The organism is Streptomyces sp. NPDC053367, assembly GCF_044545925.1.
Lineage (GTDB): Bacteria > Actinomycetota > Actinomycetes > Streptomycetales > Streptomycetaceae > Streptomyces.
The window spans coordinates 1-55,825 of record NZ_JBITYN010000017.1 but is presented as its reverse complement, the minus strand read 5'-3'; the positions used below and the strand labels follow the sequence as shown (position 1 = coordinate 55,825).

Genomic DNA, 55,825 nt, shown 5'->3' with positions numbered 1-55,825 from the left:
TCCAGCAACAACTTGCCGAAGCCGTCGCGGGGGGCCCGCCCGAAGCCGCGCCGGACTCCGCGCCTGGGCCGAGCACGCAGACCACACTCGAAGCGCCGGCGGCTCCTGGGTGGGCGAGCCCTTCTGCGTTGCCCGCGGACCCCGACGACGCGACACACCTGGCGCAGGTGGTCAACGTGGCTCTGCAGCAGGCCGACGCGCACGCCAGCACCTTGCAGCAACTGCCCGAGTGGCAGCGGATCCAGACGGTCCGCGGCGCCTTCACCCATCTATGGCGCGTGATCCGGGAACGGGCCGGAGAGCACTGGGGGCGGCTCCTGCAGGACGACCGTGTCGGAAACTTCTTCCGCGGGGTGGGGGTGCGGGTTTGTGAGGGCATTGCCAGCTGGGCACAGCGGGGCGCCGACCGGCTGCGGCGCTCAGGCCAGGAAGCCCTCACCACCCTCCCCAGCGCCGAGGCCCTCCTTCGTCTCGGTGATGCCGCCCTCGCCTACAGCGGCCGCCCTCACTCCGCCGGTACCGCAGTCCCGTCTGTCCCCGTTTCCGGCCGTGAAGTGGACGTCCCGACTCTGCGCCGGATGGGACAAGCCCTGGCACGCCCGCTCCCGGCCCAGCAGGGGGTGCGGACGCCGCCAGCGCCTGCGGGCCCGCGGGTTTCCGCGGCGGCCGCCCGGGCCCGCTCGAACACAGTCGCGCGCAGGCCCGCAGGACCCGCGAGCAGTGCGGAACAGGCAGACCACCTGCGCCGGAGCAGCGGCGAGCAGCAGCCCGGGCGCAGGCCCAACCAGCGGTAGCCACCCCCACCGTTGGGCCGTCAGGAGACCGGCGGCGTCACGGCCCCGGGCGCCGCACGTACGACTGAGGCGCCCGGGGTCAGCTCGTCACTCTGAAGGCAGCACGCCCCCCATGTGGCCCTTGAAGAAGTCGCGGTGCTCGGGGTGCTTGTACAGCGGGGGAAATCCGGCGGCCAGGCAGGCGTACCAGACGGCTTCCACCATGTACTCGGCCGCCTCGTGCCACTCCTCGTCACGGTCGAACGGTACGCGGGCGGCCGTGGCCATGGCCCGAGCAGCGCGACGCGCGGCTGCGGCCGCGGGTGTGTCCGGGCCGTGCAGCGGTGCGGCTGTCCGGTAGGTGAACGGGGCGCGTCCCCGGGAGCGGACGATGTCCGAGCAGTACAGGGGGTCGTCGTCGAGAACGTCCAGTGCAACGCGGGCGAGGTCCCGGCCGTCGGTGAGCGTGCCAGCTCGGAGGAGGGCGAGGTACGCGCAGTGGTAAGCCTCGGCTTCGATGTCGAAGGAGTGGGTCTCGAACCCCGCCCGGTTCAGAGCTCTCTCAGCAGCGACCCCGCACGCGCGGTACACGCGCTCGCCCTGCTTGTAGTCCTCGGTGTCGAAGAACAGGCCCTGAACGTGCCCTCCGGCCTCGTACCAGGATCCGGCCTCGGCGGCGACGGCCGCGACGCTCTGCAGGTTGTCGGCCGGGCCTGTCAGGCCAGCCGTGCGCAGCTCGCTGGCGAGCGCACTCCAGGTGCTGTCAGGGCGCTCGCACAGCTTCAGGCAGTCGGTGTAGGACAGGCCAGAGACGGCCTGGATCTGGCGGGCGAGCTTGGCGGCACGGGCCTGGCGCTTCGGCATCGTGATCTCGGATTCCGGCGGGCTGTGCCCACGCTCCTGCCCGCCCCGGGTGCTCGATGCGTTCGTCGACTCTACGGGGACGCGGGCCCTGTGGGACCTTCACCCGCACATCGCTTGCTGCGTGGGAGCAAGCGGCGGGAGGCAGTACGCGCCTTGCCGTGCGGCAGCGTAGCAACAACTAGCCGGTTGTGGACGCCGCTCGATGGTGTGGCCTCGCCGACGTCGCCGTGACGCGGACCGGGCACCGCGGTTGAGCCGATCATGAAACGACGACTCCTCCAGGTGCTCCTGGCATCCGCGGTGACAGCCACCACGTTGGCCCTTGGTGGTCATGCCGACGCGCATCCCGCCGCCGCCCGGTGCGTGACGCTCCAGGTCACCGGCAAGACCGCGGCCGTGCGTAAGCCTCGTGGCAACGCGGTCTCGGCCAGCCCCAGCAGCCCCGTGCAGTACCGCGTGCGGCGCGGTGACCGGCTGCGCTCATGCCTCATGACGCATAACCGCACGACGTACCGCGGGCAGACCCTGTACACCATGTGCGGCCGCGGCGGCGTCGACTGGTACTACGTCAGGGGCGGGCAGATTCCGCAGACCTGCGTGAAGGTCGTCTAGGGCGGTCCGCTTCCTTCACTCGCAGTGGTGGACCGGGCCGCGTCGGACCCCATGCCCTCCGTCCCGGTGGACGACAGTGGGCTGGTGCCCCCGTCTCCTGTCCTTTGATCAAGACGCCGATCGAGCGATGACCAGCCCACCTTGGAATATACGGCGGCTTATCAACCCTCGCTGGCAGTCAAACTTCGGTGGCAATGAATCAACCTTCGCTGACACGGGACAGCCGAGGCACGGTGCGGCCGTGCCGCTGCTGCCCGGCCGGCAGCAGCGGCGCAGGGTCAGCGGGCGAGGAGTTCTCTGGGCAGGTGGTCGGTGGCGATGAAGGCGCCGAGCTCGGAGCCCCAGGGAACGGCGCGGGCGAATCCTTCGGCGAGGTGGGTGGCGGAGCGGACTGGCTGCGGCAGATGGCGTTCTCGCCTGAACCCCAGCAGACGGGCCATGGCGCGCCAGACGCGGGCGTCCGGTGGCTGCCCGACGGCGGCGTGGTGGGCCGCGAGGAGATGCGCGGCGAGGGCGTCGCCGGCGCCGGCGGCGAAGCGCCACCAGTACAGGGCGCTTTCGCGGCGGTCGAGGGTGTAGAGCAGGCAGGCGAACGTGCGGGCGCCGGTTTGGTCGTAGTCGGCGGCGAACGCGGCGAGGGAGTCGATGTCGTTGGAGCGCAGGACCGTCTCGCACAGTCTGCGGACGTGGTCGATGACGGCGGTCGGGGTGGTGGTCGGGTCCGTGGTGAGAATGGGTGTGGGGCGACGGCGCACCCCGCGGCGCGTGCGCGGCCGGGTGCTGGCCGGGTGGCTTGGCGCGGGTGCACCGGTGGGAGGCGCGAGCTGGGCGGGCGGGCTGGGTGGTGCGGCCGCGTCGGCGGCGGCCGCCGCCCCGCCGCGGGTCACGCATGGTGGGCACGTCTGCGTAGCTGAACTCGCCGTAGGTGACCTCGCGTCCGGCGGTGCGGGCTCGGCGGCGGTAGAAGTCGGTGATCGCGTCGCTCAGGATCCGGTGGGCCAGCGCGATGGGGTTGGCGTGGGCGAGGATGCGCGGCCACTTCCGGTACATCACAAGTGCGGCGTCCATGAGGGCCTCGTCCGCGTCGCGCGGGTCACGCAGCCGGGCGGCGGCGATCCGCAGGAACTCGCGGTGGTAGCGGGTGAAGAACACCTCGAAGTCGGACGGCAGGTCGGCCGGCTCGATCACGTCGGACTGCTCGTCAGGGTTCACTGTTGCTCCAGTTCAATGGGGGCAGTGACGGGTCCCGGGTCGATCGGGAGTCCCCTGGACGAGATGGCCGGCTGCGCAAGGTGTGCGGCAGCAGCGTTGGGTGCGGGTACGCGTGCACGCAGGTGGTGCTCGTCGCGAGCCAGCGAGGCAGTGCGGACGGTGCGCCGTACAACGGCGTCGAAGCCGACCACGGTCATCCGGTAGGCGCCGACCACTGCCAGCGCGTACCAGGCCCATTGAAGCCCCACAGACCCTCCTTCAGTTCAACTAGGCCCCCGCGCCGCACAGTTGCCGCCCGGGGGGAAGACCGAGGCCCTCATCCCTCCCACCGAAAGCCAGGACCCCGGGAGTTAACTCTGGGACACGCGTTCTGCACGGAGCGCCAGCATCCAGATGTGACGGAGCGTGTGACCTGCACCCACGCATCGTGCTGTGATCGGAGTCACGTTTGTCGGTCATATGCTCGCCATCCCGCGCCACCCCTAGCCACCCCGCGCACTACCTCCCCCGCCAGCCAACTGGCCGGAACACCACATGCCCCCCGGGCAGCCGCGTGCCCGCGTACGCCCCTGCGGCGGCCACTGACGTTGTCTCGGGTCCGCATTGACCGTCAGGCATGTAGGTCATGTGGATCTGGGAGACCGTGCCTGACAGGTATCAGCGAGGTGTTCAGGCATGTTCGGCACGTTGGCGATGATGCGACCCCCGGGCTTCCCTGTTGCTGCTGTCTCCGGCAGCTGGGCCCCGTGCTGGCGCTGCAACAGATGCGAGACCTGTGCCGTCAGGCCGACGGCGTTGCCGAACCCGGCATCGTCGGCCTGCCACGCCCACTTCGGGTAACTGGAAGGCCACTGCTCGGCCTGCCCGTCCGGCCTGGCCAGCGGCCCGAAGGCCCGGGGACAGCCAGCCTGCGCACCCGGATCACCGAGGGCTGGGACGTCGAGGGGGCCGCTACCACCCCGGGCGGCCGCGGCTGCCCGCGCACTGACTGCCCAGGGTCACTTCGATATGGCGGGCAGCTGTCCCACAGCGACGGGCACGACGGCGATGCCGCTCGCCCCAGCGGTCGCCAGTTCCAGCCGTCGTCGCTCGGCGCTCGGCTCGTCGTAGGCGACCGCCGAGGCCCGCTTGGTGCCGTTACTGTCGGTCCAGGTCAGTGCGTAATTCTGCATGGTGATGGTCATGGGGTCATCATCGTCGGGACCACTGACACTGCGGCCCGGTTACGGGTCGCGGCGCCTGCCTGTGTGGGCACCGATGAGCAGGAGCAGCAGCGTCAGCAGGGCGAGTCCGGCGAAGATCAGGGCGGCCTGGATCTCGATCACGGCGAGGACGACGAACACCGCGACGGAGAGCAGAGCGCCCAGCGCGGCGTGACGCGCGGGCCGTTGCTTGCGTCCGGGGTCTCTCCATGGTTTCGCTTCGTGGTAGGCCATCGCGCACCTCCTGGAACAGGGGCCCCTGCTCACCAGAGTGCGCTTCGCGGACCGCATGGTCGCGTCGAAGGGCGGCGATGCGCTCAACGGGGTCGTGTCCAGGCCGACGTCCTGCCAGTGGAACGCACCGCAACCGTGAATCGGCGTGGATGGTCTTCATCCTCATGACAGCTATGCGGCGGCCGCGTTCCGCCTCGGACGACCGGGAGTTACGACTGTGGAAGGTCGGCCGAGCCCTGACGGCCACCTTCGCTGCCGCAGTCCTGGCAGCGGGCAGCGTCTTCTACACCCTGGTCGTCCTGCTGGACGTCCGGGAGATCGACAGCACCGCGAAACTCGACCCCAGCACGCTGTTCGACCTCGTGAAGCTCTCCTTCGGAGTGGTCGCCGGGGCCGGTGCGCTCGTCGCACTGGTCGTCGCCTACCGCCGCCAGCGCGTGGACGAGGCCGGCGCCCACCGCGACGCCACCCGCCTGCACACCGAACGCTTCACCACCGCCGTCTCCCAGCTCGGTGACGACTCCCCCGCCGTCCGCCTCGGCGGCGTCCACGCTCTGGCCGGCCTCGCCGACGACGCCCCCGACGACAGCCTGCGCCAGACGTGCATCGACGTCCTGTGCGCCTACCTCCAGCTCCCCTTCACCCCCGACCCCGGTGACGACTCCGCCCACCAGGAGGAACACCACCGATACCTCGCCCTCCGAAAAGTCCGCCACACCATCCTGCGCCTCATCGGCGACCACTACCGACGTCCCAAGGGCACCTACCGCTCCTGGCAGGGCTGCGACCTCGACCTCACCGGCGTCACCATCGACGGCGACATGGACTTCAGCAACGCGACGTTCTCCGACGGCACGGTGTCCTTCGACGATGCGACGTTCTCCGACGGCGCGGTGTCCTTCGACGGCGCAACGTTCTCCGACGGCACGGTGTCCTTCGTCAGCGCCACGTTCTCCGGCAGCGAGGTGATTTTTGGCAGCGCAACGTTCTCCGGCAGCTGGGTGCACTTCGACGGCGCAACGTTCTCCGACGGCACGGTGGCTTTTAACGGCGCGACGTTCTCCGGCGGCAAGGTGGACTTCAGCGACGCGACGTTCTCCGGCGGCACTGTGCACTTCAGCTACGCGACGTTCTCCGGCGGCTGGGTGCTCTTCAGCGACGCGACGTTCTGCGGCGGCACTGCGCACTTCAGAGACGCGACGTTCTCCGAAGGCACGGTGTACTTCGGCCACACAGCGTTCTCTGGCAGCACGGTGTCCTTCAACCGTTCGACGTTCTCCGACGGCACGGTGTCCTTCGACGATGCGACTTTCTCCGGCGGCACGGTGTCCTTCGACCCGGCGAGTGGCCCAGCTCCCGGAGGGCTCCTCGTTGCCGTAAGCACTCCCGCTCGTGCGACCGTCACCCTGCCCCTGATCTGGCTGCCCTCTAACCCCTAGGAGACGCAATCGGCTGGCCCGTCTTAGCACCCGGCATCTGATCCGATCGGTGGGAGTTAATCGGGCACTCGCCTTCCTTACTCGCCCCCTCAGGTGCAAGAACCAGGCGAATCCCAGCTCAGCCCGGCCAGACCTCCGGGCCGATGCCCCGCCAGTCGATCAGCGAAGACCGGACGACGTCCATCTCGCCCCAGTCCTGCAGCCCGGCCTCCTGAAGGAAGGCGACCACGTCCAGAAGGCTGTAGGCGATGCCGATGTAATGGCCGTCGATGCGGACGCGGCGGCCGCCGTCCCCGCCGGGCGGGGACAGGACGACAGGGTGGTCGGTGGCCATGGCGCCAGCCTCGCGCCGGGGCGGACGCTGCGCACGGTGTGGTGCACCGGCAGCGTGGCGGTCATAGCCTGGAGCTGCTCGGGGCTACCGCGGAGGTCCTTCATGCCCCGGAGCATCTGGAGCGGCGCCATCTCGTTCGGCCTGGTCAGCGTGCCCATCAACGTGCAGTCCGCGACGGAAGACCACTCCGTGCGGTTCCATCAGTACCACCGTGAGGACGGCGGCCGAGTGCGGGTGCGCAAGTTCTGCGAGATCGAGGACCGCGAGGTCGCCAGCACGGAGATCGGCAAGGGCTTCGAACTGACCAAGACGCAGGTCATCCCGATCTCTGACGAGGAACTGCACAACCTTCCGCTGCCGACCGCCCGCGCGATCGAGATCGTCGCGTTCGTGCCGCTGGACAGCGTCGATCCCATCCAGATCGGCGAGGGCTACTACCTCGCGCCGGCACAGCCGGTCGCAGCCAAGCCCTACAAACTCCTCGCCCAGGCCCTGGGCCGCTCCGCGAAGGTCGCCGTCGCGAAATACGCCTGGTCGGGACGCGAACGGCTCGGCCTGCTCCGGGTACGCGACGACGTGATCGTTTTGCACGCGATGCGCTGGCCCGACGAAATCCGTGATCCCTCCGAGCTGTATCCACCGCCGGTGGAGGTCACCGACGAGGAGATCGACGGCGCGCTCGCACTGATGGACACCATGGCCATCGACGACCTCGCCGAGGGCGGGTTCCGCGACACATACACCGACGCACTCGAGGAAATCATCGACGCCAAACGCGAGCACCGCGCACCGCCCGCGGCACCGGAGCCGGAGCAGCCGGGCGCCGTGCTGGACTTGATGTCCGCGCTGCAGGAGTCCGTGCAGAAGGCGAAGGCCTCCCGCGGCGAGACCGGATCCCCGGCAGACGTGCACGAGCTGCCGCCGAAGAAGACAGCGAAGAAGGCACCGGCGAGGAAGACGACCGAGAAGAAGCAGCCTGCCAAGAAGGCCTCCGGGCGGCGGCCGCGCAGCGCGTGAGGTGCGGCGGGCGCCACGCGCCCCGGATCGCCCGCCGCGCGGCGATCGTCGCTGTCACCCGTCGAGATAGCCGAGGGCCGTGTCCGGCCGGCAGTGGGTGCAGGCGGGCGTGCCGTCCGTAAGAGCCTGCAGCGCTTCCTCGCGGCTGATCCCCCGCGAGCGCCCACCCGTATCCCAGCAGTCGCCGACGTGGACGTGCACGGGTGGGGCGGCCCGGTTGAGGCCCATCTCCAGCAGCCAGGCGGGCGGCTCGGGCCGGGCCTGGATGCCGCGCTGCCGCTCGGCCTCGCGCTGCTCGGCCGCGGCGATCGCCCTGCGTACGTCCGCCAGCGCGAGGGCGAGCCAAGTCTCCAGGACGAGGAGTCTGGGCAGGTCGGGCGGCAGATTGGTCACATCTCCAGCTTGCACCAAAATTCGAACAAGGTTTCTACTGGCGGCATGGCCAGGCACAAGGTCGAGCACCTCACCCCACTCCAGGAGCGCATCCTGCGCGTCATCCGCCAGTCCATCACCGACCAGGGCGAGGCGCCGCTGGTGACGGAGATCGGCGAAGCTGTCGGGCTGAGCAGCCGCGCCAGCGTCCACTACCACCTCGTCGAGCTGGAGACGAAGGGCGCGATCCGACGCGAGCGCGGACGCAAGCGCGGGATCCGGCTGACATGAGCCCCGGCCGCTACTACCTCACCCTGCTTATCGGCGGCCGCCCGGTTCAGCATGGCTGGTGGGCGGACCAGGCGGTGGCCTTGCGCAAGTTCACGGAGTGGGTTGGGGAGCGCGGCCGGCCAGGCGCGCGCATCACGCTGGTCGACGAGGAGACCAACACCGTGGTGACGACCTGGCCGGAGCAGTCGTGACCGACGACCAGCCGCCAGGGGCGGCTTATCCGACAGTTCCTGGCCTGTACCCCCAGCGACATGTCGTCAGTGGTAACCGGACGAATCCCCCAGCTCCTTCGGTTACCTCACACGACATGTCGTCAGTGGTAACCGGACGAATCCCTCAGTTCCTTCGGTGTCGTCACACGACCCTTGCCGCCGACTTAGCTTCCGTCGCGGCTGCTGCGGGCCCTGCGTGGCGAGGTCACCGGGCGGGCCGCTGCTGGAGCGCTTTGCCGGACCATGTAGAGGGAGGCCGGACCGTCTTTGTGGAAGGTCTGATCCATGTGGAGCCTGCCGGAGCCGATGCTCGCCGCCCCCGTGGCCGATTCCGCCCTGCTGCCGGGGTGGGCTGCTGAGGTGAAGTGGGACGGCTGGCGGGCACTTTTGTCCCTGGATGCCGGGCGCTTGGTGCTGGTCTCCCGCAAAGGCACGGACCTCGTCCCCTACTTCCCCGAGGTGCGCTCCGGCGCCGGGCAGCTGCCGGACGCCACGGCGCTGGATGGGGAGCTGGTGGTGTGGGACGGCGGACGGCTGGCCTTCGAGCGGCTCCAGAGCCGGTTGCGGCGGCGCGGCGGCCGCGCGGTGCGGGCGGCGCAGGAGTGGCCCGCCCACTTCGTCGCCTTCGACCTGTTGCGTCATGAGGCCACTGACACAACCAGCTGGCCCTACCGGCGCCGCAGGGCAGCCCTGGAAGGCTTGTTCGCCGAGCACCAGCTGACCGCACCGTGGGCGCTGTGCCCGTCGACCACCGATCCGGACACCGTGCGGGAATGGCTGTCCGGCTGGACTGCGGTCGGCCTCGAAGGCGTGGTCTACAAAAGGCTCCAGGACGCCTACGCCCCTGCCGTGCGCGGCTGGCGCAAGTACAAGGTGCGCGAGACCGAGGACGCCGTCGTCGGCGCCTACACCGGCTCCGCGGCCGCGCCGCGCACGCTGCTGCTGGGCCGGTACGACACAGGCGGGCGGCTGCGCTACGTCGGGCGCAGCACCACCCTCCCGCAGGCGGCGGCCCGGGACGTCGCCGCGCTCCTGACCCCCGCCGCGGCCGGGCATCCCTGGACGGGCTGGTCGTTCTCCGCCGGCTGGGGTTCGCGGGAGAAGCTGCAGGTCACGCTGGTGCAGCCAAAGCTGGTGGTGGAGGTGGGTGTCGACGTCGCCCGGGACGCCGGCGGCCGGTGGCGCCACCCGGCGCGCTGGCACCGCACGCGCGTGGACCTGTCGCCCGCCGACGTCCCCGTCTTCGAGCCCGGCCCGGCGGACTGACGCGACGGCTACCGGGCGAACGTCACCTTCACCGGCTCGTTCAGGCACTCCTGCGTGCCCTCGGTGAGCGCCTGGCGCTCGGCGTCGTCCACCGTGAGCTGCCAGCGCATCTTCACCGCCACCCAGTCGGCGAGGTACTGGCACCGGTACGCCGCGTGCGGCGGGAGCCACGTCGCCGGGTCCTGGTCGGCCTTGGACCGGTTCGAGCGGGCGGTCACCGCGATCAGGGAGCGCTCGTCGCCGAGGTCGTTGGCGTATGCCTCGCGTTCCTTGGCCGACCACTGCCCGGCCCCGGAGTCCCACGCTTCGGCGAGCGGCACCATGTGGTCGATGTCCAGGCCGGACGGGGAGGTCACGTAGACGCCGTCGTACGGGCTGAACCACTCGCCGTCCGACAGGGTGCAGCGCGCGCCCTGGAGGGGGGCGATGAACGCCTCGGCCTTCAGCACCTCCGCCCGGGTGGAGCACCCGTCCCTGTCGGCGTCCGTCCAGTGCCTGAACGAGGTGCGCTGGTAGCCCTCGCGCGTCTCCTCGGCCGCGGGCAGAACCTTCACCGCCTCACTCAGCGGCATCGCGAGCGTGCCGCCCGCCTCGCCCAGCGGGCCGTCGGCGTGGGCAGGGGTGATCAGAGCGGTGAGCGCGGCCGTGGCGGTGGCGAGAGCGGCGAGGATACGCACGAGCGTCCCTTTCGAAGATCCAACGTGGTCGGGATCTTCGTAGCGGGACTGGGCGGGCAGCGGGTGCGGTCGACGGCTGGTTCACTCCCGTGCGCGGAAAGTCGGACCACCACACCTCAGGGTGGGACATCCACCGTGCAGTCCAAGCAGCCGTCAGGGAGGCTCCGTCATGCCCAGGCTGGACGCGCTTGTCCCGGCTCGTAGCGGTCCAGGTCCTCCGGGTTGAGGTCGTAGACGTTGCGGCTCCGGAAGTGATCCTCGAACAGGCCTTGGTGAACGGGACGGCGCCGCACCGAGACCAGGCGGTGGTCCGCCAGCTCGTTGAGACCCTTGCGGCGGGTCTCATCACTCAGGTCGTAGCGCTCCTGTCCGATCCGGGGGGACAGCCACACGGTCTTCTCCTCGCCGCGCTTCTCGTGCAGCACCACCAGGTACATGGCGATCGCGGCGCCGGACAGTTCCATCACCCACCCCTGGGTCCACAGGCCGGCGGGCAGTTGAACGTAGAAGTGTTCTTGCTTCTGCGCTCGGGACAGGCGCTTCATGGCGGGGCCAGGGGCCTCGTAGGGGCGCCCGGTACCGGCATCACTGAGCAGATGGACGGCAGACGGGGCCCCCTGGCGGTGCTGCAGGCGGACAAACGCCTGCTCGTCCAGCCAGCGCAGAGCCTGCTGAATACGCCGGGCCCCGGCGGCATCCGGCTTGTCGAACCCCAGCAGCCGGGCCCACTGGTGCGCGGGGTAGTCAAACCGTGGAGCGTCCTCATTGCGCGACAGCCAGAGCATGGACAGGTACAGCTTCAAGCGGGCCGCGCCGCCCTTGCCGCCCCCACCGCGTAGAAGTCTCGCCAACGGCGGAGCGTCCTCCTCCGGCCCGCCCCTGGCGATGAAGCGGTTGCGCACGGCAGCACTCCGGGCCCCGCCGGCGCGAGCTTTTGCCTGCGCAGCCGCAAGGCGCTGCGACATTTCCGGGTCCTCATACGGCTGAGAAAAGTCCGCGAAGTTCTCCACGATCAGCTCCTAGCTCAAATAGTCAATTACGTCGCGTCAGCACAAGCGTATGAGCGTCGCCGCTGTAAACGTAGGGGTTAGATCGTTATAACACGTCTTGCAGCCGGGTTACCGGTGTGGTACCGCTCCTGTAAAAGAGTAAGCGTTGCGGCCTATCGTCGCGCTCCTCTAAACTTCGGGGTACGCCGAGGCGGTCACCCGACACGGAGCGACACGGTCCGTCGCACCAGAGGGAGCGGGCGCCAAGGCGAGCGATGCACGCGGGAGACATCTGGCGGGCCCCCTAGCACAAGGGTTGACCCCCTGGGGTATCCGGGTGTGAGTAGTTGACGTACAGGAAATCCCAGTGAGATTGATCTTGGTCGGCTAGCACACCGTTCCGTGGCCTCGCTGAGGTTCGAGGAAAGATCGTCGAGCGGGTGCCGGCGCTGGCTACGGTCCGGCTCGTGCCGGTGGAGTTTCTGACTGATGAGCAGGCCGAGGCGTACGGGTCGTTCAGCGAGGTGCCCACGCGCCCGGAGCTGGAGCGGTTCTTCTTCCTCGACGATGACGACCGTGATCTGATCGCGCTGCGTCGTACGGACGCGCACCGGCTGGGCATGGCGGTGCAGATCTGCACGGTCCGCTACGTCGGCCGGTTCCTGGGCGAGGACCCGCTCGCGGTGCCGTGGGAGGTCGTGGAGTACCTGGCCGGGCAGCTCGGGATCGCGGATGCCTCGTGCGTGAAGCGCTACGCCGAGCGGCGCTCGACGGTGTACGAGCACGCGGACGAGATCCAGCGGCGGTTTACGTACCGCGACTTCACCGACCGGAAGTGGGGACGGGAGTTCCGCGGCTTCCTGTACGGGCGGGCGTGGACGCACGCCGAGGGGCCGGTGGCGCTGTTCAACCACGCGGTGACGTGGCTGCGGAAGAACCGGGTGCTGCTGCCGGGTGTCTCGGTGCTGGCCCGGCAGGTCTCCGAGGCCCGTACGGCGGCAGAGCGGCGCCTGTACGAGGCGGTGGCCCGGGCGACGGTCCGGGCGGATGCGGCGCTCGCGCCGGCGCTGGCCGGGCTGCTGGTGGTGCCGGAGGGCAGGCGGGTCTCGGAGCTGGAGCGGCTGCGTACGCCGCCGGTGAAGTCGACGGGCACGGCGATGGTGCGGGCGATGGAACGGGTGGAGGAGATCTCCGCGTTCGCGCTGGGGCGGGTGAACCTGTCGCGGGTGCCGGTGAACCGGCTGTCCGCGCTGGCCCGGTATGGGCAGCTGAGCAAGGCGCAGACGATCGAGCGGGCGCCGGAGCCGCGGCGGACCGCGCTGCTGACGGCGGTGGTGCGGCAGCTGGAGGCGCAGGCGGTCGACGACGCCCTCGACCTGTTCGCGGTGCTGATGGCGAACCGGCTGATCAGCCCGGCCCGGCGGGCGTCGGACCGGGAGCGTCTGGCGTTGCTGCCGCAGCTGGAGAAGGCGGCCCGGATTTTGGCGAAGGCGTCGAAGATCCTCACCGAGGAGTTGGACCTGGTCGCCGAGCATGAGGCGGACCTGGACGTCGCCGCGCTGTGGGCGGCGGTCGAGGAGGCCGTGCCGCGTACGGCGGTGGCCGGGGCGGTTGCGACTGTCGAGGCCCTGGTGCCCGAGGACGACGGCTCGGCCGAAGCCGCGATGCGCGAGAAGCTGGCCCTGCGCTACAACACCGTGCGCCCCTTCCTCTCCCTGCTGGGCGAGTCGGACGCGCTGGACGCGGCGCCGGCCGGGCGGCGCATCCTCAAGGCCGTGCGGCGCCTGCCCGCGCTGGCCCGGCGCCGGGTCAAGGGCCGGCCGCTGCTGCCCCGCGAGGTCGAGGCCGAGCTGGTGCCGGCGATGTGGAAGCGCGCGGTCTTCTCCAACACGAAGCTGCCGCAGGGCGCGGTCGACCGCGACGCGTATGTGGTGTGCGTGCTGGAGCAGTTGCACCGCGCCCTGAACCGGCGCGATGTGTTCGCTGCCCCGTCGAACCGGTGGGCGGACCCGCGCGCCCGGCTGCTGGACGGGCCGCAGTGGGAGGCGATGCGCGCGGACGTGCTGGCGGGCCTGTCCCTGACCGAGGATGCCGAGGAGCACCTGGCCCAGCTCGCCCGGGGGCTGGACGCGGCGTGGCGGCAGATGGCCGACCGCTTGTCGGAGGCCGGCGCCGACGCGAAGGTGGAGATCGTCGTCCCCGAGGGCGGGGGGCGCGCCCGCCTGTCGGTGGACAAGCTCGGCGCGGTGGGCGAGCCGGAGTCGCTGACCTGGCTCAAGGCCACCACGGAGGCGATGCTCCCGAGGATCGACCTGCCGGAGCTGCTGTTCGAGGTCCACTCCTGGACTTCGTTCCTCGACGCCTTCGGGCATGTCTCCGAGCGGCGCACCCGCATGGAGGGCCTGCTCGTCTCCCTGGTCGCGCTGCTGGTGGCTCAGAGCTGCAACATCGGCTTCACCCCAGTCATCGACCCTACGATCAAGGCGCTGACCCGCTCGCGGCTGTCCCACGTCGACCAGAACTACCTGCGCGCCGACACCATCGCCGCGGCGAACGCCGCCCTCATCACCGCCCAGTCCCGCATCGAGCTGGCCCAGATGTGGGGCGGCGGGCTGCTCGCCTCCGTCGACGGCCTGCGCTTCGTCGTCCCCGTGAAGAGCATCAACACCGGCCCCTCGCCCAAGTACTACGGCTACAAACGGGGCGTGACCTGGCTGAATGCCGTCAATGACCAGGTTGCGGGGATCGGCGCGATGGTCGTACGCGGCACCCCGCGCGACAGCCTCTACACGCTCGACACCCTGCTGAACCTCGACGGCGGGGTGAAGCCGGAGATGGTCGCGACCGACAACGCCTCGTACTCCGACATGGCCTTCGGCCTGTACAAGATGCTCGGCTTCCGCTTCGCTCCGCGCTTCCGCGACCTGGCGGACCAGAGGTTCTGGCGGGCCGACCTGCCCGACGGCCAGACGCCGGCGGCCGGGTATGGGCCGCTGGAGGCCGTCGCCTGCAACAAGGTGAACCTGAAGCGGATCGCCACGCACTGGCCGGACATGCTCCGCGTCGCCGGATCGCTCATCACCAACCAGGTCCGGGCCTACGACCTGTTGCGGATGTTCGGCCGCGAGGGCCACCCGACCCCGCTCGGCGCCGCGTTCGCCGAGTACGGCCGGATCGACAAGACCATGCACCTGCTCGCGCTGGTCGACCCGGTCGACGACACCTACCGTCGGCTGATGAACCGGCAGCTGACCGTGCAGGAGTCCCGCCACCGCCTGGCCCGTGCGATCTGCCACGGTGGCCGCGGCCAGATCCGCCAGGCGTACCGCGAGGGCCAGGAGGACCAGCTCGCCGCCCTCGGCCTGGTCCTCAACGCCGTCGTCCTGTGGAACACCCGCTACCTCGACGCCGCCGTCGCCCAGCTCCGCGCCGAGGGCCACGGCATCAAGGACGAGGACGTCGCCCGCCTCTCCCCGCTCAAGGACCGGCACATCAACTTCCTGGGCCGCTACCTGTTCAACATCACCGCCAGCGGTCCCGGCAAGGGCCTGCGCCCGCTGCGGGACCCGGATGCGGTCGTGGACGACGAAGCCGAGGAGTGACGGGCGGCACATCGACCTGTTGGGCCGTTCGTTGTGTAAGAGGGCCCCAGTACCTCGTGGCAGGGGCCGGGGCCGGGGCAGCGTAGATGCCTTTCAAAAGCATGGAAGCGCCCGACGGCGCGAGCCCGGCCGCGCTATCCACCAGGCTGTCCAATGATCTACGACTAGTCGAACTTGCCCTCTTCCCGCTTCTTGCGATCCTCCTCGGAGAGCTGGTCGGCGGTGTGGACGATCTCGTTCTGGCCTGCTTCGGAGCCGATCAGCTTCCCCACGCCGCGCTTGATCTTTCCTCCGAGCTCCTCGGCGGCCCCGTTATCCCGCTTCTTGTCATCGTCGGTCATGACTCTCCTCGGGTTGAGATGGTGTGGAGTCCTTCCCAGGAACGCACGAAACACCTTGTCAGGACGTATTTAGGTCGTCCGTTCGGGTGTGCCAGTGCAGTCTCGCGCGCTCATGCACAAACGACAGCACACCTCAGCCGTGGATGGTGAGTGTGCCCCTCTCGCCGGCGCCGCGGTGGGGAGCGCAGTGGAAGCGGTACTCGCCCGGAGGGGTGTCGAGAGGGATCACGGTCGTCTGCTTCTGGCCCGGGCTGAGCATCATCTTGGGGCGACTGAGCGAGCGGGCCAGGTCCTCCGTGAGAGCGCCGGAGGCTTCGAAGACGACGTTGTGCGGGGCCACCTTGTTGCACACCCACTCGATGGTGTCGCCGGGAGCGGCGGTGAGCTTCTGCGGATCAAACGCGAGATTGCCCTTGTCCGTACCGATCTTGACGGTGAATGTCTCCATGCTTCATGCAACGAGTCTCATGCCGTGTGGTTATGAGCAGCTGACCGTGAGGGCCTGCTGCCAGGCCGCAGCTCCGCTGTCCGGGGCGCGCAGGCGGATGTGCGCGGGGCTTGTGCAGCCGATCGGCCAGCGCCCTGCCGAGCCGACACGCTGTTCACTTTGCGTGACTATGCGAGTACTGGAAGTGTTCGGTTGGTGCGAAGAGAGGCGGTTGCAGTGGACGGACAGAGCGATGTCGGGACGACGGCCGGGCGGAAGGACCCGCTCACCCGTGAGGAGCGGCTGGGGCGGGTGAGCGGGTGGCTGTCCGGGACGAGCGGGAACGGTCGGCGGGTGCGGCAGATTCGTGATCGGGAGGTGCGGCTGGGTACGGGGTTGTGGCTGCACACCGCGGCGCGTGCGGATCTGGGACTGGAGCTGACCGGGTGGGAGAAGCGGCTGCTCGCCCCGCTGGCGCAGGTGCTGGGGGAGGAGGAGCTGCACGCTGTCGGGCGGCTGTACCGCGAGCACCGCGAGGCGGGCACGCTGGCGGTGGTGCCCCGGGCGGTCGCGGCGCGCAGTTTCGACGAGCCGTTCAGCCCGGAGGAGATCGCTCGGCAGGTGGGCCGGCTCGGGGAGCTGGCGATGAGCGAGCCGAACGTGGCGTGGGTCAACCGCAACCGGGTGCTGGCCGGTGAGGGCGTCGACAGTGAGGAATTCATGGAGGCCGCCGCGGCGGCCGGTTACGGCCTGACGGCGTTCAACGGTGCCGGGTTCACCAGCGCGGAGGCCGGGCAGGCAGGCGGGGCGGAGACCGCGGCGCTGACGCCGTTCCGGGCCCGCCTGGAGTGGGACGGCTTCTACTGCCATGAGGCGGTCGGCGACCAGGGGGGCAGCCGGGACGAGATCTACTGGACGGCCGGCTGCAACACGGTCGACTACCAGCACACCACCCGCACGCTGGAGACCGGGTCGGTCACTGCCGGCCGCCACTACTCGATCGACGGCGGAAGCGACGGGCAGGCCTTCTTCGACGCCTCCTTCGCCGGCTCGCTGGGAGCGATGCTGATCACCTGCTGGGAGGCCGACCAGTCCAGCGCCGCCTGGTACACCGCCCTAGGGAAGGCGCTCAGCGACGCGGTCGACACGCTCAAGCCCGCCGACTACATCACCAGCTTCGTCCCCTCCCCCGACCTCATGGGGCACATGATGCTGGCGCTGGACCTGGTCAGCTCGTTCTGGGAAGAGATGCGCAACAAGGACGACCACGTCCTCACCCGCGGGTTCGCCTTCAGCCGCGACGACCTCAAGGCCCTGTACTACAGCCCGGAGCGGCGGATGAAGCTGACCTTCAACGCCAGCTCCGAGGGCATGGGCCACTTCTCCCTCTGGGTCAAGTACACCGGCGCCGCGCCCCCCGGCCCCCCGCCCGAGGGCAGCTTCAAGCCGATCTCCATCCACTGGAGCGGCCTGATGGGCACCACCTTCACCAGCGACCTCGACGCCGCCTGCGCGGTCCCCGGCCACGACGCCGATGTCTACCTGTTCAAGGGCGACCAGTTCGTGCGCTACAGCACCTCCACGGAGGAGATGCGCTACGGCGGCATCAGAAGCATCAGGAACTCCTGGACCGGCCTGCCCGCCTACTTCACCAGCGGCCTCGACGCCGGCTGCGCCGTACCCGGCAGCCGGAGCGACGTCTACCTGTTCAAAGGCGACCACTTCGTGCGCTACGACCTGGACGACGAGACGCTCAAGTACGGGGGCACCCGAAGGATCAGCGACTCCTGGTCCGGCCTGCGCGGCACCTCCTTCACCAGCGGCCTCGACGCCGCCTGCGCCGTACCCGGCAGCCGGAGCGACGTCTACCTGTTCAAAGGCGACCACTTCGTGCGCTACGACCTGGACGACAACAGTCTCAAATACGGAGGCATCCGGAGGATCAGCGACTCCTGGCCGCGGCTGGCCGACACCGAATTCGCTCACTCCATCCAGGCGGCGTGTGCCGTACCGGGGAGCAGAAGCGACGTCTACCTCTTCAAGGGCAGCCGGTACGTCCGCTACACCGTCTGACCTCAGCCACCGCCGGCCCCGACCCGACCGCGCCAGGCAGCCGACCGGATATTCACCTCACCGGATCACGCCGAGCGTGCAGTACGTCACCCGCTCGGCTGTATCCGGCGCCGTTTGCCCTGGCAGGCGGCCACCTGGACGTCAGGATGGGCGGCATGAGTGCCGACACCACCCGCCGCGTAGTGATCTTCCGCCATGCCAAGGCCGACCGGTCCGACGTAGACGACCACGATCGCCCGCTCGCTGAGCGAGGCCGCAAGGAAGCGCCCGCCGCCGGCCGCTGGCTGGCAGAATTCGGCATCACACCGGACCTGGCGCTGTGCTCGACCGCTGAACACTGCCGAGAAACCTGGAAGCTCGCGGTATCCGAGCTGTCGCAAAGGCCCAGGACGAAGTATGACGACCGCCTGTACGAAGCCTCGCAGGATGAGCTGATCACCGTCCTGAACGAGATCTCCGAAGACGTCAACGACGCAGTGCTCATCGGACACAACCCCGGCCTGCACAGCCTCGCCGACGCCCTCACCGGCGAAGCCGACGGCGACCTGCAGACCCGCATGGACCGCAGCGGCTTCCCCACCTCCGCCGTGGCCGTACTCACCTTCAATCGCTCCTGGAGCGACGTAAAGCACGGCGCTGGGCGACTGACCGCCTTCTGGACCCCCCACACGCTGAGCTGACCGCCCCTGACCTCGCGCCAAGGCGGCTCTCCCCGGCTGCGCCGCGTGCGGACCGGCGCTGTCCCGGTCACGCCCCGCAGCCCGGGCCTGTGACGCGGACTGCTTCGCCGGGTACGCGTGACGGCCCCGGGGCCCCGCACTGGAACAGGCCGCCTGTCGCCAAACGATCGTTTGACGACAGACAGCCGATCCGTCCAATGAACCCTTGTGATTCGGGGGTTCGCGGCGGCCCGAATCCAATCAGATCCGATGACGATTGCCGACAGGGTTTGACGACAGATAGGGTCCGATCCTCTGTACGGAAAGGGGCCCTTCGGTGGCGAACCTGGTCTACAAGCGGGTCTCGACCGACCAGCAGTCCACCGCCCGGCAGAACCTCGTCCTTCACGAGGCCGGGATCGAGGATCCGGTCGTCTTCGAGGAGGACGGCGGCACCTCCAGCCGCCTCCACCCCCTCCAGCGCCCGAAGTTCCGCGAACTGCTCACCTACGCGCGGCCGGGCGACACCGTGCACATCTCCGAGATGTTCCGCCTCGTGCGCGGCACCGGACACATCCTCGACGTGCTCGACGTCCTCCACCACGACCAGGTCGCGCTGCGCATCCACGACGGCGCGTTCTCCGCGATGGACCTCACCGCCCGCCACCCCCGCACCGGCGAGCTGCTGTCCACCGTGAAGTTCATGGTGCAGACCCTCGCCGCCGCCGGCGAACTCCAACGCGACCTCCAGCGCGAGCTCACCTACGACGGGCTGCGCGCCGCCGAGGCCAAGGGCAGCAAGGGCGGACGCCGCCCTGCTGTCTCGGCTGAGAAGACCGCCGACGTGCGCACGGCGTACCTGGAGGGTCGCTGCATCGCCGCCCTCGCTCGCGACCACGGCGTCAGTCGCGGAGCCATCCGCACGGCCGTCGCCGGCCTCCTGCCCGACCACACCGCCGCCGAGGAGCACGCCCCGGCCCCGGAGCTGCTGGTCACACTCGACATGCCCGGCAAGGTCGCCGACTTCCTCCGCACCGCCGACTTGGAGCCCGCCGAGCGGGCCGCGCTAGACCAGGGAGCGGTCGTGCGGCGCGGCCAGGGGTACACCCTGCGCGTTACCGCGGTCCCGATCGTGCACCGCCGGCTCCTCGCCCTCTGCCAGCCGCTCGACGGCGGCCAGGGCACCCCGGCGGTCCCGGCTCAGCGCAAGGCGCGCCGCGAGTACAAGAACCGGGTCAGCGCGCTCGCGCCGACCGGTCCATGATCGTTCTCACCGGGATTTCCTGTACACCAACTACTCACACCCGGTATCCGCGTCTCGCAGTCCCTCGGTACGGGGCTGACCGCAGGTTCGCGGAGGAAGGGGGGCGCCCCGGGGCGCCCCCCTTCCTCATGGGTACCGCACCTCGCCTCAACCGGTCGGTCGAACTCCGCCCCAACCCCACCACCGACGTGGCCGTGGAGCCGCCGTCTATGACGTGGCTTTGAGCTCCTTGAGAACCTCATCCAGGGTGTCGAGCGTGACGGCGGCCGCTTCCATGCGGGTCTGGTCCTCCTCGTCCAGGACGACCTTGGAGACGAGCCGGTACCTCAGCCGGGCCGCCTCCCGTGCCTCCTCGACCTGCGCGAGCGTCTTGCCCTCGACCGACCGGCGGGCCCGCCGCGCGAGCATGGCCTTCTGCGCCGCGCTGAGGACGTCGGGGACCTCGGTGGCAGGGAACTCGACCAGGTCGGCTCCGCTGGCCTGCCGCCAGCGGTCCAGCTCCTGCTGGTGGGAACCCGTCGTGGTGGCGGCCGCCACCGCCTTGACCTCGTCGGGTCCGGGCTGCATGCCGTACCGCTCGATGAGCGTCAGCGGCCACACCGGGCCCTCGGTGCGCGGGGTGCGGCGGTCGGGGGTGAAGAAGTCCAGCGGACCGAGGTACTCCCAGACGGTGCCGGCCGCATCGCGCACGCGGTCGTGATCCGTCAGCATCTCGTAGGGACGGCAGAGGAGTTCGACCGTCATCGGGTCGACCGACCACAGCCGCATGATCAGCTGACCGGCGCCGTCGCCCGTGCCGACCGTCTCGCTGGTGCCGTACGGCAGTACGGCAACCACCACGTCGGAGTCGGCGGGCGGACGCTTGGCCTCGCGGTCGACGGCGAGCCAAACGGTGTCGGTGTAGGAGACGTGGACGACGGTCGGCGGCAGTTCGACGGTGATGACGTCGTCCTCTTTCAGACCCCTCAGGCGCTGCGGGGTGTTGCGGAACGGGGCGGCGAGCTGCACGGGCTCGTCCGTGTCCGGGAGTTGCAGCACGAACGTGGGCCGCCGGGTGGCGTCCGGCTCCGTCCACGGCCACTCGACCAGGAGCGTGGACTCGTCCCAGACCTCGACCACCTTCACGTCGCCGGCCGGGCAGGAAATCCGCAGGACGTCGCCCCGCTCGATCGGGCAGTCGGGGTGCCCGATGCTGTCCCGGGGGACGCGGTCGCCTGGCGCGGCGAGGATGCGGCGTCCGGCTGGTGTGTCGTGGCGTACGGCGTCGACGGCCTGGCGGTGGTTCCGTCCGTCGCCCCGTGCGGCGCGGGCAGCGTTCTTGCGGGCGTGGTTGGCAACCATGCTCGGTCTCCTGATCTCGGCGCGCACGGCCCGTGAGCTGGCACGCCCGAGTCAGCGAGCAGACGGCTGCGTTCTCGCCGTTGATGCGTAGCACCTGGGGCCGTGGGCGCTCCGGCCGGTCACGGGCCGTTCGAAGCTGGGCCGGGCCGACGCGAGGGGCGGCCATCGGCGCCCACGATACCCACCTGTGACGGACCGGCGGGGCCCAATGCAGGCGCGGGCCTGGAGGTGTCGCGCCGTGGCTGCCGGGGGCCTTCGCCGGCCCCCGGACCCCCGCTTCCGTGGCACCGCCCGGCGCGGCGAGGAGTGTGGGCGCTCCGGCCGGTGCGCGCCGGACGGCACCACGGCCCGAGGTGCCGCTCCCGGCCGACCTGACTGGCTATGACTCGCTGGCCTCCTGGGCATCCGGGGCGACCTTGCGCAGCCGCTCGGCGGCGTGCCGCAGCCGGGATGTCTCCACGGTGACGGTGGCGTGCGCCTCGTGGTCGGAGGGGATGAATTGGGCGCCCTCGTCGAGCAGTCGGGCGGCCAGGTCGACGACGTGGGCGGCGTCGCGGATGCCGCCGTCCAGGTCGCCGCGGGACGTCAGCCGGTCCTCGGCGCGGGTCAGCGGGTCGTTGGGTTCGACGCCGTCCCGCTCGAACTCGGCGCCGGCGTTCTGGGTGCTGTCGACGCGGATGGTGGTCAGCCCGAGGGCGGGCAGCATCCGGTACTCGCTGTCCGGGTTGTCGGGATCGGCCGGTTCGGCACCGGGGGTGAGGTGGGCGACCACGGCGTGCACGGGGTCGTCCAGGGGGCCCGGGTGGGAGACGACATGGTCGGTGACGAAGAGCGGGGTGGCCTCAGGGAGGCGGGCCAGGATCGCGGCGAGTTCGCCGGTGGTGGTCACCTCGCGGGCTCCCGGCAGGGCGCGCAGGAACCGGGCGGTTGCGGTTTCCGTCTGCGCGGTCTGTTCCGCGTCCATGTTGATCCGCGGCTGGGCCGGTGCAGGAGTCGGCAGCGGGCGCAGCTGGGGCGGCTGTTCGGCGGAGGGGGCCCGGTCCGCGTTGAGCAGGACCCGGGCCATGTCGAACTCGCTGGCCGATCGTCGTCCGTACGAGTCTTCTCGGCTTCCGGCGGCGAGCAGTTCCTCGATGAGTGGCTCGTCCTCGGGGGCGCTGGCCTGGTCGGGGTAGGCCGTGGCCTCGATCAGCTGGTCGACGTGTCGTAGCAGGGCATGGTCTTCCGGGGTGAGCTTGTCCCCTCCCAGCGGTTGCCAGCCGGGCAGTTGGGTGCGGCGCCAGGCGGCGCCCTCGGTGACGGCGGGAGCGAGGGTTCCTTCGCGGCGGGATGCGATGGCTCGCGCCGCCCAGGCTCGGGCCGTGGTTCCCCGGTTGAGGTGCAGCTGCCGGTCACGCATGTCCGGGAAGTGGTGACCGGCCAGTGCCTCTTCGAGGTGGGCGCGCATCTGGTCATGGGTCGGTCCGTCGGGCCAGCTCATGTTCCAGCGGGGCCCGTTGTCGTAGACCAGTTCGACGCGGACGCCGGTGACCTCGCTGAGGTGGGCGGCGAGGCGGGCGGCCTGGCGGGTGCGGCTCACGGCGTCTCCTTCGAGTCGTCCTCGGGGGCGGGCCAGGGGGTTCCGGTGCCGGGGGTGGCGCGCAGGGCGGCTGCGCGGGCACGGTCCTTGGCGATCCATTGGTGGATCTCGTCGGGGACGACGGCGTCCTCGCGGAGCATGCGTTCGTAGAGCGCCGCCCGGCGTTCGGCGATGTCGGCCTCGGCGTGCGGGTCGGGCACGAGCTGGTCTTCCAGCAGCCGGGCGGAGACGTTGCCGAGGAGCATCAGCATGGAGGTGGTGGAGTGCCGGGGCAGGCCTGCGGTGACGGGGTGCTCGTCGCCGTGCCAGTGGTCGGTCGGGCCGGTGTGCTGCAGAAGCCACTGCTCCAGCCTCTGGGCGTGGTCCTCGGCGGTGCCGTACTCCGGCCTGGGCACGCCCGGGGCGTAGCGGGCGCCGTAGGGGATGCGGTCGTCGTCGGGGGTGCCGTCGGGCAGGACCCGGGCGGGCCGGTCGAGGGGTGCGCGCCAGGCCTCGACGGTGCCGGCGAACCGCTTGTGCGCGGACTGCTTGGTGATGCCGAGTGCGTCGCCGATGTCCTCCCAGCTGGTGCCGCGTTCCCGCTCGTAGACGGCGGCGCGACGCATCACGTCCTCGGCGAGGGCCAGCAGGCTGGCGGCCTCCCGGACGAAGCCGCCCGGCTCGGTGAAGTCGGATCCGTCGCTGTCGGTGGGGATGCGGCCCAGCGCGGTCTCGGCGACCTCGCGGTAGGCGTCGCACAGCAGGAGGCGGGCGAGGGCGGTCTCGGTGTACGGGTGGGCGGCGTCCGGCTCCGCCGCGGCGGCGGGCACCTCGGTCTCGGTCATGGACGTCACCCTAGGGCTGACGGATATCGTTCGTCAGCCTCTAGCTGACTATTGGCCTGCGTCAGACCGAGTATGACTGAATCAGATCGTCAGCTTCCTGCTGACACCGGGTCCGCGTCAGTCTTCGGGTGACGTTCTGGGCGCCGGTCCGAACGCACAGGATAATCACCGTTATCCTGTGCCTATGCTGACGCCGGATCAGAACGCCCTGCAATCAGGTGAATCACGCTCATTTGCCGGAGTGTCGGCAGCAGACCCGAACCAGCTCGACTTCCCGCCGGTCCGCAACGGGGTCGACTACCTCGTCAGCGTCGTCGACCACCTCACGGCCGACCCGATCGACCCCCGCCACATCAAGTACGCCGTGCTTCATCTTCAGGCGGCGACCGAAGTCCTCCTCAAGGCCCGGCTCGTACGAGAGCACTGGAGCCTGGTCTTCGAGGATCCAGGCGCGGCCAGCGAGCGGGCCTTCCGCTCCGCCGACTTCAAGAGCTGCACCGTCGGCGAGGCCGTGACGAGACTGCGCAACATCGTCGGCATCACCATCACGGACAAGGAGCAGGAGGCACTCGACGCCCTCGCCCGGGACCGCAACGCCTTGCAACACTACGGCCTCAGCCACAACGCCCGTGCCGTCGAAGCACGGGCCGGGCGTGTGCTCGACCTCCTGGTCCGGTTCCTGGACGACGAGCTGCTGCCGGGCCTGGAACTGGACGAGGCCAACGCCATCGGAGCGGACATGATCCACGTCCGCGACGGCCTGACCGGCGTGCAGACCTTCGTCACCCAGCGCCTGCGCCGACTGCGCGGGGAACTGCAAGGCCACGAGGACCGGACGGTCCACTGCCCCCACTGCGAGCAGCTGACACTGATCGCCGAAGGGGCAACGAACCGGTGCCTCTTCTGCGGCGCGACCGTCACCACGCCGGAAATGATGATCTACGTGTACCTGGGCTCTCCCGACGACGAGGGAGGCGTCATCGATATCTGCCCCCGCTGCGCTCAGCACACCGTCATGCTCGACACTTTCCTCGCCACGGGCGACCGGGTGCCCTTCTGCTTCAACTGTCCGGGTCCCATCCCGACTGCTGCCGACGAACCGCCGGCCGACACTCCAAGGGGGCGCCCATGACCACGGCACTGGCCCGCTCGCCCAGGGCGATGCTCTCCACTCTGCAACGTGACCCGCGCGACCTGTGGCCCGAGCACGCGAGAAAGCTGTACGACCATCTCGTCGGCATCTACGGCGAGGACGACGTGCTGCCCACCCTCGCCGCTACCTGGATCGCCCACCAGCGCTCGGACAACACCCGCCGCGCGTACGCCCGCGGTTTCAAGGTGTTCGAGGAGTTCGCCCGCGAGCACGGCACGCACCCGATGGCGGTCAAGTTCGCGCTGGCCGACGCGTTCCGGCTGTGGTTGGAGCAGACGCAGACCTGGGTCCGCGTGAAGGGCGGCCTACGCGGCGAGATGGTGCGCGCGGGGAAGCCATACTCGGACGCCTCCCGGGCCAACGCGCTGTCGTCGGCCTCCTCGTTCTTCTCCTACTGGGACAAGGTCAGCGACGACGGGGTGAAGAACCCCTTCGACGCCGTCCAGCGGCCGGTGATCGACCCGGACTTCTCCGCCACCCCCGGCTACACCGAACAGGAGTGGGCGAAGCTCGTCGTCACCGCGCGGGACCACCACCGGGTGGCGGCGTACCGCAAGCGCGCCTACGCCCTGCTGCTCATGCTCTACACCTGCTGTCTGCGCATCGACTCACTCCTCAACGCCCGCGTGGAGGACCTCGGCTACGACCAGGGCCACCACGTGCTGCTCCTGGAGAAGGTGAAGGGCGGCGGCCGGAAGAAGAAGCCGATCCCGCCGGTGGCCTGGGACGCGCTGCAGGACTACCTCGGCGGCCGGACCGAGGGATGGCTGTTCTGCACCGTGAGCGGCGGCCGGCTCGACGAACCGGCCGTATGGCGCCTGCTGCAGGCCCTGGCCAAGCGTGCCGGACTCCCCCCACGGGGCCCACACGGCGTCAAGGGCGACGCCGTCACCCACGCCCTGGCCAAGCCGGACGCCCGCCCCGACAAGGTGCAGCGGTGGGCCGACCACAAGGACTCCCGCACCACCCAGCGCTACAACCGGCGCAAGGAACTCCTCGATGACAGCCCCGGCTACAGCCTCGGCGCCGACGTAGCCAGCACGCTGGCGCACGGTGAAACCTGACTGAGTCCCGAGCCTCACGGTTGGCGTTCTGTGTGGCGGCTCAGGAGTCGTCGCTTACGAAGGGAATGCAGCGACACCCGCCAGTTTAACTACAGGATGTGCCGCCAGCTGATTCGACGCACCTTAACTCACCCCTCCCACATGGAAGCTCCTTCACTTCTACGGACACTGGAAAGGCGTTGCCCGCACGCCGCTCTTTTAAGGCATCCGGTCCGCCCCAGCGTTAAAACTTGTCTTTAAACGCCTACAACGTTTATATTGGGGGCCTTGGTCGCTCACCACTTCCAAGACCCCCTGGCTGTCAGGTGAACTGGATGTACTGGATCAGTACCTGAACCTGGACAACTGACGGAAGCGGCACGTAGTAGAGGCCACCGAAGAGCACGATCACGAGCACCACCAGAGCGGCCGCCTGCCGGGGGTTGTCCAGAGCCAGCCTGATCGTGAGGCCGAGCTGCCTCCACAGCTCGGCTCGCGGACGCCCGCCGGGGTTGATGTCCTCGTCACACATAACTGCATTTCCTTTCGTAGGCAAACATCTGCCGACTGCACGACTAGCGGCGAGTCTCGCGATACACGCAAGACTCGCCGCCGATCTTCATGCGGTCGGGCCCCGGATGGAGCCGTGGGAGTGCATTGGCACCCGCAGATGCAGCCTGTCAGGGCGAAAAAGCCCCAGCTGGAACAGTAAATGAGATTCCCTTTGATTTCCACTGGCGTCCAAATTTCGGAATAACCGAATTCGGTGCGCATTCAATCCGCTACGTAGGCAGTAATGCATTTCTCCGAGTGCATCCTCTACCGACGTCAGTTATTGAGGATCTCGGGGTCTGGCACTTCACGACTGTCAGGACTCAGGGCAAGATCGGCGCGTCCGCGTCGGTAGCCGCCAGTGCGCTGCTTGCTTGCCCTGGCGGCCCCACATCCCCTCAGGGGCGCTCAGTTCTTCGCTGGGCGCTATCCCTGCCCTTGGCAGGGAAAGGCCAGGTCAGGCCCCTTTTAGGCTCGGATACGGCACATTATCCGAGGCGAGACGCGGCGGGCCACCACATCACCCGAACTCGTTTAGATTTCTTGCCCAGTTCTCCCCGGCCTAGACGGAGAGGCCTCCGGAGGGGCACACTGCCCATGGAGACCCGGGAGAACCGGGTAAGAATCCGTCGGAAGGTTCTCGTGAAGATCACCATTGAGGGTGCGAGCGAGGAATTCGCCCGCGAGGTGCTCGCGCTCGCCGCGCAGCAGGGCGCGGAGCTGACCGTCGCCACCGTACAGACCGGTTGGACCGTCGACCGCGCCGAACGTTACCTCCGGTCCCTTCCCGCCGGCGCCCGCCGGTTCGCCGAGATGGTCATCGTGGACGGTGACGGCTACCTCGACGCCGACCAACTGCGTTCCGTCATCGGGCGGTTGAACGGGCCGACGGTCGCCCTGTCCCGCGCCGTCCCGCGCGGGGTGAAGAAGGGCTGGTGGCCCGAGGGCACCAGCGCGCCGATCACCCCGGTATCCGACCCGGACAACCCCAGCTGGCACCAGAACATCGCCTACCGGATGGATGCGGATCTCGTGCCCGTCTTCCGGGAGGCCCTCGTCCGCATGGTCACCACGCAGAGGGGCACCGACCACGAAGACGGACCCGTCACTGCCGGTGCCTGGGAGGGCGATGCCCCCAGCGCGCTTGCTCCCGCGCCGGGCTGGGGATCGACGGATGACGTGCCGCGTGTGCTGCCCAGCGAAGGCGAGGACCGGTGACGGCCGGGACTTGCGGGGCTAACCCCGCGCTCCAGCACAGTCGGCGCGGCCCGGCCAACCGGCGGGCCGTACCGGCTTGATGGAGGTCCCCTGTGTTCCCCGCCCGCAGCGCCGTCCGCTCCGTTCACGTCTCGGAGTGAGGCCCTCATGTCGCTGCTCATCGACGCCGTGCCCGACCTGCTCAGCGCCATCGGTGCCGCCGCTGTGATCGCGCTCGCCTCCGCCTCATGGCGCCGCCTGTCATTTCGGAGGGCGGCCGCGATCGCCGCGTTGGACGAGTCCCGCACGCTCCGCCGCTACACCCTGCTGCGCACCGTCGGCCCGCACGGCGTCCCGGAGCAGTACGAGACGACCCGGCCCACCGGCACCGTCATCACCCACCGGGTGGACGGCCGCCCGCAGCGCTTCGAGCTGACCGACGCCCCGCTCGGCGACGGCACCTTCGCCGCCGAGCCTGTCGACCACTGGTAGAAGCCCGAAACCGCCGCTACAGGGTCATCTGTTCAGGCATGATCACAATGTTCGATCGAGAGGAGCGCGTCCTGTGTCAGCTGCACAGTCTGCAGATCGGTACGACAACGTCCCCACCGCCGCGGTGTACGACACATTCGCAGAGACGGCCACTCGGCTCGCCGGCCGCTACACCCGCTTGTCCGACACCGCGCCGTCCGCCGCGGAGCGCGAACGGTGGTGGCAGAAGACGCTGGAGCTGCGCACGATCAAGCAGGCGGTACCCGCCCACGACCGCGCCCAGCTGATAGCCCATATCGACGCCTGGGAAGCAGAACTCGCGCGCCTCCGGAACGACCGTGTCTGAGGCCCGGGACTACTTTCTCACCGAGGAACAGCTGCGAGCCCGCTTCGAGGAACGCGTCCGGGACTTCGTGTTTCACGGCTACGCGCCCCAGGAGCAGCCGGTACTTGTCCTGGTAGGCGCGCAGCCCGCTGCCGGAAAGAGCCAGGCGATGGCGGCCGCCGTGCAGCGCCACGCCGACCGGCAGCTCGTGCCGCTGACCGGGGACGAGCTGCGCGCCTTCCATCCCCAGTACGAGGAACTGCTCGCCGAGCAGCCACTGCTGTTCCCCAATGCCACAGGCCAGGCCTCCGGGGCGTGGGTGCGGATGAGCATCGAACACGCACGGGCCCACGGCTACAGCCTGATGTTGGAAGGCGTGTTCCGGAACCCGGAGATGACCGTGGCCACGGCGGAGGAGTTCGCCGCCGCTCACTACGTGGTGGAGGTGCTCGGCCTGGGGGTCCGCGCCGAGCGTAGCAGGCTGGACAGTCTGCACCGCTATCTGGAGTCCGGGCGCTGGACGCCGCCCACCGCACACGACAGCGCCTACGAGAAGATGCCGCAGACCATCGCGGCCGCCGAGGCCAGCCCAGCCGTCCGGCGGCTTACCATCACCGACCGCACGGGCGCCGACCTGTACGCCAACGAACGGAACCCTGACGGCCATTGGCGGCACGAGCCCGCCGGCGTGGCCGCCCTGGAGGCGAGCCGGGCCCGGCCGCTGCCGCCCGGAGAGGCGGCCGGGTGGCTCGCCCGGCACCGCGACATCCTGGTCGAGTTCGCAGCGCGCGGGCAGATCGTTGAAACGACTCTTCCCGTCCTGCGCGCTGTGACCCGGGATGCCGACGCGGTGGCCGCCATGGACCCCGACCCGCGCGGCGCAGTCCGGCGTGAGTACGCCGCACTGCGCCCCCTCGTGCACGCCCTGGTGTCTCGGCCGGTGACCTCCACCGGGGCCTTGCCGCTGCCGCTCCTCCCCGTCGAGGCGCTGACCTCTCGCCCTCACCGCGACGCCGCGCTGGTCGCTACGGAGCTGGCCCGCCGAGCCGATCTTGCTCCCGCCGAACGGCGCGCTCAGGAGGCGTTCCGCCGACGCCTCCACGACCAGATCCGGTCCCCGGCACCAGGCTCCGAGGCGCCGTCGCACAGCCGTCCGTCGACCGCAGCGGCCCGCTCCCGGTCAACAACGATCCGGGCGGCCGACGGAAGGAACCGGCCCGCCGCTCCCGGCGGCGAGCAGCCGTCCCACCTGCGCCGCTCTGGCCCCGATCAGGCACGCGGTCGCGGCCCACAGGAATAGGTGTTATGTCGGGTGTCGAGCGGGCGACAGGCATGTGAGGCATGTTCCCTCAACGCTCCGTGCCTGACGGATATCTACGAGTTGTTCAGGCACCTACGGCATCTCGCGACATGGGGCCTCCCCGACGCTGCCTGTCACCGTCGAGCCTGAACCGTTCCCGTCCCCAGGGCGTCCGTACGGGCCCCTGACATTGTGGAGTCGCCGCACCATGAGCACATCCGAACCGCCAGCCTGGCCGCACTGCGCACACGGCGCAACCCCCGCTGCCGACCCCGTCGGCTGCCGCGGCATCCACGTCCCCGGCCACACCGCGTGCCTCGCCCATCTGGCCGACGCTGACCGCGACGCTTACCTGGCAGGCCTGATTCCCGGCGCCAGCATTGACCACCGGGGCACCACCTTCGACGATTACCTCCTCGACGCCTTGCTCAGCGCCCTCCGTGACCCCGCAACCGGTAACCCTCACTTAGGCAACGCCGAGTTCCTGTGGGCGACCTTTGAGGGCATCGCCGAGTTCGAGTCGGCGACCTTCGAGAGCGACGCCGGGTTCCAGTGGGCGACCTTTAAGAGCTACGCCGGGTTCAAGTCGGCGACCTTCGAGAGCGGTGCCGGGTTCGGGGCGGCGACCTTCAAGGACTACGCCGAGTTCGAGTCAGCGACTTTCAAGGGAGCCGCCAGGTTCGAGTTGGCGGCCTTCGAGGACATAGCCGAGTTCGAGTCGGCGACCTTCGAGAGCGACGCCGGGTTCCAGTGGGCGACCTTCAAGGGAGCCGCCAGGTTCGAGTCGGCGACCTTCGAGAGCATGGCCGGATTCGGGGCGGCGACCTTCAAGGGCATCGCCGCCTACGAGTCGGCGACCTTCAAGGGAGCCGCCAGGTTCGAGTCGGCGACCTTCGAGAGCATGGCCCGGTTCGGGTCGGCGTCCTTCAAGGGCTACGCCGAGTTTGTGTCGGCGACCTTCAAGGGCTACGCCGAGTTTGTGTCGGCGACCTTCGAGAACTACGCCGAGTTCAGCTCGGCGACCTTCGAGAGCCACGCCCGGTTCCCGTCGGCGACCTTCAAGGACTACGCCGGGTTCCTGTCGGCGACCTTCAAGGGCTACGCCGGGTTCGAGTCGGCGACCTTCAAGGGCTACGCCGGGTTCGAGTCGGCGACCTTCAAGGGCTACGCCGAGTTTGTGTCGGCAACCTTCGAGAGCATGGCCGGATTCATGTCGGCGACCTTCGAGGACATAGCCGAGTTCGAGTCGGCGACCTTCGAGAGCGACGCCGAGTTCCAGTCGGCGACCTTCGTGGAGGCCGACAGGGTCGGGCCTTTGGTGTGTGCCGGGCGGGTTGTGCTTTCCGGCGCGAAGTTCGGCGTCCCGGTGACCCTCTCCTTCGCTGCGCGCCGTCTGGAGTGCCGTCGCACTCGCTGGTCGTCGACAGCGGAGATCCGTCTGCGGTATGCCACGGTGGACTTCGCCCATGCGGTGTTCGAGTACCCCCTCACGATCGCCGCTGAGCCGGATCCGTTCGTGCTTACCGACGGCCGACAGCTCGCCGAAGGTCCCTTTTCGAGCACGCCCGGCCCCGGGGTGCGGGTGGCGTCGCTACGCGGGGTGGATGCGGCCCACCTGGTACTCGCCGACCTCGACCTGTCGGGTTGTCTGTTCGCCGGCACCGTGCACCTGGACCAACTCCGTCTGGAGGGCTCCTGCACCTTCGACACGGCACCACCCGACATGCACTGGCGGCGCCGGCCGCCCGTGCGGTTCACCGAGCGGCGCATCCTGGCCGAGGAGCACCACTGGCGCGCCAGCCGGCCGGGGGCAGTGCGGGGCTGGAACGTGGCGGTCCTCGGCGCCGGGCGGACGGGGCCGTTGCAGCTGGCGCCGGTGTACCGGGCGCTGCGCAAGGCCTTCGAGGACGGCAAGCACGAGCCGGGGGCCGCGGACTTCTACTACGGGGAGATGGAGATGCGCCGCCACGCCGACGACATCCCCCGCAGTGAACGGGGTCTGCTGACCGCGTACTGGGCGCTGTCCGGCTACGGCCTGCGCGCCTCCCGGGCCCTGGCCTGGCTCGGCGCCGCCATGCTCGTCACCATCGTCCTGCTGATGGCCTTCGGCCTCGCCCAGACCACTCCGAAGCAGACTGCGACCGGCACCGTCCCGGTCGGCGGGGGCAAGGTCGCCTTCGAGATCGACAAGGACGATCCCCAGAACCCCACCGGCAACCGGTTCACCGGCGAGCGCTTCGAGAAGGCCCTGAACGTCACCCTCAATTCGGTGGTGTTCCGCTCCTCCGGCCAGGACCTGACAACCGCCGGCACCTATATCGAGATGACCTCCCGCCTGACCGAGCCCGTCCTGTTGGGCCTGGCCGTCCTCGCCGTCCGCAACCGCGTCAAACGCTGACTGCTCTGCACTCGCCCCCGAACACAGGGCAGCACCGCGGGTCGGCAACGAATACAGCCCCGGCCTCCGGTCCGGATGAGGACGGAGACAGGGGCTGCAGGAGTAGAGCTGCGGTACCCCGAGGTGAGGGCGAGCCCTCACCTCGGGGTACTGGTGATCTAGCGGTTCAGGATCCCGAACCAGGCGCCCGCCCCGGCGCCGAGGGAGCCGAGCAGCGCCAGGGCCTGCGGGGAGACATAGACCCCGAAGGTGATGTCGACGTGGCGACCCACCTGAATCTGCAGGCTGCGGCGCTTGCCGTCGTCAGCGCCGCCCGACTCGGGACCGTTGGGAGGAGAAGAGGTGCCAGGCATGGCAAATCCAATCGCTTCGCTGATGCATGTCCAGGTCACCCCTGCGCTCCGGCCAAAGAGATCGAGGTGTCCGTGACGTCATTCTGATGCACAGACGAACACTGCGTGTGAGCGGACAAAATAGTGCAAATCACCTGATGACGCAGGTCACACCCCTGCGGTCCCTCACAGTGATTCTGTCGAGCGTGAGACCTATCACACTCCACCGACAGCACCCCGCGCTTGACCCGTCACTCAAAGTGAACTTTCAGTGTGAGACTGGTCACAGTCAAGCCCCTAACCAGCAGCGATTACAGAGCGCACAGCCTACATAACCCAATGTCGTGGAAATCTAGCTACGATGAATCACGGATTGAGACGAAAAACTCACTCTGTGTAGTTGCTTAGCCGCAGTCGGTACTTCGATGTCCGATGAACGTGTCTAAGTAGTCTCGCTTCGCTGAGAACCCGCCACTTCACGCTCCGGCCAAAGAGATCGAGGTGGCGGGTTTCGCGTTGTCGCAGGTAAGGCCTCTCCAGCAGCCCAGGTCAACACTCCGGACTCCGGTCCTCGGCAACCACTGAGGACCCGCAGGCACACCGTCATCGCGGGCCACGAGGTCGCGTCCCCCCTCCGGCACTGGCCTCTGCACTCAGAGTCAGTCCTCGGCGTGTGTCCAGGCACTGGGCACAACGCTGGGCATGCGGTGGTCAATCTGGTGCTCACCCTTGACGCAGCCAGCGAAGGGGCCGGTGGAGGCACGGAGTTCACGAACAGCGGGGTCCAGGTGGTCGCGGTGCCAGACCGAGGGTCCGGTGTAGCCGCAGGTGGCCGGGTTGGTCAGTTCCTGCCAGGCCAGCCATACCGCGTGCAGGCGGGCGACGGCCACAGGGTGCTCCCACCACAGATGGCACCAGCGGGCGTCGGCAGACGGCTCACCGAGGTAGCCGGGTACGAGGACGCCTTCAACCCACTCGATCAGGGCCCGCAGCTCCTCGTCGTACAGCGGCGAATCGAGCAACAGGATGAACGGCGGGTACTGCCACTCGTCCTCCTTGTCTTCCTCGCCGCCGTCCTCGGTGCCGGCGGCCACCTCGTCGTCGACGAAGGCCTCGCCGAGCCCGCCGTCGCCAGCTCCGGTGAAGGCTGCGAGCTGGGCTGTCAGCCGTGCGACCTGGGCTTTGAGGTCTTCGATGTCCTCGAACATGCCGACCGGCACCTCCAAGGCCGGGACGTCGTCGGGCTCATCGGCCACTGCGCTCCGCCTTCCGCTGCTCGTACGCGGCGACCGCGCGCTTGGTGATGGCGTGCTCCTCCGCCTTCATCTGCGGCCCGATGTGGGCCATGGACTGCTCCGCGTACCAGGGGCGCAGGGCGATCTGCGCGACGGGCATGCCGGTGGACAGCAGCAGTGCGGTGCCCTTGCGCATGGCGCGGATCTCGGCGGGGTCGAGGACCTGCTCGCGCTGCTCGGAGTAACTGTGGGAGTAGCCGTCCTTGCCCTTGGAGTACGAGCCGCGCTCGACGTAGTGGGCGCCCGTGAGCGTACTGACGTCCTGGGCGAACCGGGCGTCGTCCAGGCCGACACCGATGATCTTCTTTGTGGCCGCGCTCCACATGGAGTCCATGCCGACTTCGCCCCAGGCGGCGACGCCCTGACGGTAGCTCTGCAGGATGACGAACGGGGTGATGCCGCGGCTGCCGAGGTGGCTGTAGAGGTCGGGCAGGTCCTTGATCCGGCAGATGTTCGCGGCCTCGTCCAGCACGGCCCGCATCGGCTCGGGCAGGCGGCCTCCGTGGCGTTCGCCGGCCTCGGCGGCCGCGGTGAACACCGCGTCGGCGAGCGCGGCGACGACCGCGGACGCGGGGCCGCCCTTCTTCGACAGCAGGTAGAGGGTGTCCGTGCTGAGCGCGAAATCCTCGGGGTCGAACCGCGGGTGATGCTCGTCGGGGGTGACCCACGCCAGCACCTTCTCGTCGCGCAGCGCGCTGACGGCGGTCCGGGCGTTCTGGTAGATGCCGCTCTGGGTCTCCTCGGCGATGGAGATGGAGGAGTCGACCTGCTCCGCGAGGACGGGTTCGTGCTGGTAGAGGATGCGCAGCGGGGCCTTCTCCTTGGGGTCGGCCAGCCAGCGCATGACGTCGCGGACGGTGCCGCCGTCGTGGTAGGCGGCCCGGAACAGGCCCACCAGCAGGTCCCCGGCCGACTGGCTCCAGAAGGGGTCGGCCTGCTCCGAGGTGATCTGGTTGACGAAGTGGCTGGCGAGTCGCTCGGCGCCCTCCAGCGTCTCCGCCTGGGCGATCATGTCCCACCACATCTGCCGCTCGACCTGGGCCACGCCCTGCGTGTCGAGCACCCAGGTACGGCCGACCAACGACCGGCTGGCGAGGGTCGCGGCGTAGACGTCGGCCTTGTTGCTGGTCATCAGCAGGGCGCCGGGGGCCTGTTCCGCCACGGGGATGGCCAGCGACGTCGACTTGCCCGCGCGCGGCGCCATGATGGCGACGTAGGTGTCCTCGTCGCTGCCGCGCAGCTCCACCCCGGACGGCAGGTGGTCGCCCAGGAGGACGCCACGGTCGCACGGGGCGACCTTCTTGGGGTCGGTGCCCTTCAGGGAGGCCCGCAGCCGGGTCGCCGTGCGGGCGGCCCGCTTGGGTGCGAGCTCGCGGACCTGGTGGAGGGTGGCGAGGGAGGAGGGGTTGCGGAACCAGCGGAACGCCGTACGCAGCCCCCACACCACCAGGGCGATGACGGCGAGGTTGAGTGCGATCGCGCCGACGGCGGAGGCGGTCTGGGAGTGCGGCCACACCGCCGCCCAGTCGGTGGCCATCTTGTAGACCGTCAGGGGGCTTGCGGGTGCGGCTTCTTCGCCGGTGAGGACGGCGCCGGCGGCGGCTCCGGCCCAGCTGGTCGCCGCCAGGGCGGCCGTGCCGAAGAACGCGATGGATCCGACGAGCCAGTTTTTGTCGTTCTCGGTCATCATCGGCCTGCCACCCCCGAGGTGGTCGTGCGGCGCCGGTTGTTGTCCGTGCGGTACAGCCGTGCCTCGGTGGCGGTCAGCTCCAGCGCGGCCGCGATGCCCGGGCGGGTGCCGATCTTGATGAGGTACTTGCCGCGGCCCGGGTGCCGTGCGGACTCCTCCTCCGCCGTGCCGCCGTCGTCCTCGTCGAACGTGGTGGGGTCGATGTCCAGGCCGGTGCTCGTCGCGGAGGCCCACGAGCTGATCATCATGATCTCCTGCTCGGTCAGGGAGCGTTTGCCGGTGACCCGCTGCAGTTCCTCCTGGGTGCTCGCGCCGAGCACCCAGGTGTCGCAGCGGTCCATCAGGCCTCGCGCCTTGGCCCGGTCCATCTCGGTGGGCAGGGCCTCTACGTCCTGCAGGGAGTGCGTGACGTAGATCGTCACGTCGTCGGTGGTCCGGTTCAGGCGGGAGATGGCGTCCATGGCGTCGACCAGGCCGGGCCCGGAGCGCAGGGCCCGCCACATCTCGTCCATGGGCAGCACGAGTTTGCGGTCCATCATCCCGATGCTGCGGGCGGAGTCGACGGAGGAGTAGGTGTAGGACCAGGTGGCGATCATGCCCGCGGAGATGACGTCGTTGCCGCGGGCCCGCAGGGCGGAGATGTCGACGCTGACCGCGGGCGCGTGCAGGTCCAGCGGGCTGGTGGTGGGACCGTCGAACAGCCCTTTGAGGGGCCCGCCGACGAGGTTGTCCAGGCCTGCGATGACCGACCGGGTGAGGTTCCAGTAGGTCTCGCCCCCGGCGGCGAGCTTGTCCTGCAGAACCTGCGGGGCGGATCGCAGGACGCGGGTGACGTCGGTGATGACGGGGTCGGTGCCCTCGTCCTGGGCGGCGGAGGCGACATGCACGGCGGTGTCCAGCGCGCTGCGCTCGACCTCGTCGGGGCTGCGGCCGAGTCCGTGCTTGGTGGACAGCAGCGCCACCAGGGTCTCGAGTCTGCGGGCGTTGAGGACGTCGAGCAGGGCGGCACGGCGGTCGGCGGGCAGCGACGCCACCCGGCCCTTGAGCGGGCCGGAGTCGAGCGGGTTGATGCGGCCGATGCCGTCCCCGATCCGCACGACGGACCCGCCGAGCTCGCGGATCAGCTCCGTGTACTCGCCTTTGACGTCGGCGGGCACGCACATCATGTAGCCGAAGCTGCTGTAGACCAGGCTGATCCGTTTGACCAGGGCGGACTTGCCCGCGCCGGGCTGGGACATCACCCACACACCCGGGTTGGTGGTCAGGCGGCCGGTCCAGCCCGAGGGGTCCAGACACACCAGCTCGCCGGTCAGCACGTCCCGGCCGACCGGAACGCCCCGCGGCGGCAGACCCGCTCCCAGCAGGAACGGGTAGATCCCGCCGGCCTGGATGCTGGGGCCGGTGTAGACGGTCCCGGTGTCCTCCACGGGTGCGCGGCCGCCGAACCGGCCGCCCCAGCCCAGCCGGGGGGCGAACCGGGCGCGCAGCTTCTTCTCCGCCCGCCGCTCCTCGCGGGTGGGGCCCTGGTCGACGACCGGGACCAGCCGCCTGGGGGTGGTCACCACCGGCGGCTTCGGCTTGCGTGTCATCGTCAGTCCTTCACGAGCGGGTTGTAGCCCAGCGGCAGCCCTGCGGCGAACACGGCGGCCTGGGCGCCGTAGGCGGGGCGCATGCGGATGCCGCGGGTGGCCTTGATCGCGCGTTCCAGCTCCTGGCGGGCGGCGGGCAGTTCGGCGGTGCTGCGGGCGGTGACAGTCACCATGAGCGTCCAGTCGACGACCTGGGCGCCGCCGGCGACCTGGGCGGCCGCCTTCTCCGCCCGCTCGGTGTCGGCGCGCTGGCTCCACTTCGCGCGGCCCTTGACCTCGGCGGTGGCCTGGGCCCGGTTGTGGGCGTGACTGATCTCCCGCTCCAGCACCCGCTCCCCCTCGTACGGGTCCAGGACCCGGTAGGCCAGGGTGATCCGGCGCTGGTAGCGGCCCGGGGCCAGCAGCGGCAGCAGCACGCTGTAGGGGATGGGCCTGCGCGGCATCTCCCGCAGCACCCACGACGTGGAGACCCCGCCGTCGTGGGCGTAGGACTCCCAGTCGTCGTCGGCGGCCTGCGGCCCGCACTCCGACCACGACAGTTCCTCGAACTCACGGTCGCGGGCGTGGAAAACGTCGGGGTCGTAGGCGGCCCGCACCAGGCGCCGCAGGTCCACGTCCGTCGCGCGTCGCTCGATGTCGGTGCCGGTGCCGCTCAGGTCGATGCCGTCGACCACCTTCAGCGCCTCGGCGACCTGGTCAGGCAGTTCCACGGGCGGGTTCGCCGAGGCGGCCGGATCCACGGTGACGCTCATCCACGGCGCGACCGAGGCGGTGGCGTGCGGCGTCGTACGCACCAGCTCGTCCACCACCTGGCGGGCCAGCTTGGGCGCGTAGGGGTCGGTGCGCGCCTTGACGTCGTCACCGAGCGCTTCCCCCGCGCCGGGGGTGATCTGGATGGTGACGCTCGCACCCTTGATCTGCTCGTCCGTGCTCATCGCGTCCAGCACGGACGACCAGGTGCGCAGGCTGCTCTGCACGGTGCCGGTGGGGGCCATCAGACTGCCACCCGGAGCGAGCAGCGTGGTGATGGTCATCCGTCCGCTGCCCCGGTCGTGGACGACCCCGATGTGCTTGCCGGTGGTCGGGTCATAGGCCTTGATCAGCGTGGAGGACGCGCCCACCCCGGGCAGGTCCAGGGCGTAGGGGTGGGGCAGCAGGACGCGCCGGTAGGCGTTGGCGTCCAGCCGGGTGGCCCGCCGCCAGGCGAACCGCGCCCAGTAGTAGGCGAGCGCGGACATCCCGTGCCGGCGGGAGACGGCCAGGAGCAGCACCATGAACGTGACCGGCAGCGTGACCAGCAGCATGGCCGGTGCCTGCATCGCGGCCATGCCCTGTGCCACCAGCACGACCGTCGCGGTCATCGTGCCGTTCTTGGACAGCCCGCCGAACCCGAAGGACTGCCGGACGCGAAAGCCGTCGACCATCAGCTGCCGCGGTACCTCGTGCTGCGTGCTCACCGCTGGCCGCCCCCGTTCCCGATCTCGTTACTAGCGCTCTGCACACCCTGGTTGACCCCGTCCAGGACCTGGATGGCCAGCCCGACTCCGGCTCCGGCGCCGGTGGCGGCCGTCCCGGCAGCCGCGGCTTTCGTGGCACCGGCGGCCGTCCCCGCAGCCTGGGCCGCCTGGTCGCCGGCCTGACCCGCGCTGGTCTGGCCGGGCACCCGGTTGGCCTCGTTGCGGGCGGCCTGGGTCTGGGCGTCCTTGCCCGCTTCGCCGTCCCGGCCCGCGCCCCCACCGCCCTGGCTGCCCATGGACTTCTCCACCCTCTGGACATGCTCCAAAAGAGGGGCCGGAGCAGCCACGGGGGCGCTGCTTGCATCGTCCCCGCCGCCCTTCTTGGCCATGAAGTACCCGGCGGCTCCGGCGAGGGCGCCGCTGGCGCCGCCGGCCGCCATGCCCGACCCGACCGCTTCCCCGAACGGGGCGAACACCTTGGTCAAGGGACCCGGCGCGAGGATCGCCAGGACCAGCGTCGCGCATCCGCGCAGCCACTCGGTCAGGCTCTTGGCGTGCCCGAACTCCGCGAAGCCGGTGCAGACGATCACCGCGAGGATCGGCTTGTAGGTGATGACCACGCAGATCGAGGTGATCAGGCGCGGCGCCCACTGCCGGGTGGCGTCCCCGCCGACCCGGCCGCCCGCAGCCACCGGCAGCAGCAGGCACTGGATCGGGATGGCGCTCTGCCGCAGGAAGATCATCACCATCTGGATGAACCCGATCAGCAGCAGGACAGCGACGATGCACAGCAACGTGACGGGGTTGGCGACGCCGACCGGCACCATGACGGCGACGATCCGCTCGTAGGCGGCGCCGTCGTCCGCGAACGTCTTGTCGATCAGGCCGGTGGTCAGGGCGTCCCCGGCGACCAGGAGCAGCGCGACCAGGCCGACTCCGGCCGCGGACAGGATCGTCTGCTCCACCCAGCCGAGCATCGCCCGGCCCACGTGTTTGGTCTGCCCGGTGAGGGCGCCCTTGCCGATCTGCCACATCGCCCCGGCTGCCGCGATCACCACCCCCAGCCAGGTCAGCATGCCTGCGAGCGTGGCATCACGCCCGAAAAGGCCGGTCCCTTCCAGGTCGACTGACGGGGTGGTCAGGGCATAGGTGAGGGTCTTCTTGATGATCCACTTCACCACGTCGGCGCCGGAGCGGATCACGTCGCCCAGGACGGAGTTCCAGACCGCGTTCCAGGCCTTCTTGATCTCCTTGGCCTGGGCGTCGCCGAGCTTGTCGCAGAACTCCTCGTGCTCCTCATCGGAGGGGCCCCCCGGGATGACGTTGTCGATGACGGGCGTCACCGTCCAGTCGCACAGCGACTCGAAGCCGCCGTCGAGCCACCCGTCCGGTGGGTCGTCCGCGGCCGCGGGCGCCGCCGCGAGGAAGACCAGGCCCAGCAGCGCCGTTAACGCCAGGCACAGCGCGGTCAGGCGCCGTCTCACGACGCCTCCCGGATCGCCGTCCACCCCGCGGCGTTGAACGCCGGATCACCCGGTGCGGCGATCGTCGGCCGCTTCCCGGAAGCGTCGCGGACCTTCTGCGTCACGGAACCCGACAGCCGCCAGTCACCGTCCTGCCATACCGCGCCCACGAGCACGCGGGTGTAGCCCGCGGACTCCTTCGCACTCTCGCCGCGCTTCATCACCGCACGCGCCAGCAGCCAGGCGCCCACCTCGTTCTCCGACTGCAGCACGACCTTGTACCCGATGACCGTGTTGCGGACGTAGGCGCCCGGCGGCAGCGCCTGGCCGGCAGGCGTACCCATCTGCTCATGCAGCCGCTTGTCGGTCTCGATCGCGCCCAGCTCGATGCGCTCGGCCGCATCGGGGCTCTGGTCGGAGCGCGCCACGTACGAGCGGTAGATCCTCATCTGCTCGGCGGCCGTGTCGCGGTCGTCCTCGATGACGGTGGAGTTGGCGGCCGCGAGCATCGCCACCGCCCCCTCGGTGGTGTGCGGGAAGCCCACCTCGCTGCCGTAGCGGTCGGTCTCGGCCCCGCGAGGCAGCGCCGTCCAGCGTTCCGGCTCGGTCCAGTCCTCCGGAGCCTGATAGCTCGGTACCGGGCTGGCCGTGCTCGACGCCCCCGGCCGCGCACCCGCCCGCCCGGCGGCATCAGGATCGCTGTCACCATCGCCGCCGAGCATGGCATAGCCGGTCAGCGCGAGCAGCGCCACGAGCGCTCCACCCGCCAGCCAGGTGCCCTTGGTGTTCCATGTCCCCCTGGTACGTGACACGTCCCGTCAGCCCCTAGCCCGCGATGCCGTTGAGAATCGCGATCAGCGAAATGGACAACAAGATCGCCGCCGCGCCGCCGCCCATCCACTTGAACGGCTCCGATCCGCCGCCGCCGCGCTGCTTGTCCGACACCGCCAGCTTGTACACGCCGAACCCGGCGCCTCCAGCGCCCGCCAGCGCAATCACCCACAGGCCGTAGCCGAAAAGCTGGGCCACCGGACCCTCAAGTCCCGGAATCGGCGTGGGCTTCGCGCCGGGGATGAGACCGGCGAGGGTCACCATGGTCATCACGTCGTCACATTCCTTCCATCTGGCGCCGCAGGCCCTCGGCCGCGGCCCTCACGTCCTTGTGCTCCATGGCCTCATCGGCGCTCTCGACGGTGCGCAGCACCGGCAGATACGGCACCCGGGCCACACCGGCCAGGCGTGCCTCCAGGGCGCGTACTCGATAGCGGGCAGCAGGCACGGGACGAGCGGGAGCGTCGGAGATGAGCACCAGCGCCGGCCGCGGTAAGCCCTCGGTCCAGCCGCGCAGCATCTGCTCCACACACACCGCGCCGTACACCGTCGTCTCCGCCAGCAGCACCGGCAGCGCCCCGTAAGGGACCGCCTCGCCCGGCAGCAGCTGCCGCGCCGTCCCGGCCCCGTCGGGGTCGAGCATCTGCGCAACCGTCGCACCAGCAATGCCGTAACCGTGCACCGGGATGAGCGCGTACCGCAGCGCCACCGGAGAACCGCCGGGCGCCGAGGACGCCACCGTTTGGGTGATCAAGCCGCAACTCCCCCCTGTCGACCTGTGTTTGCCCGATCAAGATCTTGGGCTCATGTGCCTCATGAGGCTAGCGTGTTCCGCTGGCAACAGTGAGTAGCAATTTTCGTAGGGCGGAGGATAGTTCACAGGTGACGGCGTACGACGGTGCTCGCGCACGCACGCTGCGCCGTGCGGCGGGACTCGGGATCGAAAGCCTCGCGGTCGTCGCGGGTGTCAGCCCCAGCACCATTCGCACATCGGAATCCGGCCACCATCAGCCACGCGCCCGCGTCGCCGACGCCATCGCACGCGCCCTCGGAGTGACCCGCGCAGACCTCCTCCAGCCCTGCCCCGCGCGCACCCTGCGCGAGATACGCACTCTCCTCGGCCGCACCCAGACCGAGATAGCCGCCCTCGTCGGAGTCGTCCGCCAGCGGGTCTCCCAGGTCGAGCGCGGCGTCGTCATCAGCGTGCGCGCACCCGAACGATGGGCCGCCGCCTACGGCTTAACACCAGCTCAATGGGCCTGCGCGCTCCAGGCGTCCCAGAACCAGGCCCGCAAGAGCATCACGGCGCAAGTGCCGCGCCGGCGAAGAACACGTCCACGGGGGGACACGTGAAGGTCGTCATCCAGATCATCGCCACGATCGTGGCCTTACTCGTCGTGGCCATCACCGGCGTGATCGTCATGGTCCTGTCTGACGAGGACGCCGAGGCCACCGAGATATCCGACGGCGGCCGCGGCCTTCGCGGCGTCCCCGCCGAATTCCGGCCATGGATCTTCAAGGCCGTCAACGAGTGCCGGGAGCCCGAACTCACCCCCGCGCTCATGGCCGCCCAGCTCAACCAGGAGAGCGGATTCCGCACCGACCGCGACGCCGTCTCCGATGCGGGCGCCGAAGGCCCCGCTCAGTTCATGCCCGGCACCTGGGCCACCTGGGGACGCGACGCCGACGGCAACGGCGTCGCCGACCCCTACGACATCGGCGACGCCGTCACCGCCCAGGGCCGCATGATGTGCTCCCTGCTCAAGCAGGCCAAGACCGCCAACTACGGTTCCGACTACCAGGCCCTCGCCCTCGCCGGCTACAACGCCGGATGGGGAGCCGTCCAGCGCTTCCACGGAGTCCCGCCCAAGTCCTGGGCCCACGGCCAGACCTACGACTACGTCCACTCGATCCTCGCCGCCCTCCCACGCTTCCAGGGCTCCGGCATGGTCGAGATCTCCGGCTCCGGGGCAGGCGCCGACGCCACCCGACGAGCAGCCACCCGGATCGGCACCCCCTACGCCTGGGGCGGCGGCGGACCAGGCGGCCCCAGCACCGGCTTCTGCGACGGCACCAACGGCTACCTGAACGGCAGCTGCGCCGCCAGCACCACCGTCGGCTTCGACTGCTCCTCCCTGGTCCAGTACGCCTACTGGCCCGACCTGCACCTGCCGCGCACCGCCGCCGCCCAGTACGGCGCCACCTCCGACCGCGCCGTCTCCCGCCAGGACCTCCAAGTCGGCGACTTGCTGTTCTGGTCCAACAACGGCGGTTCCGGTTCCATCTACCACGTCGCCATCTACGCCGGAGACGGCAACGTCATCCACGCTCCCCGGACCGGAAAGACCGTCGAGGTCGTCTCACTCTCCTCCGCCATGCCCGACAGCGACTACTACGGCGCCACCCGTCCCTGAACCGTCTGTGAAAGAGAAGTGCCTTGAATCTGGTCATGACGCAGGAATACGCGGCCCTCGTCGTAGGGGTCGACATCGCCCTACTGGTCGTCGGGACCGTCCAGTTCCTTGGCCTCCTCAAAGCGGCGGTGGCAGACTTCACGAAGCTAGTGGCACGCGAGGAGGCGGCGCTGAGGGTGATCAGCGACCGACTGCAGGCCGGTGAAGAACCAACACGCGATGAGCTGCAGCTCGCGGCCGACCAGACCCGCCCACGCCAGGTCCTGCGTCCGATCGGCCTGATCGCCCTGGGCCTGGCCTGGGCACTGATGTCCACGGCTCTTCTCTTCGGCGTCGTGTTCACGGTCTTCTGGTCCGCCGACGAGGACGAGGGGCCTGCCTCGTTGCTGGCGACCTACACCGCCTTCGTCACGGCCATCAGCGCCACCCTTCTCGTCGTGGAGGCCCTCGTGCAGTCCATGCGCCTGCTCAATACGCCTTGGAGCGAGATAAGCCCGGAGAGGGCGGGCATGAGCCCCACCCTCTACAACGCAGCTGTGGCCACGGTGGAGGAGTATCGCCGCACCCACCGCAGGACCATCCCTGTCCAGGCCGACCCGGACTCCCCCACCACAGCTGATACCTCTGCTCAGTAGGCACGGCGAACCAGGGACGCCCCGCGCGCTCTCGAAGGTGACGCGCTCAACCTGACCCTTCCAAGAGTCGCCCCGATCTTGGGCCACCGATGCTTGATCGGACCAGCGACACAGGCCCTGATCACTGATCCTTCATCAGGAGATGGAGCAGTGTCACAACTGCGACACCCGTCACGAGGGCGGCGCCAAGTATGGGGTTCTCAAAGGCGACATACGTGGCCCCGCCCCCGATAAGCAGGAGCAACACCGTCCGCTGATCTATCTGACCGCCCACGGCCGATCCCCTCTCCTGGATGGACTTCGGGTTGAACAGCAGCCGCCGACCCTGACTCATCGCGTGCCGACCCCATGTGCGCCGGCCGGGTCACGAAGCGCAGGGTGGTCCGCCGCGATCCGAGAACCGTTCCAGGCGCCTTGTTGCGAGGAGTACAAGTACCAGTAACCCGGGGCTATCTGCTGGTCGTGGCAGTCGCCGATCCTTATAACGGAACCTATTCACGCCTCTACGAGAAGCCGACTCATGGCTACGAGCTCGACGATGCTCATCGAGCGGAGTCCCGACACGGCTGTGCCGCCGTCCGTCGGTCTACCGGGTCCGGCCACGCTGCGCGGCAGGCCCGGCTTGCCGGTGCGCGGCCACTCCTGGGATGACCGGTGCCGCGCTCCTCGCGGCCGCCTTAGCAGGTGCCACACTCGGTGACGTAGACCGGGCCGCCGTACTGTTCACTTCTCGGGTCGACTCGCCGGATCCCGCCGGCGCACCGAGCGGCTCGCGCAGCGCGGCGTTGGCTGCCTGGATCAGTCGCATCCCCATCTGCGACGGCGGGCCCAGCAGCCAGTCAGTGTCCTGCGACAACCGGGCCAGGTGCGCCGCGACCGGCTGGCCCTTGCTCTCCATGTCGGCCATCCGATAGGCGATCAACGGCCAGTGACGCGCCGACATGAGCAGTCCCGCCTCCCGCTCCCTGCCGGGCAACGCATCACGCACCATCGACGCGAACTTCTGGTTCTCCGAGGGCAGGATGGCCAGTTGCCGAAGGGCCTGTTCCCGGTCTCCCAGGTCGAGGTCCCTGGGGATGTCCAGACCGATGGTCAGCGGCCCGTACGACAGCTTCGCGTCCCGGCTCGTGGTGGGCACCTGCGCTGCCCCGAGCACCTTCGCGACCGCCTGATCGACGCCCACGCCTTCCTCGTGCGCGGACGCGAGGATCGCCCTCACGTCGACCCCGTGCTTGTCCAGCTTCGCCATCGTCGCCGCGATCTCCGGCCACTTCGGCGACGACAGGATCGCCTCACGCACCGGTCCCGCCGGCAGCGTCTCGCGCAGCGCCCTCGCCCACTCCTCCGTGCCCTCGCGGGCCACCTGCTGGGCATTCGCCGCGACCTGGTCCCGCACCGTCACAGCGATCTCACCGACACGCGGGAGCATCGCCTCCAGGTCCACCCCGGCGCTCCTGAGCGCCATCAACTGCTGCGCGAGGCCCGGCCAGTCCGCGCTCTCCAGCATGGCCGTGCCGATGTCCTCCGGCAGGAGTCTCTTCACCTCTGCCGAGGCCTGCGCCGTCGACTTTTCCGCGTCGGGGAGGTCGCCCTCCTTTCCGGCCCTCTTCTGCTGCTGACGGCGCACCGCGTCCGCGATGGCCAGCACTAAGCGGATCGCCATCACGGACGTCTGCACCGCCTCGGCGGCCGCCTGCGCGAACGCCTCCCCGGCCTGTCCCTCTGGGGTTGGTGTTGCCATGCTCGCTCCCCTCGATTACCGGGCCCGTCGCGGACCCCGATGCTGCTCGTCACCCGGTGGCCGCCGTGTCGCTCCAGGGGTCTCCGGCTTACGCGTCGTACCCAAACGGTCGGTGCCGCCCGGCGCCGTCGACAACGAGCCTCCGCCGTTGGCGGCCGCCGTCGCACCGCGCTCACGCTGCCACCCGTCCAGCCGCCATGTAAGCACTTCGGCGACCGAGTCCGCTGAGCCCAACTCCCTGCGGGCGGCGACCGCGGCGAGGACGTCGACCGGGTCCTCCCCCGCCTTCTCGACCGCTGCCAGCCGTGTGCGCAGCGCGGGCCACGCCGGGTCCGCAAGCACCTCACGCGCATGCACCGGAAGCGCCTCCTGGACCACACCGGCCATCGGCCTCTCGCCTGACGCCGCCGGTTTCCGGCGGACCCCCGCGGAGCGGGCGGCGTTGCGCTTCGGACGGGGCCTGTACGCGCGTGCCGCGCTCGCGCCGGCGGTCACCTCGACCGCCTCACGCAGGAGTCGGCCAGCCTTCCCGGAGGCCTCCGCCTGCGCACGGTGCTCCTGCGCCTGATGCCAGCGACGGGAGGCCTCGATCGCGGTCACCAGGGCGAGCAGGAACCCCAGTCCGCTCACCGTGTCACTGCGTCCTGCCGCGGCCGCCGACCGGGACAGCAGGTACGCCGACTCCCGGTAGAGCCTGCGCGACTGACCTTCGAGCGCCCGGTCACCCGGGACACGCGATGCACGCTCGAACTCGAAGGCCACGTCCTTCAGCCGGTCGCGCACCATGCGCGGCGCAATGACCGCAGCGATGACGATGAGATCGCCGAGTGCGGCGACGTCTCCCGCGCCCTGGTGCAGCCCTCCCGCGCCGAGCTGTTCAGCCGCCGCCCGCACCCGGAGCTCCGCCTCACGCCACATCTCCGCCGGCGCAACCGCAGGTACACGCACCGGGTTCTGCCAGCGCTCCCGCACGCGTGGCAGAGACAGATCGGAGGCGAGCCGGGCACCCGAAAACCACACCGCATGCTGCCCGCCGTCACGGTCACCAGGCATCGCGACGGAGTAGCCGGTGACGTTTCCGTCCGGCGCCACGCGCTGCTTTACTCGGACCCCAGACGCGGTGAGCCGAGCGAAGAAGTCGGAATCGCTGACCGCGGCGGCTGCGGCTTCACGTACCGTGCGCTGGAGTGTCTCGCGGACCGGCTCCGAAAGCCCTCGACGGGCCGCCTTCTCCTGCTCCCCGGTCTTCGGCCATATCCGTGCGGTCTTGTCGCCGTGTTTCAGACGCCGCAGTCCGAACTCGACCTCGAAGTTCCTCGCGACCGCGTGCATCTGCACGATGTCCTGCCGCAGCCGCGGCAGCCGTCCGTCCTGCCGGGCCTGCGTCGCGACAATGTGGATGTGGTCATCGGCGTGTCGGATCGCGACCCATCGGCAGGCTTGGTCGTCACCGTGTGGGGCGATGCCGGAGGCATGCATCATCTCGCGTGCGACGCGCGCCCATTCCTCATCCGTCAGGAGCCGATCCTCGGGCGGGTTGCGCACCGCCACGTGGTACACGTGCCTGGCCGGTCGCTTGCAGAGCAGGGCGTGCACCGGAGCGTCCAGGATGAGCGCCAGGTCGGCGATCGTCATGTTGAGCGAGCGTGCTGGGTCCTCGACGTACGGGTCGTCCCACGAAGCCACCATGTGCGGGTCCGTGTGCTCGTCCCTCTTGCCCGGCCCGTACAGGTAGTCCAGCAGTCCCCAGGTGTCGGTGCCGTCTCGTGCCTTCTTCGGCATCACGGCCGCGGACGCCGTTCACGCATCACCTGAAGCGTCGCCTCGTCCAGGCGCTGAACGGTCTTGCGGATGGCTTCCAATGTGGCCGCGAGCTGTGCATCGGGGATCGTGCCGTCGGCGTTCAAGGCCCTCGTCATCTGGTTGACGTTGTTGCCGATACGCGAGGCCTGGTTGCGGGCCTGGATCAGCTCCGCGAGGACGTCGCGGGAGTCGGTAGAGACGGGGACGACTTTCTCGGCGGCCACATTCAAGGCGGCGGCGCCGACCCATGAGGCAAGGGCCTGGTTGTCGCGTGCGGCGGCCTCGGTCACGATGGCCAGCTCAGTGTTGTTGTAGGAGATCTTGATGCGGTTGTCGCGAGCTCCAGCGGCCTCGCGTTCGCGGCGACGCTTCGGCACGCGGCGCCGGCCATCCGCTGCCGGTGGCTCGGTCACAGCAATCCCCCTCCAAACCCCGGTCCGTGCTCGGACCAAAGATCACCGGCCGCCCACAGTAGTGGGCCGAAAGCCGGAGATCATGCTTACTGGGCCCAGTAAGCACTAACTCGCTTCCGGTGGTTACTGCTCCCTCAGAAGGCCTGAGCTGCTCGTGACGTGAGGTCAAAACCGCTGCCGCCTGCGGCACTAGGCCGGATATCAGGCGGCTGCGTTAATGCCGAAGCTACGATCACTGCATGCCAAGCGCGGATGAGATCTTGCAGAAGATGAGGGCACTTCAGGAACGCCGGGAAGCGGCGGCGGGCCCGCTCGTGGAGATCCTGGCCAAGCGGAGCATGCTGCTGGAGCAGCTCGCCGCACTCGACGAGCCGTACGGCAAGGCGTACGTCGATGCTGAAGCGGCGGGCTGGACAGCGGTCGAGCTGGCGGATCTGGGCGCGGACGAGCCGGTGAAGCGGCCGCGGAAGCGATCCCGTTCGGCAGGAAAGCGGATCGGTGGACAGGCGTCTGAGGCGGCCGACGCGGGCGGCTCGCCGGCGGGCGGCATCCCAGCACAGGACAGCTCCTCCACGGCCGCCGATGTGTCGTCCGCCGCCTCCGTGTGACAGGACCGGGACCGGACACAGAGAAGGGGCTCCGCTTTGCGGGGCCCCTTCGTCGTAGTGGTGCGTGCGCCGGTCAAGCGACAGGTGACCGGACAATGTAGTGCGTCGGGACGCGCGGGGCGAACAGCCTCCGCAGAAGCGCCTGTCCGCCTCTCTCGACCGCCGCAGGGCGGTAAAGCTCCTCGACGTACGCTCGGACCTTGGTCTCCCACTGCCGATCTCCGAGGATGCGGCCGAACAGCGCTGCCGACACCATCGGGCAGACGACATCGGCGGCCTGCTGGGCCTGGGTTCGCACCCCGCGGCCGCGGCCGACATGGCGCCACGGGTAGTCCGCCGGGAAGCCGACCAGACGACCGATGTCCTCCTGCGTGATGCGCTCGCCGGTCTCGGCGCAAGTCCAGCCGTAGGCGGTCGCCGTCACACACGTCGACGGGAGGTCGGCGCTGCGGGAGCTGCCGCCCTTTGCGCGGCCGGTGACCGGGTCGACGGGGCGGTTGCCGCGCGTCAGGTAGGTGCGGCCGGTAGGCCAGCCGACGACCGCGGCGAACGTCGTCACGGGGAACGGCCGGGTGGGCGTGAGGTCGACGAACGGGTGCTCACCGCGGTAGGCGGCCATGAGGCGGCGCTTGCGGTGGGAGGCAGAGCCGTAGTCGACCGCGTCCAGGGTGAACGCTTCGGTGGTGTGCCATCCGGCCTCGCTCAGCCGGGTCATGAGTGCGGCCTCGATCCGGGCGGGCAAGGCGCTCGACTGCTCGACAGCGACCCATTCCACGTTGCCGCCGCGGGCGAGCATCGCCAGGGGCCAGATCACGACCTCCGCCATCAGCCCGGCGCGCGCGTCCTCAAGCTGCTCCAGCGGTTCGCGGATCTCGTCCCAGGTCATCTTGAGGCGGGGTGCGTAGCCGTCCTCGCAGCCGGGTGCCACGTCGCCGCCCTCGGGGGTGATGACCGGGCAGAAACCGGCGGCTGCGGCGGCCTCCAGAACTGTGTGCTCGATCAGCTCGATTGCGCCCGCGTAGTGGCCCTTGCGCAGGCCCGACGGGTTGTACGCCTGGCACGGCGGGGTGAGCGCGATACCGGTGACGTGCTGCAGGCACGGGTGCTCGGGGTCCAGGTCGGTTACGTCGGCGTGGATGACGCGGTACCCGGCGGCCGTCGACGTCGCGACGGCACCCCGGTCCAGGTCGACGCCGACCACGTCGACGTTGGCCTGCAGGATGCGCAGGATGCCGTGCGTGAGGCCGCCCGGTCCGGTGAACAGGACCACGATTCGGGGGCGGATCACGCGATCCTGGTCGTCCTTCGCCGGCGGGAACAGCCACTCCATCGGCCAGGGCGCGGCATACCACTGCAGCAGCTTGTAGGTCTCTCGGTCCAGGCCCGCGAGCCGGTCGGCGGCGGTTGCCTCGGACTCCAGCCTGTCCAGCGTGATGGCGGCACGCTCGCCCTTGGCTGCGCTGCCGCACTCGGCGGCCTCCTCCATGTCGCCGTCTGCGATCGCGTACGCGCACTGGATGACGCGGAGCATGGCGTCCAGTGCCCACCCTTCGGCGTCCTCGCCGAGGTTCGTCTGGGCAAGGTCGGCGAGCAGATCGGCCGTGCGACGGCACTCGATCAGGTCCGGGTGTCCTGCTGCGCGGCACAGGACCGCCGCGTCCTCCTCCTGGTCCTCCGCCACGTCGGCGAGCCATTCGGGCAGTGCCGCCCGCTGCGCTGCTTCGGTCTCGATCATGTGCCCGTGGTCCTTGTCGTTGAGGCTTCTCGGTGGTGCCGGTCCGGGATTCCCGCCCCGTTCCGACACTGCTAATTCAATCAAGTTTTAGGGGGTGCGTCAAGGCGTTTGCGCAGGTCACATGACGTTTCCGCCCCGGCGTCGGGACGCCGTACGACCGCCCCGGTCGGGGGGCTCCCTCCTCGGTCGGGCAGGCGTCAGCCGACCGCGGGCCGTGTCGGGGTGCCGGGCTCGCCGGAGGCGACCGCCGCAGGCGGCTTGGCCTGGCGGCCCGGCGCGGGCTGTGGTCCCCTTCGGGTGCCCGTCCGGGGAGGGAGTCCCCCGGCCGCCCCCCCCCTGCACCACCCGCTCACCGCGAGGTCGGCACGCGTCCCCCCGCCCCCTCCGAGAGAGGGCCGGGGGGTGTGGGGGGCAGCGCCCCCCGCGTCACCACAAGGCGGCTTGCACGGCGCTCTCCTCGGGTGCCCGTACCGGCGTCGCGGCCGGTGCCGGGGCGAGCGCGGGCGCCGTCGGCGGGGCGGCCGGAGCGGGCTTTGCCTTCGCCGCCGGACGGGCCGGAGCGGGGCCGTCCTTGGGGCACGCGCACCGGCACCACCACACGCACGGCTCGCCGCCGGGCCGGGGGATGAGCCGGGCGACGTTGCGGCCCCGATGGTCGGTCACCCAGTCCTGGTTGCGGTCGACGTCCGGGCCGCCCTTCTGGCGGTGGACGCAGATGTCGCACCGCCCGGAGAGGCAGTTCCAGCAGGTGCCCCGCTCGCACATGCTCCAGCGTGCGAAGCCGTGCGGGTACTTGCGCTCGATCTGCTGGAGGTGCTCGGGCCACACGTGCTCGCGCACCCACGCACCCGCCTCCTCCGGCATCGGCGAGGCGTTGGGGACCGGATCGATGATGCCCATGATCAGGGCGCCCTGGAAGTTGAGCGCGGCCGTGTCCCGTACCCGCTCGCGCTCCTCGGCGGTGAGGACCCGCTGGGGGCGCCGGATGACGGTGTGGAGGTCGTGCGCGGGACGCTGTTTGCGTGCGGCGCGCGGGGCGAACAGGCGCCGCAGCAGGGGCTGCTCGGCGCGCACGGCGGCGGCCGTCGGCGGGGCCGTCTCGGTGGACGTGGGGAGGGCGGCGGGCTCCGCCGGGGCCGCGTCGTCGGCGGGCCGCTGCTCGCCCTTGAAGTAGCGCCCCTCGGACAACAGCGGGTAGCCGTTGCTGCGCTTGGGGAGCGGGGTGAGCTTGGCGTCCTTCGCGGCTGCCTCGGCGACGCCCTGGCGCTTCGCACGCCACAGCAGGCGGACCACCCGGCGTGCCGTCGGCGACTTCACCAGACGGCGGCCGGAGCTGTCCAGGTGCACGTCCAGCAGCCCGGCCGCCCACAGTCCGGTCACCCGCGCGCGGGCCACGCGCTTGTTGACGTCCCAGCGGTCCGGAACGCAGTCCAGGGCCCAGAACCCGTCGTCGTACTCGCGCAGTTCGGCGTGCTCGGCCCGGTGCAGCACGGTGCGCTGCGCGTCCGACAGCGGCCAGCGCTCCACCTCGGCGATCTCCTGCTCGGTGAGCAGGTCGTCGGCCGGGCGGTGGGCCTCGTCGTAGTGCGCGTAGGCGGCGATCCGGGCGTCGCCCTTGTCGTCCCACTTGCCGGGCAGCGGGGCGCTGACGCCGGGCACGCACCGGCCGCACTCCAGCCCCCACCAGTCCCGGTAGCGGGTGGACATCAGCGACACCAGCCGCACCCCGGGAGGCCAGGGAAGCTCGTCCGCAGCCGGTGCCGGGGCGGGCTCCGCGGCCGCCGCCGGCGCGTCCTCGGTCCGGGGTTCGGCGGCCGGGCGGGGTGTCTCGGTGCCGGGCCGGAGTCCGCTGCCGGGGCAGTCCTCGACCGCGGCGCGGGTGGCCTTGTGGGGGGTGAGGACACCGGCCACGGTGACCTTGTGCAGTCCGCAGCAGGGGCACCGGGCGGTGTCCTCGACGGCGGGAGCGGGGGTCGGGACGCCGGGGCAGTAGCCGCCCTCGTCCTCCCACTGCTCGGCGGCCTCGCGCTCGGCGCGCACCTCCTGCTCGGCGAGCGTCACCGGCCGCCGGTACAGGCGCACCGCGCCGTACTCCAGGGCGGGCAGACGGCGGGCGGCGGCCTTCTTGTCGTCCATGCGCTTGTACCGCTTCGCGACGCGGGCGTACCGGGCCTCGTACGCCGCCGTGTCACTGTCGTACAGGCCCGCCGGATACAGCCGCGCAAACTCCAGGGCGACCTGCCCCATCGGGGTGGGCTTGAGCACCTGGGCGCCGTCGGCGGCGGCGACCGCCGTGAGGAACCCGGCGGCCCGCAGGTCCTGCGTCCGCTCCCGGTGGACCCGGCGGCCGCCGCTCCACACGCCGTGCGCAGCGGCCTGCCGGGCCTGTCCGTCACGCCAGTACAGGCGGCCGGTCTCCGCGGCCTCCATCACCCGGACGTGCCCGGCGCTCCAGCCGAGTGCAGGCACGGCGCTCTCGGCGAAGTAGGCGTTCATCCGGGCCAGGTGGCGGTTGTCGCTGTCCATGCCGGTGGCGGCCCGCTCGGCGGCCTCCTGCTCGGCCTCCCGGCGGCGCAGCTCGCTCTCCAGCTCCGCGTGCTCCTGGGCGGTGAGCCTGCGCTCCAGCTCGGTCCGCAGGGCGGCGGCCGTCACCTCGACCCCGGCCGCCTCCTGGGCGCGCACTGCGTAGTCGACGGCGCCGCGGGCGCAGTGGCGCAGCGCGCTGTCCGGCATCTCCGGGTCGGCCGCCCACTGCTCCGCCCGGGCGGCGTGCCCTTCGGCCTCGACGGCCTCCCGGTGCACCGCGTGCATGACCTCTTCCAGGCGCGCTTCGTTGCGGGAACTGCTGCGGCACACGGCGCTCAGCGCGTGGTCGTCAGCGGCGGCGGCGAGGGCGGCGGCCTCGCGGGCGACCCGGAGGCAGGTCTGCGGGGTCGGCTCCCCCGGCTCGGTCTCGGTCATGGACCTTCCTTGATCGTTGAGGGTTCTCGGTGGCGCCGGTCCGGGATTCCCGCCCCGTTCCAACACTGCTAATTCAATCAAGTTCCGAGGTGCAGGTCAAGGCTAAATCGCAGATCAGGGCCGGTTTCCTGACCTTCTCACGGATGCGCCAGCGGCCAGCGTCCGCCCGGTCGGGGGCGGGGCTGGCCGGGCGCGCTCCGGTCGCCGGTCAGCCCTGCTTGCGGGCCTCGGTGACGATGCTCTTCCAGGTGCTCAGGCCTCCGCCGTGACGCTCGGCGAGGGCGGCGGCCATCTCCCCCGCCTTCCGGCCGGGCTCGGCGGCCAGGGCCTCGACGGCCAGGGCGATGCGGGGGTCCGGCCCCTTCGCCGGCGGGCGGCCGGCCGTCCCGGCCCGCGGGCGGGAGTCGGCGTACTCCCACAGTTGGCGCCGGGTGCGGTACTCGCGCACCCGGCCGCTCTCCAGCTCCGTGGTGCGCACAGGGGCGGGCCACCCGGGCGGCGGGTTGTCGCGGTAGTGGCTGATCGCGCTGACGTCGATCCCGAGCACCCTGGCCTGACCGGCCGGGGGCAGCTCCTCGTCGGGACTGCCGCTGTAGTCGACGCCGTTGCGCTGGCGCTGGTAGGCAGTGAACCACCGCTCCCACTCCTCCAAGTCCCAGTACAGGGCGCGGTCGATCCGGCGGGCGGGCGGGTGCCCGTTGTCCTCGCGGTCCGCCCAAAGGGCGCGCAGGGTGGCGTCCCCCTTGTACCCGGCACGCTCGGACAGCTCGGCCCGTGTGGCGTACAGCCGTCCGTCGATGGTCTTCATCAGTCCTGCTCCTCGGTGTGTGCGGAACGCGTCTACCATGTTGGCGTGCTCGGTTGACGGCCTGTTGAGGGCCTTCGGTGGCCGGGCCTTGCGGCCGACGGGATTCCCACGCTTTTGCGCCCCGTCGGCCGCCTTGCGTCTGCGGCCGGCGCCCGCCGGCTCGTTGGTCGTGAGGCTGCCTTCCCACGACCAGTGGCCAGCCGGGCCCGGGGTGATCCGGGCCCGGCTGGCTGGGCGAGCGGCGGGGCGGAGCTACTGGCCGTAGGCGGCGATCAGCTCGCGGACCTTGGCGTCACCGAGGCACCCGGCGGGCGCCCCGAACTCGGCGGACGCCGGGTGCCGGTAGGTGCTGGGCGGTTCGCCGTTGCGGCCGCGCTGGTGCGACCAGTAGCGCGGGCCCTGCCAGCCGCACAGCTCGCATTCCTGCCACCACGGGTTGTCGCTGCCGGGGAAGCCGGTGTACGGCTTCCAGCGGTGCAGCGCCAGCGCGGTCATGACCTGCTGTGCGGTCTCGACGTTGCGGGGGGTCTGCGGCATCCGCGGGTGCAGCAGCGGCACGTCACCGTCCGGCACCGGCACGGCGGCCGTCACGTCCGCGAGGGACATAGCCGTGATACGACCGGCCGCGTACTCGGCGGCCACGTGCGCGGCCGCCGCCTGCGCGGCCGCCTGGGGGACGCCGCGGCGGCCCTTCTCCGGGCGGCCGAGGTTGTGTTCGCCCTCGCTGGTGAGGGCGAGCCAGTCGCGGTGCCAGCGGAACACCGCGCCGATCACGGTGTTCTCGCCGATCAGGACGGGGTAACGGCGTTCCCAGTCCGGGGTGCCGAGTCGGAACGCCAGGGTCGTGGTCGTGGTCATGCTCGTGCCTTTCGTTGAGGTTGATCGGTGTCGGGCGGCCGGGCCGGTGGCGCGGGCGGGGATTCCCGCCCCCGCCCGCGTCACCGGGGGCCGCGGGTCAGCGGCAGGTCGGGGTGCCGTGGACCATGCACCTGTGCCGCAGGTGGGTCATGGCCTCCAGGTGCTCCTCGCGCATGCGGGGCGTCCACGGCGTCAGCGGGGAGATCGGGAAGTAGGTGCACTCCTCGGGGTGCACCTGGGCGGCAAAGGCCTGCGCATAGTCGCCGTACAGCTCGCCGTCGCTGCCGCCGTCCGTGATGCGGACCGCGACCCACCCGCAGCCGCCGTACCCCAGGTGCGTGTCGATGACCTCGCCCATCCGGACGGCGGCGTTGAACACGGCGTACTCGAGCCGGGCGATGGCGGCGGCGTGCGCGTGGCTGACGGCGCTGACGGTCAGCAGGCTCAGCGACTCCGATCCGGCGTCCAGGACGGAGCCCGACAGCTCGTCCCACTGCGCCTCGCGCTCGACCGGGTGGTCGGCCTGGCGCTCGACGTGCACCACGCGCCGCTCGGGGAGCCGGTCCTCGCGCATGTACTCAGCCCAGTTGGTGAACGCGTCCTGGTCGTCCGCGATAACGAGGTACTGCCCGCGCCGCTTGACGAGATCCACAGTGATCATGGGTCTTCCGTTCGGTTGAGGTGATTCGGTGCCGGGCCCGGGGGCCCTGGTGTCGGCCGGGGATTCCCGCCCCCTTTCGACACTGCTAATTCAATCAAGTTTTGGGGGGCAGGTCAAGCCGAAATCGCAGCTCAGGCCGCATTTTTCCGGGTTCCCTCTGGCGTCCGCACGCCACATACCGTCCCGGTCGGGGTGCTCCCTCCGCGGTTGGGCAGGCGTCAGCCGACCGCGGGCCGTGCCGGGGTGCCGGGCTCGCGCTTGCGCGACCGCCGCAGGCGGCTTGGCCTGGCGGCCCGGTGCGGGCTGTGGTCCCCTCGGGTGCCCGGCCGTGGAGGGAGCACCCCCGGCCGGCCCCCCCCCCCCCCCCCCCCCCACCCAAAAAAAAAAACCCCCCCCCCCCCCCCCCCCCCCCCACAAAAAAAACCCCCCCCGCACAAACCCCAACCCCACCCCCACCCCCCCCCCCC

53 protein-coding genes (1 of these 53 cut by a window edge) are annotated in these 55,825 nt (G+C 70.3%); 22 read left to right on the top strand and 31 right to left on the bottom strand.

Annotated elements, in window-relative coordinates; translation table 11 throughout:
• Positions 1–794 carry the final stretch of a hypothetical protein gene (locus ACIGXJ_RS35855; protein ID WP_399654705.1) on the top strand. It extends 11,131 nt beyond the left edge of the window, so 794 of the gene's 11,925 nt are visible here — the last part of the coding sequence; the start codon falls outside the window, past its left edge; the stop codon is at positions 792–794.
• An 87-nt stretch (positions 795–881) separates the two neighbouring features.
• On the opposite strand, the gene ACIGXJ_RS35850 is transcribed toward ACIGXJ_RS35855, so the two are convergent.
• The gene (locus ACIGXJ_RS35850; protein WP_399654701.1) at positions 882–1,637 is read right to left on the bottom strand and encodes a hypothetical protein; all 756 of its coding nucleotides are present in this window, start codon (positions 1,635–1,637) and stop codon (positions 882–884) included.
• A 261-nt stretch (positions 1,638–1,898) separates the two neighbouring features.
• Here ACIGXJ_RS35850 and ACIGXJ_RS35845 point away from each other — a divergent pair, with 261 nt between their 5' ends.
• Positions 1,899–2,249, top strand: coding sequence for a hypothetical protein (locus ACIGXJ_RS35845; RefSeq protein WP_399654699.1), 351 nt, complete (start codon positions 1,899–1,901; stop codon positions 2,247–2,249).
• A gap of 278 nt (positions 2,250–2,527) precedes the next feature.
• Here ACIGXJ_RS35845 and ACIGXJ_RS35840 read toward each other — a convergent pair whose 3' ends face one another.
• The 3 genes from ACIGXJ_RS35840 to ACIGXJ_RS35830 all read right to left on the bottom strand — a co-directional run bounded on the left by ACIGXJ_RS35840 (position 2,528) and on the right by ACIGXJ_RS35830 (position 4,897).
• The gene (locus ACIGXJ_RS35840; protein WP_399654697.1) at positions 2,528–3,136 is read right to left on the bottom strand and encodes a hypothetical protein; all 609 of its coding nucleotides are present in this window, start codon (positions 3,134–3,136) and stop codon (positions 2,528–2,530) included.
• 1,323 nt (positions 3,137–4,459) lie between these two features.
• Positions 4,460–4,645 (bottom strand): hypothetical protein, encoded by a 186-nt coding sequence (locus tag ACIGXJ_RS35835; RefSeq protein ID WP_399654695.1) that lies wholly within the window; start codon positions 4,643–4,645, stop codon positions 4,460–4,462.
• Between the two features lie 39 nt (positions 4,646–4,684).
• Positions 4,685–4,897 (bottom strand): hypothetical protein, encoded by a 213-nt coding sequence (locus ACIGXJ_RS35830; RefSeq protein WP_399654692.1) that lies wholly within the window; start codon positions 4,895–4,897, stop codon positions 4,685–4,687.
• 164 nt (positions 4,898–5,061) lie between these two features.
• On the opposite strand from ACIGXJ_RS35830, the gene ACIGXJ_RS35825 reads away from it, so the two are divergent.
• Positions 5,062–6,336 carry a pentapeptide repeat-containing protein gene (locus tag ACIGXJ_RS35825; protein WP_399654689.1) on the top strand — a complete coding sequence of 425 codons (1,275 nt, stop codon included), beginning with the start codon at positions 5,062–5,064 and terminating at the stop codon, positions 6,334–6,336.
• A gap of 118 nt (positions 6,337–6,454) precedes the next feature.
• Here the strand turns inward: ACIGXJ_RS35825 and ACIGXJ_RS35820 are convergent, their stop codons facing one another.
• Positions 6,455–6,670, bottom strand: coding sequence for a hypothetical protein (locus tag ACIGXJ_RS35820; protein ID WP_399654686.1), 216 nt, complete (start codon positions 6,668–6,670; stop codon positions 6,455–6,457).
• 102 nt (positions 6,671–6,772) lie between these two features.
• Between ACIGXJ_RS35820 and ACIGXJ_RS35815 the strand changes: the two genes are divergently transcribed.
• Positions 6,773–7,687, top strand: a complete 915-nt coding sequence (locus ACIGXJ_RS35815) for a Ku protein (protein WP_399654683.1) — start codon at positions 6,773–6,775, stop codon at positions 7,685–7,687.
• Between the two features lie 54 nt (positions 7,688–7,741).
• On the opposite strand, the gene ACIGXJ_RS35810 is transcribed toward ACIGXJ_RS35815, so the two are convergent.
• The gene (locus tag ACIGXJ_RS35810; protein ID WP_399654681.1) at positions 7,742–8,080 is read right to left on the bottom strand and encodes a DUF6233 domain-containing protein; all 339 of its coding nucleotides are present in this window, start codon (positions 8,078–8,080) and stop codon (positions 7,742–7,744) included.
• Positions 8,081–8,125: 45 nt separating this feature from the next.
• Between ACIGXJ_RS35810 and ACIGXJ_RS35805 the strand changes: the two genes are divergently transcribed.
• The 3 genes from ACIGXJ_RS35805 (at position 8,126) to ACIGXJ_RS35795 (ending at position 9,828) form a co-directional block, all read left to right on the top strand.
• Positions 8,126–8,350, top strand: a complete 225-nt coding sequence (locus tag ACIGXJ_RS35805) for a LexA family protein (protein WP_399654678.1) — start codon at positions 8,126–8,128, stop codon at positions 8,348–8,350.
• Complete coding sequence (locus ACIGXJ_RS35800; RefSeq protein WP_399654675.1) at positions 8,347–8,541, top strand: hypothetical protein; 195 nt, start codon at positions 8,347–8,349, stop codon at positions 8,539–8,541. Before ACIGXJ_RS35805 ends, ACIGXJ_RS35800 begins: the two co-directional genes overlap by 4 nt.
• Before the next feature lie 306 nt (positions 8,542–8,847).
• Positions 8,848–9,828, top strand: coding sequence for an ATP-dependent DNA ligase (locus ACIGXJ_RS35795; protein WP_399654673.1), 981 nt, complete (start codon positions 8,848–8,850; stop codon positions 9,826–9,828).
• Between the two features lie 8 nt (positions 9,829–9,836).
• Here the strand turns inward: ACIGXJ_RS35795 and ACIGXJ_RS35790 are convergent, their stop codons facing one another.
• Both ACIGXJ_RS35790 and ACIGXJ_RS35785 read right to left on the bottom strand, forming a co-directional pair.
• Positions 9,837–10,505: an HNH endonuclease family protein gene (locus ACIGXJ_RS35790; protein ID WP_399654670.1), complete on the bottom strand. Its 669-nt coding sequence runs from the start codon at positions 10,503–10,505 to the stop codon at positions 9,837–9,839.
• Between the two features lie 167 nt (positions 10,506–10,672).
• Positions 10,673–11,515, bottom strand: coding sequence for a hypothetical protein (locus ACIGXJ_RS35785; protein ID WP_399654667.1), 843 nt, complete (start codon positions 11,513–11,515; stop codon positions 10,673–10,675).
• 446 nt (positions 11,516–11,961) lie between these two features.
• Here ACIGXJ_RS35785 and ACIGXJ_RS35780 point away from each other — a divergent pair, with 446 nt between their 5' ends.
• Positions 11,962–15,096 (top strand): Tn3 family transposase, encoded by a 3,135-nt coding sequence (locus tag ACIGXJ_RS35780; RefSeq protein ID WP_399654665.1) that lies wholly within the window; start codon positions 11,962–11,964, stop codon positions 15,094–15,096.
• Positions 15,097–15,260: 164 nt separating this feature from the next.
• On the opposite strand, the gene ACIGXJ_RS35775 is transcribed toward ACIGXJ_RS35780, so the two are convergent.
• Together ACIGXJ_RS35775 and petE are read right to left on the bottom strand one after the other, a co-directional pair.
• Positions 15,261–15,437: a hypothetical protein gene (locus ACIGXJ_RS35775; protein WP_399654662.1), complete on the bottom strand. Its 177-nt coding sequence runs from the start codon at positions 15,435–15,437 to the stop codon at positions 15,261–15,263.
• A gap of 133 nt (positions 15,438–15,570) precedes the next feature.
• The gene (gene petE / locus ACIGXJ_RS35770) at positions 15,571–15,885 is read right to left on the bottom strand and encodes a plastocyanin (protein WP_399654660.1); all 315 of its coding nucleotides are present in this window, start codon (positions 15,883–15,885) and stop codon (positions 15,571–15,573) included.
• A 216-nt stretch (positions 15,886–16,101) separates the two neighbouring features.
• Here petE and ACIGXJ_RS35765 point away from each other — a divergent pair, with 216 nt between their 5' ends.
• The 3 genes from ACIGXJ_RS35765 to ACIGXJ_RS35755 all read left to right on the top strand — a co-directional run bounded on the left by ACIGXJ_RS35765 (position 16,102) and on the right by ACIGXJ_RS35755 (position 19,860).
• A complete protein-coding gene (locus ACIGXJ_RS35765; protein WP_399654657.1) occupies positions 16,102–17,937 on the top strand; it encodes a hemopexin repeat-containing protein in 1,836 nt (611 codons plus the stop codon).
• 155 nt (positions 17,938–18,092) lie between these two features.
• Positions 18,093–18,617, top strand: a complete 525-nt coding sequence (locus tag ACIGXJ_RS35760; RefSeq protein ID WP_399654654.1) for a SixA phosphatase family protein — start codon at positions 18,093–18,095, stop codon at positions 18,615–18,617.
• 316 nt (positions 18,618–18,933) lie between these two features.
• The gene (locus tag ACIGXJ_RS35755) at positions 18,934–19,860 is read left to right on the top strand and encodes a recombinase family protein (protein WP_399654652.1); all 927 of its coding nucleotides are present in this window, start codon (positions 18,934–18,936) and stop codon (positions 19,858–19,860) included.
• Positions 19,861–20,067: 207 nt separating this feature from the next.
• On the opposite strand, the gene ACIGXJ_RS35750 is transcribed toward ACIGXJ_RS35755, so the two are convergent.
• The 3 genes from ACIGXJ_RS35750 to ACIGXJ_RS35740 all read right to left on the bottom strand — a co-directional run bounded on the left by ACIGXJ_RS35750 (position 20,068) and on the right by ACIGXJ_RS35740 (position 23,604).
• A complete protein-coding gene (locus ACIGXJ_RS35750) occupies positions 20,068–21,201 on the bottom strand; it encodes a hypothetical protein (RefSeq protein WP_399654649.1) in 1,134 nt (377 codons plus the stop codon).
• 379 nt (positions 21,202–21,580) lie between these two features.
• Positions 21,581–22,780, bottom strand: a complete 1,200-nt coding sequence (locus tag ACIGXJ_RS35745) for a hypothetical protein (protein WP_399654648.1) — start codon at positions 22,778–22,780, stop codon at positions 21,581–21,583.
• Complete coding sequence (locus ACIGXJ_RS35740; RefSeq protein WP_399654645.1) at positions 22,777–23,604, bottom strand: hypothetical protein; 828 nt, start codon at positions 23,602–23,604, stop codon at positions 22,777–22,779. Before ACIGXJ_RS35740 ends, ACIGXJ_RS35745 begins: the two co-directional genes overlap by 4 nt.
• A 241-nt stretch (positions 23,605–23,845) precedes the next feature.
• Here ACIGXJ_RS35740 and ACIGXJ_RS35735 point away from each other — a divergent pair, with 241 nt between their 5' ends.
• On the top strand, positions 23,846–24,736 hold the full coding sequence (locus ACIGXJ_RS35735) for a hypothetical protein (protein ID WP_399654642.1): 891 nt from the start codon (positions 23,846–23,848) through the stop codon (positions 24,734–24,736).
• Positions 24,733–25,821, top strand: a complete 1,089-nt coding sequence (locus ACIGXJ_RS35730; protein ID WP_399654639.1) for a tyrosine-type recombinase/integrase — start codon at positions 24,733–24,735, stop codon at positions 25,819–25,821. The genes ACIGXJ_RS35735 and ACIGXJ_RS35730 overlap by 4 nt, the downstream gene beginning before the upstream one ends.
• Before the next feature lie 301 nt (positions 25,822–26,122).
• On the opposite strand, the gene ACIGXJ_RS35725 is transcribed toward ACIGXJ_RS35730, so the two are convergent.
• The gene (locus ACIGXJ_RS35725; RefSeq protein WP_399654637.1) at positions 26,123–26,332 is read right to left on the bottom strand and encodes a hypothetical protein; all 210 of its coding nucleotides are present in this window, start codon (positions 26,330–26,332) and stop codon (positions 26,123–26,125) included.
• Between the two features lie 617 nt (positions 26,333–26,949).
• On the opposite strand from ACIGXJ_RS35725, the gene ACIGXJ_RS35720 reads away from it, so the two are divergent.
• From ACIGXJ_RS35720 to ACIGXJ_RS35700, 5 genes are all read left to right on the top strand, one after another.
• On the top strand, positions 26,950–27,570 hold the full coding sequence (locus ACIGXJ_RS35720; RefSeq protein ID WP_399654634.1) for a hypothetical protein: 621 nt from the start codon (positions 26,950–26,952) through the stop codon (positions 27,568–27,570).
• Between the two features lie 147 nt (positions 27,571–27,717).
• Positions 27,718–28,041 (top strand): hypothetical protein, encoded by a 324-nt coding sequence (locus ACIGXJ_RS35715; RefSeq protein WP_399654631.1) that lies wholly within the window; start codon positions 27,718–27,720, stop codon positions 28,039–28,041.
• Between the two features lie 73 nt (positions 28,042–28,114).
• Entirely contained in the window at positions 28,115–28,387 is a 273-nt protein-coding gene (locus ACIGXJ_RS35710; RefSeq protein WP_399654628.1) for a hypothetical protein, read from the top strand.
• Entirely contained in the window at positions 28,380–29,666 is a 1,287-nt protein-coding gene (locus ACIGXJ_RS35705) for a zeta toxin family protein (RefSeq protein WP_399654625.1), read from the top strand. Before ACIGXJ_RS35710 ends, ACIGXJ_RS35705 begins: the two co-directional genes overlap by 8 nt.
• Positions 29,667–29,874: 208 nt before the next feature.
• On the top strand, positions 29,875–32,064 hold the full coding sequence (locus ACIGXJ_RS35700) for a pentapeptide repeat-containing protein (protein ID WP_399654622.1): 2,190 nt from the start codon (positions 29,875–29,877) through the stop codon (positions 32,062–32,064).
• A 158-nt stretch (positions 32,065–32,222) separates the two neighbouring features.
• Here the strand turns inward: ACIGXJ_RS35700 and ACIGXJ_RS35695 are convergent, their stop codons facing one another.
• The 9 genes from ACIGXJ_RS35695 to ACIGXJ_RS35655 all read right to left on the bottom strand — a co-directional run bounded on the left by ACIGXJ_RS35695 (position 32,223) and on the right by ACIGXJ_RS35655 (position 41,475).
• A complete protein-coding gene (locus ACIGXJ_RS35695; RefSeq protein ID WP_399654619.1) occupies positions 32,223–32,456 on the bottom strand; it encodes a hypothetical protein in 234 nt (77 codons plus the stop codon).
• A 599-nt stretch (positions 32,457–33,055) separates the two neighbouring features.
• On the bottom strand, positions 33,056–33,652 hold the full coding sequence (locus ACIGXJ_RS35690) for a DUF4913 domain-containing protein (protein WP_399654617.1): 597 nt from the start codon (positions 33,650–33,652) through the stop codon (positions 33,056–33,058).
• Positions 33,642–35,378 (bottom strand): type IV secretory system conjugative DNA transfer family protein, encoded by a 1,737-nt coding sequence (locus tag ACIGXJ_RS35685; protein ID WP_399654614.1) that lies wholly within the window; start codon positions 35,376–35,378, stop codon positions 33,642–33,644. The genes ACIGXJ_RS35690 and ACIGXJ_RS35685 overlap by 11 nt, the downstream gene beginning before the upstream one ends.
• Complete coding sequence (locus ACIGXJ_RS35680) at positions 35,378–36,970, bottom strand: ATP-binding protein (RefSeq protein ID WP_399654611.1); 1,593 nt, start codon at positions 36,968–36,970, stop codon at positions 35,378–35,380. Before ACIGXJ_RS35680 ends, ACIGXJ_RS35685 begins: the two co-directional genes overlap by 1 nt.
• 2 nt (positions 36,971–36,972) lie before the next feature.
• On the bottom strand, positions 36,973–38,427 hold the full coding sequence (locus ACIGXJ_RS35675) for an SCO6880 family protein (RefSeq protein ID WP_399654609.1): 1,455 nt from the start codon (positions 38,425–38,427) through the stop codon (positions 36,973–36,975).
• Entirely contained in the window at positions 38,424–39,911 is a 1,488-nt protein-coding gene (locus ACIGXJ_RS35670; protein WP_399654607.1) for a hypothetical protein, read from the bottom strand. Before ACIGXJ_RS35670 ends, ACIGXJ_RS35675 begins: the two co-directional genes overlap by 4 nt.
• Positions 39,908–40,702 (bottom strand): hypothetical protein, encoded by a 795-nt coding sequence (locus ACIGXJ_RS35665; RefSeq protein WP_399654604.1) that lies wholly within the window; start codon positions 40,700–40,702, stop codon positions 39,908–39,910. The genes ACIGXJ_RS35670 and ACIGXJ_RS35665 overlap by 4 nt, the downstream gene beginning before the upstream one ends.
• Positions 40,703–40,715: 13 nt before the next feature.
• Positions 40,716–40,991 carry a hypothetical protein gene (locus ACIGXJ_RS35660; RefSeq protein WP_399654810.1) on the bottom strand — a complete coding sequence of 92 codons (276 nt, stop codon included), beginning with the start codon at positions 40,989–40,991 and terminating at the stop codon, positions 40,716–40,718.
• A 7-nt stretch (positions 40,992–40,998) separates the two neighbouring features.
• Positions 40,999–41,475 carry a hypothetical protein gene (locus ACIGXJ_RS35655; protein WP_399654602.1) on the bottom strand — a complete coding sequence of 159 codons (477 nt, stop codon included), beginning with the start codon at positions 41,473–41,475 and terminating at the stop codon, positions 40,999–41,001.
• A 128-nt stretch (positions 41,476–41,603) separates the two neighbouring features.
• Between ACIGXJ_RS35655 and ACIGXJ_RS35650 the strand changes: the two genes are divergently transcribed.
• The 3 genes from ACIGXJ_RS35650 to ACIGXJ_RS35640 are packed head-to-tail and all read left to right on the top strand — an operon-like array spanning position 41,604 to position 43,770.
• The gene (locus ACIGXJ_RS35650) at positions 41,604–42,074 is read left to right on the top strand and encodes a helix-turn-helix transcriptional regulator (RefSeq protein WP_399654600.1); all 471 of its coding nucleotides are present in this window, start codon (positions 41,604–41,606) and stop codon (positions 42,072–42,074) included.
• Positions 42,071–43,135: an NlpC/P60 family protein gene (locus ACIGXJ_RS35645; RefSeq protein WP_399654598.1), complete on the top strand. Its 1,065-nt coding sequence runs from the start codon at positions 42,071–42,073 to the stop codon at positions 43,133–43,135. Before ACIGXJ_RS35650 ends, ACIGXJ_RS35645 begins: the two co-directional genes overlap by 4 nt.
• Before the next feature lie 35 nt (positions 43,136–43,170).
• The gene (locus tag ACIGXJ_RS35640; protein WP_399654597.1) at positions 43,171–43,770 is read left to right on the top strand and encodes a hypothetical protein; all 600 of its coding nucleotides are present in this window, start codon (positions 43,171–43,173) and stop codon (positions 43,768–43,770) included.
• A gap of 586 nt (positions 43,771–44,356) precedes the next feature.
• Here ACIGXJ_RS35640 and ACIGXJ_RS35635 read toward each other — a convergent pair.
• Genes ACIGXJ_RS35635 through ACIGXJ_RS35625 form a run of 3 tightly spaced genes read right to left on the bottom strand, consistent with a single transcriptional unit; the run spans position 44,357 to position 47,727 of the window.
• Positions 44,357–45,511, bottom strand: coding sequence for a hypothetical protein (locus ACIGXJ_RS35635; protein ID WP_399654594.1), 1,155 nt, complete (start codon positions 45,509–45,511; stop codon positions 44,357–44,359).
• A gap of 15 nt (positions 45,512–45,526) precedes the next feature.
• A complete protein-coding gene (locus ACIGXJ_RS35630) occupies positions 45,527–47,293 on the bottom strand; it encodes a relaxase/mobilization nuclease domain-containing protein (RefSeq protein ID WP_399654592.1) in 1,767 nt (588 codons plus the stop codon).
• A complete protein-coding gene (locus ACIGXJ_RS35625) occupies positions 47,293–47,727 on the bottom strand; it encodes a MobC family plasmid mobilization relaxosome protein (RefSeq protein WP_399654590.1) in 435 nt (144 codons plus the stop codon). The genes ACIGXJ_RS35630 and ACIGXJ_RS35625 overlap by 1 nt, the downstream gene beginning before the upstream one ends.
• Before the next feature lie 239 nt (positions 47,728–47,966).
• Here ACIGXJ_RS35625 and ACIGXJ_RS35620 point away from each other — a divergent pair, with 239 nt between their 5' ends.
• Positions 47,967–48,335, top strand: a complete 369-nt coding sequence (locus ACIGXJ_RS35620; protein ID WP_399654587.1) for a hypothetical protein — start codon at positions 47,967–47,969, stop codon at positions 48,333–48,335.
• 73 nt (positions 48,336–48,408) lie between these two features.
• Here the strand turns inward: ACIGXJ_RS35620 and ACIGXJ_RS35615 are convergent, their stop codons facing one another.
• The 5 genes from ACIGXJ_RS35615 to ACIGXJ_RS35595 all read right to left on the bottom strand — a co-directional run bounded on the left by ACIGXJ_RS35615 (position 48,409) and on the right by ACIGXJ_RS35595 (position 55,358).
• A complete protein-coding gene (locus ACIGXJ_RS35615) occupies positions 48,409–50,070 on the bottom strand; it encodes a hypothetical protein (protein ID WP_399654583.1) in 1,662 nt (553 codons plus the stop codon).
• 426 nt (positions 50,071–50,496) lie between these two features.
• Entirely contained in the window at positions 50,497–53,031 is a 2,535-nt protein-coding gene (locus ACIGXJ_RS35610) for a DUF6248 family natural product biosynthesis protein (RefSeq protein WP_399654581.1), read from the bottom strand.
• Positions 53,032–53,239: 208 nt separating this feature from the next.
• A complete protein-coding gene (locus ACIGXJ_RS35605; RefSeq protein ID WP_399654577.1) occupies positions 53,240–53,839 on the bottom strand; it encodes a hypothetical protein in 600 nt (199 codons plus the stop codon).
• 252 nt (positions 53,840–54,091) lie between these two features.
• Positions 54,092–54,697, bottom strand: a complete 606-nt coding sequence (locus ACIGXJ_RS35600) for a hypothetical protein (protein WP_399654575.1) — start codon at positions 54,695–54,697, stop codon at positions 54,092–54,094.
• A gap of 97 nt (positions 54,698–54,794) precedes the next feature.
• Positions 54,795–55,358, bottom strand: coding sequence for a hypothetical protein (locus ACIGXJ_RS35595; protein ID WP_399654572.1), 564 nt, complete (start codon positions 55,356–55,358; stop codon positions 54,795–54,797).
• Positions 55,359–55,825: the final 467 nt, after the last annotated feature.

Coding starts and splice junctions, on each gene's coding strand:
- ACIGXJ_RS35605 (WP_399654577.1), bottom strand. CDS start 53,839: ATGAAGACCATCGACGGACGGCTGTACGCCACACGGGCCGAGCTGTCC.
- ACIGXJ_RS35660 (WP_399654810.1), bottom strand. CDS start 40,991: ATGACCATGGTGACCCTCGCCGGTCTCATCCCCGGCGCGAAGCCCACG.
- ACIGXJ_RS35825 (WP_399654689.1), top strand. CDS start 5,062: ATGACAGCTATGCGGCGGCCGCGTTCCGCCTCGGACGACCGGGAGTTA.
- ACIGXJ_RS35640 (WP_399654597.1), top strand. CDS start 43,171: ATGACGCAGGAATACGCGGCCCTCGTCGTAGGGGTCGACATCGCCCTA.
- ACIGXJ_RS35805 (WP_399654678.1), top strand. CDS start 8,126: ATGGCCAGGCACAAGGTCGAGCACCTCACCCCACTCCAGGAGCGCATC.
- ACIGXJ_RS35635 (WP_399654594.1), bottom strand. CDS start 45,511: ATGGCAACACCAACCCCAGAGGGACAGGCCGGGGAGGCGTTCGCGCAG.
- ACIGXJ_RS35845 (WP_399654699.1), top strand. CDS start 1,899: ATGAAACGACGACTCCTCCAGGTGCTCCTGGCATCCGCGGTGACAGCC.
- ACIGXJ_RS35595 (WP_399654572.1), bottom strand. CDS start 55,358: ATGATCACTGTGGATCTCGTCAAGCGGCGCGGGCAGTACCTCGTTATC.
- ACIGXJ_RS35630 (WP_399654592.1), bottom strand. CDS start 47,293: ATGCCGAAGAAGGCACGAGACGGCACCGACACCTGGGGACTGCTGGAC.
- ACIGXJ_RS35815 (WP_399654683.1), top strand. CDS start 6,773: ATGCCCCGGAGCATCTGGAGCGGCGCCATCTCGTTCGGCCTGGTCAGC.
- ACIGXJ_RS35760 (WP_399654654.1), top strand. CDS start 18,093: ATGAGTGCCGACACCACCCGCCGCGTAGTGATCTTCCGCCATGCCAAG.
- ACIGXJ_RS35775 (WP_399654662.1), bottom strand. CDS start 15,437: ATGACCGACGATGACAAGAAGCGGGATAACGGGGCCGCCGAGGAGCTC.
- ACIGXJ_RS35700 (WP_399654622.1), top strand. CDS start 29,875: ATGAGCACATCCGAACCGCCAGCCTGGCCGCACTGCGCACACGGCGCA.
- ACIGXJ_RS35725 (WP_399654637.1), bottom strand. CDS start 26,332: ATGTGTGACGAGGACATCAACCCCGGCGGGCGTCCGCGAGCCGAGCTG.
- ACIGXJ_RS35615 (WP_399654583.1), bottom strand. CDS start 50,070: ATGATCGAGACCGAAGCAGCGCAGCGGGCGGCACTGCCCGAATGGCTC.
- ACIGXJ_RS35620 (WP_399654587.1), top strand. CDS start 47,967: ATGCCAAGCGCGGATGAGATCTTGCAGAAGATGAGGGCACTTCAGGAA.
- ACIGXJ_RS35730 (WP_399654639.1), top strand. CDS start 24,733: ATGACCACGGCACTGGCCCGCTCGCCCAGGGCGATGCTCTCCACTCTG.
- petE (WP_399654660.1), bottom strand. CDS start 15,885: ATGGAGACATTCACCGTCAAGATCGGTACGGACAAGGGCAATCTCGCG.
- ACIGXJ_RS35820 (WP_399654686.1), bottom strand. CDS start 6,670: ATGGCCACCGACCACCCTGTCGTCCTGTCCCCGCCCGGCGGGGACGGC.
- ACIGXJ_RS35750 (WP_399654649.1), bottom strand. CDS start 21,201: ATGGTTGCCAACCACGCCCGCAAGAACGCTGCCCGCGCCGCACGGGGC.
- ACIGXJ_RS35830 (WP_399654692.1), bottom strand. CDS start 4,897: ATGGCCTACCACGAAGCGAAACCATGGAGAGACCCCGGACGCAAGCAA.
- ACIGXJ_RS35600 (WP_399654575.1), bottom strand. CDS start 54,697: ATGACCACGACCACGACCCTGGCGTTCCGACTCGGCACCCCGGACTGG.
- ACIGXJ_RS35850 (WP_399654701.1), bottom strand. CDS start 1,637: ATGCCGAAGCGCCAGGCCCGTGCCGCCAAGCTCGCCCGCCAGATCCAG.
- ACIGXJ_RS35795 (WP_399654673.1), top strand. CDS start 8,848: ATGTGGAGCCTGCCGGAGCCGATGCTCGCCGCCCCCGTGGCCGATTCC.
- ACIGXJ_RS35610 (WP_399654581.1), bottom strand. CDS start 53,031: ATGACCGAGACCGAGCCGGGGGAGCCGACCCCGCAGACCTGCCTCCGG.
- ACIGXJ_RS35800 (WP_399654675.1), top strand. CDS start 8,347: ATGAGCCCCGGCCGCTACTACCTCACCCTGCTTATCGGCGGCCGCCCG.
- ACIGXJ_RS35720 (WP_399654634.1), top strand. CDS start 26,950: ATGGAGACCCGGGAGAACCGGGTAAGAATCCGTCGGAAGGTTCTCGTG.
- ACIGXJ_RS35680 (WP_399654611.1), bottom strand. CDS start 36,970: ATGACACGCAAGCCGAAGCCGCCGGTGGTGACCACCCCCAGGCGGCTG.
- ACIGXJ_RS35715 (WP_399654631.1), top strand. CDS start 27,718: ATGTCGCTGCTCATCGACGCCGTGCCCGACCTGCTCAGCGCCATCGGT.
- ACIGXJ_RS35685 (WP_399654614.1), bottom strand. CDS start 35,378: ATGACCGAGAACGACAAAAACTGGCTCGTCGGATCCATCGCGTTCTTC.
- ACIGXJ_RS35835 (WP_399654695.1), bottom strand. CDS start 4,645: ATGACCATCACCATGCAGAATTACGCACTGACCTGGACCGACAGTAAC.
- ACIGXJ_RS35740 (WP_399654645.1), bottom strand. CDS start 23,604: ATGACCGAGACCGAGGTGCCCGCCGCCGCGGCGGAGCCGGACGCCGCC.